We start from the raw sequence: 47,645 nt of genomic DNA, 5'->3' as shown, positions 1-47,645 counted from the left end.
CACCGGCTACATCGACACCTGGACACTCACCACCTGACCCAGGGGGAGCGAAACGGCGGCCCCGCGGGCGAAAGCCCTCGGGGCCGCTGTCCTCGCCGGTCACCGCAGTGTCAGTCCGAACAGGTGCATCCTGCCGTGGCTGGGAAGGCGGATCGAGGTCAGCGCAACGGTGCCGGTGACCGGGATCGTCTGGTGCAGCAGCCGGACTCGCAGTGGGTGGTCGCCCGAGGGGCTGTGCCGGTGGGTCGTCTGCACGGCGACGAGTTCGCCGTTCGTGGTGGCGCGGCCCCAGTCGGAGAGGTTCAGGGGCGCGGTCGAGGTGGAGCCGTCGCCGTAGGTGAAGGTGACCGAGCCGGTGGCGTTGCCCTGGGTCGCGACACCCAGAACGTGAAGCTCCTTGTACACGCCCGCAGGCACCGAGATCGTCTGTCCATTCGGGACCAGGTTGTTCTTCTGCCCGTCGGGGTAGCCCGGCATCGTCCAGTTGACACCGCCGGAGACGAACAGACCCGGCGTGGGCATCTCCTCGGCGGGAAAGGTGTATCCCACCGAGTCGAGATCGCCGTCCGCGGTGGCCGACTGCCAGGAGATGCCGTCGTTGTTCAGCAGAGACGCGATCGCCAGCGGTGTGCCGCCCGCGGTGGGCGGCAGCCCCCAGGACGCCTTGGTCGGGGTGGCCACCGGCGCGACCACCAGGGCGGGCGCCGTTCCGGCCTTCGTGATCAGCGCCTCCTGCCCCGCCGCGAGGGTGATCTCAAGGACACCGTCGGCCCGCTGGGTCCAGGCGATCGGGCCCGGCGTGGCCCCGGCGGGCTGCACGCTGTACGGACCCGCCATCCCACCCGGCCGCACTCGGCACGGCTCACCCGCGAGGCTGCGGACCCTGATGAACTCGGTGACACCGGCCCGCCGCCGGGCGCTGATCTGGAACGCGCCCTCGGCCCTGAGGTTGTGGAGGGTCACGTCCGCCCACGCGGTCGGCACGGCCGGGAAGACCCGGATGACCTCGCCCCAGCTCTGCACGAGCATGTCGTGCATGGTCTGCGCACCCGCCAGCGGTGTCTCGATCACCGGGCCGGTCTCGGCGTACATGGTGTTCTGCTTGATGTAGGACGTGACCAGCTTGTTCAGCTGCGTCAGCGCGGAGTTTCCGTTGCCCAGCAACGCGTACATCGAGCCAGAGCCGGTGAAGCTGTAGCCCTGCAGCGCGCCGGTCAGGCTCTGCCAGTGCGCCAGCGACTTGACCAGCAGGTCCCGGTTGGCGGGCACGGTCACGTCCAGCTCGTAGAGCGGGTAGAACCAGAGCAGGTGCGAGAAGTGCCGGTGCGACGAGGTGAGTTGCTTGTCCTTGCCGATCCACAGTCCCTGGGTGGCGTCCTGCGGAGGCGGGGTCAGGCGCGCGAGCACGTCGCGCCATTTCGGCGCCAGCGGGTCGGCGATGCCGAGCCGGTCGGCGGCGGCCAGCAGGGTCCGGCAGCCCCAGTGGATCAGTGCCAGGTCGTAGTTGCAGTCACTGGTGTTGGCGTACTCCGGCGAGTAGGTGGTGGGCAGGTGGTAGACGCCCGCGCTGTCCTTGGTGAGGAAGTGCAGGTAGAAGTTGATCGCCTTGCGCAGCCTGGGAAACAGCGTGTTCCGGAGCAGGTTGTCGTCCATGGTGTGCCGGTAGGCCAGCCACACGTTGTGCAGCGCCCAGGTCAGGTTGCCCGCCTCGCACAGGGGCGAGGTCGTGCCGGGCACGCTCGACACCTCGGACTTCAGGTCTTCCTGCGAGGACCGGGCAAGCACGAGCGAGTCCCCGCGGTAGGACTGCGGGGTGTTCGCGATCAGGCCCGCCTCGTTGTCGGCCATCGACTTGCTCAGCGAGTCCAGTTCGGTGTGCCCGGTGGCGTAGAGCAGCCAGTACTCCAGCTGCGCGTTGAGGTTCCACCAGACCGCGGGCCACGGTGTCGGCTCCAGCCACGGGCCGGTCGTGGCCATCACGGGTCGGTCGGCGCGGGTGGCGCTGGCGGCCTTGTAGAGCTGCGTCCAGTAGAAGCTCATCAGCTTCGTGTCGGGCACGGACACGAAACTGCGCGGGTAGAAGGCGTTCCACCATGAGCGGTGGTCGGCGGCGAGTTGGTCGAGGGTGCCCAGGGCGCTCATGGTGGCCGCCGCGGTCGTGCCGGCGGAGCGGTCGGTCGCGCTGTGCGCCACGGTGCACAGCAGGGTCGCGGTCACCCCGTCGGGTTCGGTGCGTCGGGTCCAGCGGGTCTCGGTGCGACCGCCACATGCGAGGTCTTGCACGCAGGTGCCGCCGGTGGCGGTCGTGGTGGTCACCGCCGCGGGGTTGTTCAGCAGGTCGGTGGGCCGCTGCGTCGGGTAGAACTGCTGCCGGGGGCTGACCGCGGCCTGCGAGGTGAAGGTCCACGCGGCGGTCTCGGTGCCGCTCACCGCAACCGCGGCGACCACCAGGACATCCTTGCGGGCGTGGACGAACGCCCGGACCGAGAGCACACCACTGGTGGTGGTCACGAAGCCGCTCAGCTCGGCGTTCCATAAGGACAGTCGCAAGTCGACGCCCGTCACCGCCCCCGTGGTCTGCAGCGTCAGGTGACCGACCGGCAGCCGGGCCCCGCCCCACAACGGACCACCGACTGCCTGGTGGTCGCGCACCCGGCTGTCGCCGAGGACGAACGCGAGCCGGTTCGCCCCCGACCGCTGGTAGACGCTCACACCCAGGCCGCCGTTGCCCAGGAACGGACCTTGATAGAAGGACGTGGGCACCGACTGCCACACGAGGTCCAACGCCCCGAGGAAGTCTCGCCACCCGGTGCCCGCGGCGAGCCGATCATCGAGCACGGCCCCGGCGGCGAGCGCGGGCGACGCCCCCGTCATCACCACCGGCAGCGCGGCCGCGGCGACCGACCAGGACAGGAACGAGCGGCGAGGAAAGCTGTTCGGCATGGACACTCCATCGGAAGCGGGCCGATTCATCCAATGTTCACAGCCGTGAACGCTGAAGGTGCGTGATTTTCGCCGCATGAGTGTCGAATAGATCTGACCTTTATGCAATACCCGACTTGGTGCCGACGACGACGGTCGCGCCCAGTTCCTCGCATTCGACCACGAGCGGGAACAGTCCATCCCGCTCGAACGCCTCGGCCGTGCGCGGCGCCTGGCGTTCACTGGTCTCGATGAGGAGGTGCCCACCCGAGGCCAGCCACCCCGCGGCGGCGGCGCTCACCCGGCGCTGGATCTCGAGACCGTCGGCCCCGCCGTCAAGGGCGTGGAGCGGCTCGTGGATGCGCGCTTCCGGGGGCATGAGCACGATCGCGTCGGTCGGGACGTAGGGGGCGTTCGCGACCAGAATGTCGACACGGCCGCACAGCGAGTCGGGCAGCGGATCGTAGAGGTCACCCACGAAGACGGCGCCGCGGACATTGCGTCGGGCACACGCCACGGCCACCGGGTCTATGTCCACGGAATACAGCTCGACACCGCGGACGGTGGCGGACACGGCAGCCCCGACGGCGCCGGACCCGCAGCAGAGATCGACGACGACGGCGCCCGGCGAGGCGAGGGCGGCGGCTTGGCGGGCGAGGAACTCGGTGCGTCGCCGGGGCACGAAGACACCCGGGTCGACGGCGATGCGCAGGCCGTGGAACTCCGCCCAGCCGAGCACGTGTTCCAGCGGCTCCCCCGCGACCCGGCGGGCGAGCATCGCGGCGAGCGCGGACGGGGTCGCGGCGGTGGTGAGAAGGAGGCGGGCTTCGTCCTCGGCGAAGACGCAGCCGGCGGAACGAAGGGTGGTGACGATCGGGGACGACATGGAACGCCTTTCGGGGATGCCGACGGGCGCTCTCGTGGTCACCGAACCCGGTGGACCCGGTGGCCGTGAGAGGAGAGCACCCGACCTGACCTGACGGTCATGGGTTCCCACCTCCTTCGATTCCTTTGACACCGGCGTCGCCACCCTACTCGATGTTGCGCTCCCGCCGGGTCACGGTCCATGATGAACATGCGTTCATGAACAATCGTTCACAGGGGGATTTCGATGGAGACGATCAACACCGGCCAGGCCGAAGCGTGGAACGGCTACGAGGGGAAGCACTGGGCCGACCACCACGACCGCTACAACGCGATCAACTTCGAGTTCAACCCGACCCTGCTCGACTTGGTCCGCCCGGACGACCGGGTCCTCGACATCGGCTGCGGCGCGGGCCAGCTCACCCGCCTCGCCGCGGGTCGGGCCACTGGGGCCATGGGGCTCGACCTGTCCGAGCCGATGCTCGCCCGGGCGAGGCAGGTCGCGGCCGAGGAGGGAATCGACAATGTCACGTTCGTCCAGGGCGACGCGCAGGTGTTCGCGTTCACTCGTGAGTTCGACGTGGCGGTCAGCCGGTTCGGAATCATGTTCTTCGCCGACCCCGTCGCCGCGTTCGCCAACCTCGGCAACGCGCTGCGACCGGGCGGGCGGCTGGCGATGCTGAGCATGCGTTCGATGGCCGAACACGACCTCGCCGAGGTCATCGGCGCGGCCGAGCAGCTGCCCTGGATGAACGCCGAGGCCGATGACGCCGGCCCGCTGTCGATGAGCGATCCCGGTGTCGTGCGCGGAATCCTTGAGCAGGCGGGCTACACCGACATCACGACCGACCCGGTCGACGCCGACCAGGTGTGGGGCCGCGACGCCGCCGACGCGGGCGCCTTCCTCGCCGACTGGGGACCGGTCCGGTTCACCCTGGCCAACGCGGGGCCGGAGGTCGCCGACCTGGTCCGCACCGAGTTCACCGAGTCGATGCGCCGCTTCGAGACCCCGGACGGCGTGCGACTGCGCGGCGCCGCCTGGCGAATCCAGGCGGTGCGCGCCTGATGGCCCCGCGCAAGGTGGCGGCAGCAGGCGACCAAACCCTGCGCGAACACCTGATCACCACCGCCGAACGACTCCTCGCCCGCCGCGGCGCCACCCCGACCGTGCGCGACATCGCACAGGAGGCCGGGGTGGCGGCGGGAGTGCTGTACAACCACTTCGCCGACAAGGAGGACCTGCTGGCCTTCGCTTTGCATGCTCACGTGAGGTCGGTCGAGGCGACCCTGGGCGCGCCGCCAGAACCGGGAGTGGACCCCGTCGAGACAGCGCTCACCAAGTTCGTCGAACGCGGTCTTAAGCTGCACGAGGCGATACTGCCCGCCTTCACCGCCTTGCTCGCCCAGCCTGAGGTGCTTGTCCGCTTCAGGGCGCTGACCAACCCGACCGCGGATGGCCGGGGACTGCGCCAAGAACTGGTGGATTTCCTTGCGGTAGAGAGGAAACAAGGTCGAATCGCCACTGACGCCGACCTCGAAGCAGCTGCCACGATGATCATCGGCGCATGCCACGAGGTAGTCCTCCCCCACCTCTACGGCGGCACGGAAGTAGTGGTGCCAAACGACTTCGCCGCCACCATCAGCCGAACAGTCCTACACGGCATCGCATCCCCTGCTTCAAACCGCTAGGAAAACGAACGGCAGACCCAAACCGGCAGGCCGAACCCAAACAGGCACCCCAGCAAGCCCCGCAGGCGAACCACCGCTCAACGAACTCGCAGAGCAGATCGAAGAGTCGGCTCCAACCTGAGCGTCTCCACCCGCGAAGACAACGCAGGTCCACCACCGAACGTCACCAACACCTGCTCCCCCACCCGAACCGGCAACGCCGGAAAGGTGTTCTCGCTGTAGTCCCCCCGAAACACCGCAAGAAACGGCTCAGCAGCGGCCTTCTCCACCACATCATCAGTAACCGGCGCATCAAAGTAATGGATCATCGCGGTCACCGGCGACCCAACAGAAGCATCTGAGAAGTCCCGTACAACGCCTAACAGCAACACATTGTCCGAGTCGATCATCGTCGCGTTGGCCGCGTCCCGATGCGCCTTCCACACCGGTCCGCCATAGAACGCCTCAAGCGCCGCCTTGCGCGCCGCCATGTCCGCGAACCCTCGCAGCCACACGAACCGATCCGGGTCGTCCGCGTCGCGAAACAGCCCGGGCAGGGTGATTCCCAAAGCCACCTGGGACTCGACGAACTCGCGCTCGAACAGCGAGATCAGTTCGTCGCGACGGCCTGGGTGCAGGGTGTACTGGCGGAGCTCGAGGATCATGCCCCGAACCTAGCCGCGACCACCGACAATTCCCCGCGAGCCGGACTCGGCCCGCGAACTGGACTCGGCCCGTGCGGCGGACTCGGCCCGCGCGGCGGCCTCCGCCCTGGCAGCGGCGGAGTCCATGGTGTCGAGGTCCTGCATCAGCGTGGGCCTGCGCATCCACACCCCGTGCGGCCGGGCCAGCAGCGTCTCAAGTGGTTCCGGCTTGCCGAGGTGGAACCCCTGCGCGACACGCACTCCGAGCCGGGACAGCGCCTCCACCTGCGTCGCGCGCTCCACCCACTCGGCCACAACCGACAGGCCCAGGCCGCGGGCGATGTCCACGATCCCCTGGACCAGCACGGTGTCGCGGCTGCCGTAGTCGATGCCGTGGATGAACTCGCCGTCGATCTTGAGGCCGGTGATCGGCAGTTCCTTGAGGTGCACGAACGACCCGAACCCGGAACCGAAGTCGTCCAGGGTGATGCGGCAGCCGCTGGCGCGCAGCTGCTGCGACAGGCTGCGGGCGGCATCGAGGTTGGTGACCGCGGCGGTCTCGGTGATCTCGAAGCCGAGACGGCCGGGGGCCACGCCCGCGGCGGTGAGCCGGTCGAGGACGAAGTCGCCGAAGTCCTCGTCCTCCAGGGTCCGGCCGGAGACGTTGACGTTGAATCTCAGCCCGGGGTACGGGTGCTCGACAAGGGTCTGGATCGCCTTGTCCGCGACCCAGCGGTCGATCTCGAAGACGAGGTCGCTGCGTTCGGCGGCGAGGAGGAACTCGCCGGGGCCCAGGTGCGGGTCCTTGCCGTCCTCCAGCCGCAGCAGCAGTTCGTGGCCGATCACCCGCCCGCTGCCGAGCTTGACCATCGGCATCGCGTGCAGCACGAAACCGCCGTGCTTGAGCGCCGCGCGGACGCGTTCGATCACCGTCACCCGCAGCGCGGTGTCCTGGTAGTGGCCCGGTTCGTAGACCGTGACCCGATTGCGGCCCGCCGCCTTGGACGCGTAGAGCGCCATGTCGGCGTTGGCCAGCACCTCCTGCCACGACACGCCCGAGTCGAAGGTCGCCACGCCGATGGACACGGTGATGCGGCTGGCACCGGCGACCCCGGTCATCGGGATCGCGGCGATGGCGTTGCGCAGCCGGTCGGCCACCGCCACGGCGTCGCGCTCGTCGGAGTCGGCCAGCACGGCGGCGAACTCATCGCCCGAGAGCCTGCCGAGTACCTGGCCGCTGCCGATGCGGTCGCGCAGCAGCGACGCCAGCGTGCACATGACCCGGTCGCCCGTGGGGTGGCCGTGCAGGTCGTTGACGTCCTTGAAGTGGTCGAGGTCGAGCAGCAGGAACGCGCCGCGCACCCCGAGGGCGAGCTGGCGCTCCAACTCCCGGGTCAGCGCGCGCCGGTTCGGCAGCCCCGTGAGCGGATCCTCGTCGACGAGGCGCAGCAGCTCGTCCTGGTGGTTCGCCAAGCCCACGGCGTCCAGTTCGCGATTGCGCCACCGGGTGACGTCGGTCGCCCGGTAGAGCAGGCCGTCGTCGGTGGCGGTGCACCGGATCTCGAGCCAGCGATAACTGGCGCCGTCGATCGCGGGCTGCGGCAGCATGACGTCGTCGTCGCGCGGCCCGTCGGGCGCGCCCGCCAGCAGCGCGGTCAGCGATCGGCCGATGCTCTGCTCGACGCTCAGACCGAGCAGCACGGCCATCGCGGGATTCACCCAGCGCACGGTCGAGGCTCGATCGGTGAGCGCGAAGGCCGTATCGGTAGCGGACAGGATCTCCGCGGGGGCGGTCTCGTGGTCCGTCACCCGGTCTCCCTCACCCATTCTCGTGGGGACATGCGCACGAAGCGTAGTGGACCGAACGTGTTCAGCGCAGGCGCTCAAGCCCCTTGGCACTGATCTCTATGGCTTCGGCGAGGCCGATCAGCTCCGCCGCGCTCGCGCCGTCGCGGGCCGCGGTCACCACATCCTCGGCCGCGCAGCGCAGCTGGAACAGGCGATCCTGCAGGTCAGCGAGTTCCGCGGCGGACAGCACGACAGCGTCTTCGGGAAGCCCGCCACGCTGCACCGCGGTCCGCCGCTCATACGCACGCTGCCTGCAAGATTGGGCGCAATAGCGGCGTGGCCTGCCCGCGCGCGGGTCTCCCGGGAGCTGTCGGCCGCACCAGCCGCAGTGCCGGGGTTCGTCACGGCGGCGTACGACGTCCACCGGTTGGGTCACCACTACCATGGCGCTGGACGCTATCTGGACACCCTGAGTACACCGCGACCGCCACGCCGTTGAGGCACACTCAGCAGGTGCGATCCGATCACGGCTTCTTCGCCGGCCCCTACCCGCGGGCCTTCGTCCACCGCGGCTGGCACTACGACGACCTCGACGGCCTCGAGAACTCCCTGGTCGCGTTCAAGCGCGCGGTCGACGAGGGATACCGGTATCTGGAGACCGATGTGCACGCCACGAGCGACGGCGTGGTCGTGGTGCACCACGACGCGCTCCTCGACCGCACGACCGACGGGTCCGGCGCGGTGGCGCTGCTGCCATGGGCGACGGTGCGCCAGGCCAAGATCGGCGGGCGGGAACCGGTCAGCAGGCTCGAAGACCTGCTCGAAGAGCTGCCCGACGCGCTGATCAACATCGATCTCAAGAGCGACGCCGCGGTGGCGCCGACGCTGGAGCTGCTGCGGCGGATGGACGCGTTCGACCGGGTGTGCCTGGCGTCGTTCTCCGAGGCGCGCATGGCGCGGGTGCGCAAGCTGGCGGGCCCGCCTGCGCTGACGTCGATGGGAATGCGGGCCATGGCGCGGTTCTGGGCGACGGGCAAGCTGCCACAGTTCTTCGCGCGGCGCTCGGACCGCCCACTGGTGTGTCAGGTGCCGGTGCGTCAGGGCCGGATCACCGTGGTCAACCCGCGCCTGGTGGCGGTCGCCCGCCGCCGCGACGCCGAGGTGCACGTGTGGACGATCGACGAGCCGGAGCAGATGCGCGAACTGCTCGACCTCGGCGTCGACGGGCTGATGACGGACAAGCCGAAGGTGCTCAAGGACGTGCTGATCGAGCGGGGGCTGTGGGCGCACGCGTGAGTCCTCGTCGTTCTTGACCTCCAGTGCGCTGGAGGTGATCCCATGAACGCATGACGAAGCTCTCCCCCGCCCCGGACTGGGCCACCGAGGACCTCGACCTCGACAGCTACCTCGCGCGCATCGATCACCCTCGGGTCGCGCCCTCGCTGGACGCACTGCGCTCACTGCACATCGCGCACGTGCGGGCGATCCCGTTCGAGAACATCGGCGTGCTCGTCGACGGTCCACCGGACCTGAGCGTCAAGGCGGTGGCGGCCAAGATGGTCGACCGGGCGCGCGGCGGGTACTGCTTCGAGCATGCCCCGCTGTTCGCGGCGGCGGCGGAACAACTCGGCTTCACCGTGCGGCGCAGGCTCGGCCGGGTCGGGCCGCAACGGTCCGGTCCGCGCACGCACGCCCTGCTTGTCGTCACCGTGGACGGCGCGGACCACTTGGTCGACGTCGGGTTCGGGGCGTCGATCTGGCAGCCGATGCCGCTGATCGACGGCTCGGAGGTCGACCAGGCCGGATGGCCGCACCAAGTGCGGAAGACCGACCTCGGCTGGTCGCTGTGGCGGCTGACGAAGGACGGATGGGAGCCCGAGCACGAGTTCGAGGACGTCCCACAGCTCGCGGTGGACTTCGAGGTGGGCAACCACTACGCGGCGACTGGCCCGGGTTCGCCGTTCCCCGGCAAGCTGATCGTGAAGCGGCTCAGCGAGGGCGTCAGCCGCAGGCTGGTCGGCAACGAACTCAGCGTGGAATACCCCGACGGGCGGACCGAGACGACCACGATCGGGTACGACCAGCTCGGCGAGGTGCTGCCCGGCCTGGACATCGACCTCACCCCCGACGAACTCGACGCGGTGCGCGTGAAGCTGGGGGCCTGACACCGAGGACACCGCAAACCGAGGACACCGCCGCCCGGGGAAGCGGGGCGGCGGTGTCCTCGGCGTGGCGGTCAACCGGCGAGGATCTTGCCGGTCTCCAGGAGCGACTTGAGGTCGCTGAGGATCCACGGGTGCCCGCCGCCACCCTGTCCGGGGTCGCCGTTGTCGCCGTTGACCATCGCGGCGACGGTGGGCGCGTTCGTGACGTCGTGGGACACGGTCAGCGCGCAGTAGCCGCCCTCGACCTCGCTGATCTCGTGGGTCAGGGTGGTGAATCCCTCGGCGGCGCACGTCGGGTCCATCAGCATCCGCCAGGTCATGACCAGCTTGTGCGGCGCGTCGGCTTCGAGGATCTCGCCATCGATGAGGAGGTCGGGCATGTCATAACCCTGCTCCTTGGCCGCTTCGCGCATCGCGTCGCTCGGGTAGGTCCGCGCCGCGCCGCCGGGCTTGAGGTCGAAGTCGACCACGCCGGTGTACCCGTACTTGGCGGTCCACTCCGGCTTGGTGATCGCGTCCCAGATCGCCTCGGGGGTGGCCTTGATGTAGATCTTGTAGACCTGCACGGTCTGCTGCGTCGTGGTCATGTCTCGTCCTCCAGTTGCGCCTTGAGCTCGATCAGCGCGCTCACGTGACGCTCGTCGGTGTACTTGTCGATCCAGCGGTCATGAATCAGTCGGATGGGCACCGGGTTGAGGAAGTGCAACTTCTCCCGCCCGGAGCGGCGCGTGACGACCAGCCCGGCCTCTTCGAGGACCTTCAGGTGCTTCATGACGCCGAAGCGCGTCATCTCCTGGTCGGTCTCCAACTCCCCGAGCGTCTGTCCGTCGCGAGCGAACAGCCGGTCGAGCAGCAGGCGCCGGGTGGGGTCGGCCAATGCCTTGAACACCCGGTCGTCGTTCACGTGACCAGAATAGGTGACCAAATGGTCACATGTCCAGCCCTTGTTCTCACGGCTTCGGCGCGACGCCCTGCCAGGCCGCCCGCCAGGTCTTCGGGCCGAGCTTCCCCGAGTCGACGATCCCGTTGGCCCGCTGCAGGGCGAGCACCGCGCGCTGGGTCTCGGCGTAGTAGCAGCCGCTCCCCTGGAACCGGTAGCCGTGCACGTTCATCCGCAACTGCCACTGCCGCAGGGCGGGCGCGCAGTCGCCGAAGACGTAGACCACGCCGGGCCAGGGCGGCATGATGGGCGGCGGCGCGGTGGACCCGCCGCCGATATATGCCGACTCGGCATAGGTCGGCACCCGCTTGCTGCGGGCGTCGGAATCAGGCCGCAGACCACGCATGCCCGCGCACTCCCACGGCTGCCAGCCGCGCATCCGGTAGAGATACAGCGCGCGGTAGTCCTGTTCGGCGGGCGCGGCCTCGTGCGGGTACCCCTTGCCGCCGACGCTGTTCCACGTGGGCAGGTCGAACTGGTAGGCGCCGTAGTACCCCGAGCCCGTGTTCACCGTGTAACGGCCGCTGGACTCACACATCCGCAGCTCGGCCCAGTCCGCGGCGGGCGGGTCGGCCGCGGCTGCGGGCCCGGCGACGACGGCGGTCGAGACGACGACCGCGACCAGCAGGACCATCCGTGAGACAACCCGTCTACCAGCCATAACCGAGGACGGTAAGCCGGAGTCCCATCAGCCACAACCGCAACACCCGCCTCACGTATCACCCGCGCGGGTAGCGCGCGGCCACGCGCCGCGATGATGAAGGTGACCGTTTGGACTCGGCCGGGCAATGCCCACCGCAACCGGTGGCGGGGCCAGTACTCTCCGCCGTGCCGGGCGTGCGCACGCCCGGTGCCGGTCATTTCGCGGAGGCAGCGTGAGCATGGTGGAAGACAACACCCCAGTCGCCGATGAGGCGGCGCGCAAGCGCGAGCAGCGCGGCTGGGTCTGGTACGACTGGGCGAACTCCGTGTTCCCCACGTCGGTCACCACGGTCTTCGGGTCCCTCTACCTCACCGCCGTCGCCGCGACCGCCGCACAGGCCGACACCGAGCGCAACGGGCCCAACCCCTGCCCGGCCGATGCCGCGGGGAACACCGACAAGCTCAAGGACTGCGATATCAGCCTGTTCGGGCTGGACTTCGCCGCGGGCTCGCTGTGGGGCTACCTGCTGTCGTTCGCCACCGTGATCCAGGTGCTGATCGTGCCGCTGATGGGCGCGATCGCCGACCGCACGTCGAACAAGAAGCCGATGCTGGCCTTCTTCGCCTTCGGCGGCTCGATCGCGACCGTGGCGATGGCCCTGGTCAGCGGGTCGAACTGGGAGCTCGGGGTGGTGTTCTTCATCCTGGGCAACATCGGCTACGGCACGTCGGTGGTCATCTACTACTCGTTCATCCCCGACATCGCCACGGCCGACGAACGCGACGGCCTCTCCACCCGCGGCTGGGCGTTCGGCTACCTCGGCGGCGGCTTGGCCCTGGCCCTGCAACTGGTCATCTACCTGTTCCGCGACAGCTTCGGCATCTCCGAGGGCAACGCCGCGCAGATCGCGTTCCTGCTCTCGGGCATCTGGTGGGCGGTGTTCACCACCATCCCGCTGCGCAGGCTGCGCGGCCACGACCCGGCCAAGACCACGCCCGCCGAGGGCTCGGTGGTCACCGCGGGCTTCCGTGAGCTGCGCGGCACGCTGCGCCACGCCCGCGCCTACCCGCTGACCCTGGCGTTCCTGGGCACTTACCTCATCTACACCGACGGCATCGCCACCGTCGCGAACGTCTCGGCCCAGTACGGCCGCGAGGAGCTCAAGTTCTCCGCCGACGTACTGATCACCACGATCCTGATCGTGCAGTTCGTCGCGTTCCTCGGCGGCATGCTGCACGGCCTGGTCGCCCGACACATCGGCGCCAAGAAGACGATCATGATCAGCCTGTGCGTGTGGGTGCTGGTCATCGGCGCGGCGTACTTCGTGCAGGCCGGGCAGGCAATGCAGTTCTACCTGGTCGCGGGCGGCATCGGCCTGGTCCTCGGCGGCACGAACGCGCTGTCGCGGTCGCTGTTCAGCCAGATGATCCCGCTGGGCAAGGAAGCCCAGTACTTCTCCATCTACGAGATCGGCGAGCGCGCCACCTCCTGGCTCGGCCCGCTGCTGTTCGCCTTCATGGCGGGCGCCACCGGCTCCTACCGGTACGCGATCATCTCGCTGGTCATCTTCTTCTTCATCGGCCTGGTCCTGATGTACTTCGTGCCCATCCGCCGGGCCATCCAGGCCGTCGGCAACCCGGAACCGGCGATTCTCTGAGACCGATAGGGTTCGCGCCCGTGACCATGGAGACCACAGCCGATCCCGACCCGACCGACGCCCTCTCCGCCGTGCCCGCCGCGGGCTCGCGCCGGGCCGTGCCCGTCACCGGGCATCTGCGCTTCTACTACGGGCCGATGGACTGCGGGAAGTCGACGCTCGCGCTGCAGGTCGACCACAACCACGCCCGGCAGGGCCGCAAGGGCCTGCTCCTGGTGCTGCGGGACCGCTCGGGCAAGCCCCAGATCTCGAGCCGCATCGGGATCTCCCGGGCGGCGATCGAGATCAACGCCGACGTCGACCTGTGCGAGTTGGTCCGGTCGACCTGGGCGGCCGGGTCGCGGGTGGACTACCTGATCGTCGACGAGGCCCAGTTCCTCGCCCCGGCCCAGGTCGACCAGCTCGCCGAACTCGCCGACGACTCGCAGGTCGACGTGTACTGCTTCGGCATCGCGACGGACTTCCGCAGCACCCTGTTCCCAGGGTCGCGACGGCTGTTCGAACTGGCCGACGACCTGCAGCCGGTCCAGGTCGACGTCCTGTGCTGGTGCGGGCTGCCTGCCCGGTTCAACGCCCGGGTCCAGGACGGCCAGGTGACACGCGCTGGGGACACCGTTCTCGTCGCGGACACGGGGCATGCTCGTGTCGGTACGGACAGTGAACCCCTACCGGAGCAATGGTCTACTACCGTCCGTTACCAGGTTCTGTGCCGCAGGCACTTCCGTCTGGGTGATCTGGGGCTCAGCCAGGGGGTCCAAGGTCAACTCACGTTCGCCTGACTAGGCCTCTTGCGGCTACCATCACCCGGAGGGGTGATATGTCCATGCCGAATGTGCGATAGCGCGTCACAAAACCGGCGCGTGGGCATCCCTTAGGAGGATGCTGTTGTTGACGGGTGAAGCTTGTCACCGTAAGCGACGGCAGCGGGCGAACGGGAATGAAATACTCGTTTTGCTCGTTGCTCTGGGTAAGCAACACCCCTAGGCCCGCACGGGCCGAGCGAAAGGACACCGCCATGGCCGACCGTGTGCTTCGTGGTAGCAGGCTGGGAGCGGTCAGCTACGAGACTGACCGCAATCACGACTTGGCCCCGCGCCGGACGGTTCGCTACGCGTGCCCGAAGGACCACGACTTCGAGGTGCCGTTCTCGGACGACGCCGAGATCCCCTCGGTCTGGGAGTGCCGCCTGCACGGCACGGAGTCGAAGATGATCGACGGCTCCGCTCCCGAACCGAAGAAGACCAAGCCGCCGCGCACCCACTGGGACATGCTGCTCGAACGCCGCACGATCCCGGAGCTGGAGGACTTGCTGACCGAGCGTCTGCAGGAACTCCGCGGCCGCCGAGGCGCACGCAGCGCCTGACCTGCGGCCACAGACCAGACAGCCGCCCGGAACCCCCAGCCGGGCGGCTGTCGCCTGCCCGGACTGACTTGCCACCCAGAGCAACACGAGTCGCCCTCCTGCCAACCGAAGGGCGACTCGTTTCACACCTGCTCATGGGACGTGTGGGACGGCACGACCCCGCGAAACGCTGACGGCCGGGTGACTCGGCTCGCAACGCCGCCCACCCCGCTCGGGGGAAGTCGCCCGCTCGGCGGTGACGCGATCCGGCCAGGCTCGCAGCGCACCTCACGCACCCACCCGACAAGGGCTGGCTCGGACAGAACGATCCGACCCGCCTCGCCGCCCACCCAGGGCAGCGACGCGTCCGGCCCGGTGGAGTGATCGACCCGGCTCGCCGCCCACCCAGCCGAAGGATCCAGCGAAAGCACTTGTCGGCGGGTTCGACCGTGCTCGCCACCAACCTCAGGCACCACCCAACGGAAGTGCCAGGCGAAGGCGGAGTGATTCGACCCTGCCCGCCCCCAACTGACTCAACGGGCCCGGCAAAGCGCCGGTCGGGTGGTTCGGCTTTGGGGCAGTTCCCTCACCCTGCCCCGCTTTACCCGCGCAGGTCCTTCTCCGGGTCCCCAGATCAAGCCGAGTCACCGACCGGCACCCAAAGATCAAGACAGCCGAGCACCCAAAGATCAAGCCTTCTTGCCCCGAACCAGCCCCTTGATCTGGTTCCCACGCCGCCTCAGGCCCCACTTGGTCACCCGCAGCAGCGCCTCGCGAACGATGTTCCCGCTCATCTTCGACTCCCCGCGAACGCGGTCGACGAACGTGATCGGGACCTCGACCACTGTGAACCCGGCCTCCACCGTCCGCCAGGCCAGGTCGATCTGGAAGCAGTACCCGGCCGACGCCACGTTGTGCAGCTTCAGCTTCTCCAGCACGGCACGCCGGTAGGCGCGGTATCCGCCCGTGATGTCGTGGATCTTCGCCCCCAGCGCCAGGCGGGAGTACAGGTTCGCGCCGCGGGAGAGGATTTCGCGGCGGATGGGCCAGTTGACGACCTTTCCGCCCGTGACCCAGCGGGAGCCGAGTACCAGGTCGGCGTCGCCGAGGGCGTCGAGCAGGCGTGGGAGGTCCTCGGGGGCGTGGGACCCGTCGGCGTCCATCTCGACGATGACGGCGTAGTCGCGCTCCAGCGCCCACTGGAAGCCCGCGACGTAGGCGGCGCCGAGGCCGGCCTTCTCCGTGCGGTGCAGCACGTTGACCCGCTCGTCCGCCGCCGCCATGGCGTCGGCGAGGTCGCCGGTGCCGTCGGGGCTGCCGTCGTCGACGACCAGGACGTGCGTCGTGGGCAAAACGGCGTGCAGCCGCTCGACGATCGGCCCGAGGTTGTCCCGCTCGTTGTACGTCGGGATCACCACCAGGACCGGCTCGAGCTGCGTTGAGCCGTTCGGCTGGTCCGTCATCCGTGTTCCTCCTCGCCGGCGCGTGCGCGCCGGGCAAATATGACTATCCGTGGGTGTCCGCCGCGGCCGGCATGTCCCCGGCGGACCGTGAGCGCCTGCCGCGCACCAGTGCGATCACCAGCGCGGCGAGGCCCGCGGACACCATGGTCCACTCGGGCCACACACCCAGTCGGTCCGCCATCGTAGTCGCTGATCGTAACGGCACGCGCTCGACCAGCGCCGCAGGCGTGAACAGGCCCGTGCTCTGCGTCACCGTCCCATCGGGAAGGATGATCGCGCTGACCCCGCTGGTGGCCGCGACGACGACCGTGCGACCGTGCTCCACCGCGCGGATCCGGTCCATCGCCAGCTGCTGGTAGGTCATCTCGGTGCGGCCGAACGTGGCGTTGTTGGTCGGCACGGCCAACAGGTTGGACCCGTTGAGGACCGACTCGCGGACCACTGCGTCGAAGGCGACCTCGTAGCAGGTGACCAGCGCGACCCGGGCCTTGCCCATCTCGAACACCGTGGCCTCGTCGCCGGGGACGAAGGTGCCCGCGCGGTCGACGGTGGGGGTGAACAGCCGGAAGAAGTCGCGCATCGGCATCGTCTCGCCGAATGGCTGCAGCCGGCGTTTGACGTACTCGTCGACCGGGCCCACGCCCGGCTCCCAGAGGATCACCGAGTTTCGCGGCCCGTCCGGGCGCACGATGACCGCGCCGAACGCGACGGGCGCGTCGATGGCGTTGACGGCGCGCGCGATGGCCTCGGCCGCGTCGCGGTTGCGGAAGGGGTCGATGTCGGAGGCGTTCTCCGGCCAGATGACCAGGTCGAGCTTGGTGGCGCCAAGCTCGGCGGCGAGTTGCTCGGTGCGCTCGACGTGGTTGTCGAGCACGGCGCGGCGCTGGGCGTTGAAGTCGAGCCCGGCGCGCGGCACGTTGCCCTGGATGGCGGCCACGGTGACCTCGCCCGCGTCGGCGTCGGTGCCCACCGCGGGGATGGCGGCCACGCCCGCGGCCAGCGGCAGCACCGCGGCGAGCGCGGGGATCACGAGCGCCCGCGGTGCGCGCGTGATGAGCGCGCGGCGGACGAGTTCGCCGAGTCCGAACCCGGTGAGGGTGACGGCGAAGGCGATGAGCGGGGTGCCGCCCAGCGCGGCCAGCGGCAGGTAGAGGCCCTCGGGCTGACCGAAGGCGAGCTTGCCCCACGGGAAGCCGCCGAACGGGACGTAGGCGCGCAGCGTCTCCCCCGCGACCCACAGCAGCGCGGCCCACAGGTACCAGCCGCGCAGCCTGGTCACCACGGCGATGGCGGCGCATGGCACGCCGACGAGGACGGCCTCGAGTCCGCTCAGCGGCAGCCAGGCGATGGGCCCGACGAACACCCCGGTCCACGCGAGCAGCGGAACCATGAAGCCGAGGCCGAACAGCGTCCCGTAGCCGAACCCGGCGCGGGCGCGGCGGTCGTGCAGCAGCAGGGCGAGCACGGCGAACCCGACCGGCGCGAGCCACCAGGTGGGCCGCGGCGGCACGCTGAGGAACACCAGCCCGCCCGCGGCGAGCGCGGCCAGCGAGCGCAGGGCGACCTTCAGGCGACCCCGGCGGGCTGGGGCTTCGGTGCGGGAGGCCACATCTGGCTCCTGGGGCACGGCGGGGGCGACCACGGGTTCAGCGTACGGGGGCGGGCCGCCCACTCTCCGGGACTCCCCCGCGGGCGAGGTCTCACCCTCTGGTTGACGGTGTGGATCACGAACCCTAACCCTCGAGTCGATAGTGAGACTTTGCCCGGTTCGCGCAGGTCAGCGTATTTGCGTTGGGGTTGCCTGTCCGGCGAATTAGGGTTCGCCCGTGACCGATGAAACTGAGCAGTGGCGCGTCGAGTTCGACGCCGAGGTGGCGTTCCGCAACGGCGGATCGCTGAGCGTCGAGGGTTTCCGCCTCGACTCCCCCACGCCGGACCTGGACGACGCGACGACCGGCGAGTTGCTCGTGCGGCACCTGGGTCTGCTGATGGTCGGCGAGGTCCGGGTGTCGAACCGCCGGATGATCGCCGAGGCGCACAAGGGCTCGCGCGGCGTGGAGACCGCCCGTGCCCGGACGTCGCGGCTGGTCGAGCTGAGCCACCCGGTGGAGCACGGCATGGCGACCCTGCCCGGTGTCCCGGGACCGGAACTCGGCGACTACCTGACCCGCGAGCAGTCGCGCTCGGTCTACGGCCCCGACACCGAGTTCCACATCGGCACCATCTCGATGGTCGCCAACACCGGGACCTACGTCGACTCCCCCGCCCACCGCTTCGACGGCGCACCTGACCTCGCCGGGCTGCCCCTGGAGCGGGTCGCCGACCTCGACGGGCTCGTCGTGCGGGTCGCCGGGGACGGCAGGCGCGCGGTGGACAAGGCCGCTCTGCTCCCGTTCGACGTGGCGGGGCGGGCGGTGCTCATCCACACCGGCTGGGACCGAAACTGGCGCACCCCGGCGTACTTCGAGGGCCACCCGTACCTGACCGCCGACGCCGCGGACTGGCTGGTCGAGCAGGGCGTCGCCCTGGTCGGCATCGACAGCCTCAACATCGACAGCACCGACGACCCGCGGCGCCCGGCGCACACCCGCCTGCTCCGCGCGGGCATCCCCATCGCCGAACACCTGCGCGGCCTGGAGCAGCTGCCGCCCGACGGCTTCCGCTTCCACGCGGCCCCGGTACCCGTGATCGGCCTGGGCACCTTCCCAGTACGCGCGTACGCGGTGATCTAGCCCAACGAATCCTGATCGACGAGCAGCCGCTTGACGACCTTGCCGGTGGCGTTGCGGGGGACGCGGCGGACGAAGAACACATCTCTGGGCACCGAGAACCGCTCCAGGTGGTCGCGGACGTAGTGGCGCAGGTCAACGGCTTCCAGGTGCGAGCCCGGCCGGAGGACGACGTAGGCGGCGAAGCGCTGCCCGTAGTCCTGGTCGGGGACCACGACGACGGCGGCGTCCTCGACCTCGGGCAGGCTCGTCAGCAGTTCCTCCACCGGCTGCGGGAAGACGTTCTCGCCGCCGGAGACGATCATGTCGTCGTCGCGTCCGCAGACGAACAGCCTGCCGTCGGCGTCGAGGTAGCCGCGGTCGCCGGTGACCATGAGGTCGTCGTGCATCCGGTTGCGGGTGCCGTTGGTGTAGCCCTCGAACAGCAACTCGTTGCCGACGCAGATGCTGCCGATGACGCCGGGGGGCAGCGGTTCGCCGTCGGCGTCGAGGATGCCGACGCGGGTCCCGGCGGGGCAGCGGCCCGCGGTGGTGGGGGCGGCCCGCAGGTCGGTCGGGTCGGCGATGCTGGCCCAGGAGACCTCGGTGGAGCCGTACAGGTTGTAGAGGATGTCGCCGAAGGCGTCCATGAACGCGCCGGGGAACCGCTCGGGCAGCGGTGAGCCGCTGCTCGCCACCACCCGCAGCGACGAGGTGTCGTAGCGGTCGCGGACGTGGGCGGGCAGGTCCATGATCCGCTGCAGCATGATCGGCACGGCGAACATCGACGTGCACCGGTGCCTGGCGATGGCGGCGAGCGCGGCCTCCGGGTCGAAGCGGCGGTGCAGCACCAGACTGGCTTGGATGGCGGTCCCGACCTGAACCGCCGCCAGCCCCCACGTGTGGAACGCCGGCGCCGCGACCAGCATCCGCTCGCGGCGCCGCAGCGGGATCCGGGACAGGATCGACGCGGCCGACGACAGCCCAGGCGGGTTGGGTCTGCGCGCTCCTCGGGGCGCCCCGGTGGTGCCCGAGGTGAGCACGATCAGCTTGCCCGCCTGCGACGGCGGGTGGAGCCGGGTGGCGGGCGAGCGCTGGATGAGGCCGTCGATGTCGACCTCGCCTGCGGTGTCCTCGGTGGCGCCCCAGGTGGAGATCCACGGCAACGCGACCGGCAGATTGTGGAACAGCGGGGCGAACTCCTCGTCGGCGAGCAGGGCGACGGGTCGGTGCGCGGCGACGGAGTAGGCGAGCTGGTCGGCGGACAAGCCGGTGTTGAGCAGCAGCGCGTCGGCGCCGAGCTTGCCGCAGGCGATGGCGGACTCGACGATGCCCGCGTGGTTGCGGCACATCACCGCGACCCGGCGACCGGGCCGCACGCCGTACTCGGCGAGACCGTGGGCCAGCCTCGTTGTGCGTCGGTCGATCTCGTCGAAGGTCAGCTCGCCGCGTTCGTCGATGATCGCGGTCACGCCGGGGGCGCCGCCCGCCGCGGCGAGGTAGCCGCCGACGATGGTAGGGCCCCAGCGCAGCAGCGCGCTCAGCTGGCGGAAGGCCCGGTCCGGGCGGCTCGGGGAGAAGACCCCGGCGCGCAAGAGAATCCGCGCGACCGTGGGCAGGGACTGGCCCCGGGCGGCCTGATCGATGCGCGACGGCGAACTGGTGACGGCGCGTCCGGCCAGGTGGTGGTCCACCATCGACAGCGCACGGCGCACCCGCCTGCGCACCCACATGCCGGTCACGACCGTGCCGGTGGTGAGCCCGTCGGGCAGCGACAAGGTCACCCGCACGAGGGTGCGGCCCTGGTCGACGGCCTCAAGGCGGATCGCCAGGTGCCCGCCTGCCCAGTGCGGGCTGACCAGCACGAGGTGTTCGGGGGGCCGGCGGACGAGGATCTCCACCTCGTCGGGGACCGGCCTGGCGCCGTCGACGCTGAACGTGACCCGGTAGCGGGCGCGGCGGCCGCCGTTGGCGGTGCCGACGCGGTCGGAGGCGGCGACCACATCCGCGAAGCGCGGATAGAGCGCGGGCTCGCTGATGACGCCCCAGACCTCGTCCGGGGAATGGTCCAGCGTGTGCTCGACTTCGATGAGCTCGGTCGACAATGACCCTCCGTCATGCGCCTGCGCGATTCCTCGCTGTCACCACCTGCGTGTTTCCGGTAGTTATCAGCGCAGCGTCACCCGACACAAGCAGCGACTCGGCCATTCGGCCCAGTACCGATCACCGCCACCCTATTGGCGTAACCAGCGGTCCGAATGGCCGCTTGGGAGTTGTCACAAGTGATACAAATCGGCGGCGCCCGGTTGTCGAATTCGGCGCCTACGGTCGGTGATCATCGCAGGCCGAAGCCGACCTTCATGCGGTCAAGTCAGGTTCGGCGAGGAGGCGCTTGACGACCTTGCCGGTGGCGTTTCGGGGCACCCGCCGGACGAAGAACACGTCCCTCGGCACCGAGAACCGCTCCAGATGGTCGTGCACGTAGTGCCGCACATCGGTCGCCTCGAGCCGGGCCCCCGGCCGCAGCGCCACATAAGCGACGAACCGCTGGCCGAACTCGCGGTCGGGCACGCCGACCACGGCCGCGTCGTCGACCTCGGCGAGTCCCATCAGCAGCTCTTCCACCGGCCGCGGGAACACGTTCTCGCCACCGGAGATGATCATGTCGTCGTCGCGCCCGCAGACGAACAGTCGGTCGTCCGCGTCGAGGTAACCGCGGTCGCCGGTGACCATCAGGTCGGAGTGCATCTCGTTGCGGCTGCCGTTGGTGTAACCCTCGAACAGCATCTCGTTGCCCACGCAGATGCTTCCGACCGCGCCGGGTGGCAGCGGCTTGCCGGACGGGTCGAGGATGCCCACCCGGGTGCCGACCGGGCACCGGCCCGCGGTCGTCGGCGCGGCCCGCAGGTCGGCCGGGTCGGCGATGCTCGCCCAGGAGACCTCGGTGGAGCCGTAGAGGTTGTAGAGGATGTCGCCGAAGGTGTCCATGAACCGGGTGACGAACGACCCCGACATGGCCGAGCCGCTGCTGGCGACCACGCGCAGCGAGGACGTGTCGTAGCGGGCCCGGACGCGGGCGGGCAGGTCGAGGATGCGCTGCAGCATGATCGGCACGGCGAACATCGACGTGCAGCCCAGCTCGGCGATGGCGCGCAGCGCGGACTCGGGGTCGAACCGGCGCTGCAGCACGAGCGTGGCCTGCAGCGGCATGCCCAGTTGCACCGCGGCCAGTCCCCACGTGTGAAACAGCGGCGCCGGGATCAGCATCTTCTCGTGGAAGCGCAGCGGGATGCGGGAGTACACCGACGCGGCGGCGCTCAGCCCGGGCGGGTTGCGGCGGCGGGCGCCTTTGGGAATTCCCGTGGTGCCCGAGGTCATGACGATGATCTTGCTCGGCGTCGCGGGCGGGCGCAGCGGCGTCGAGGCCGCGTCCTGGGTGATCGTGTCGGTGCTGACCTGTCCGGGCGCCGCGCTCCAGGTGGAGATCCACGGCAGCGACGCGGGCAGGTTGTGGAACAGCGGGCCGAACTCGTCGTCGGCGAGCAGCGCGATCGGCCGGTGCTGGTCGACGAGGTCGGCGATCTGGTCGGCCGAGAGCCCGGTGTTGACCATGAGCACGTCGGCTCCGAGCTTGCCGCAGGCGATGACCGCCTCGACGATGCCCGCGTGGTTGCGGCACATCAGCGCGACCCGACGCCCCGGCCGCACCCCGTACTCGGCCAGGCCGTTGGCCAGCCGGGTGGTTCGGCGGTCGATCTCGTCGAAGCTCAGCTCGCCGCGCTCGTCGATGATCGCCGGGTGGTCGGGATTGGCCGCGGCGGCGGCCCGGTAGCCGCCGGCGAAGGTGGGGCCCCAGCGGGCCAGCGCGTTGAGCTGGCGGACCAGCCGGTCCGGTCTGCCGGGGGTGAAGACCCCGGCGCGCGCCAGGGTGACGGCGACGTTGAGCGCGGACTGGCTGCGGGAGGACTGGTCGATCCGCGTGGGCGAGGAGGTGACGGCCCGTCCCGCGAGGTGGTGGTCGATGACGGACAGGGCCTTGCGGACCCGTCTGCGTACCCAGGAGTTGGTCAGCACGGTCCCGGCGGTGATGCCCTCGGGCAGCGAGAGCATCACCTGCACGAGCGTGCGGCCGCGCGAGGCCGGTTCGAGGCGCACAGTGAGGTGCCCGCCTTCCCAGCGCGGGCTGACGAGCACCAGGTGCTCGTGCGGGCGGTGGACGAGGATCTCGACCTCGTCGAGGACCGGCTTGGCCGAGCCGACGCTGAACCGCACCCGGAACTTCGCCCCGCGGCCCGGCGCGGTGGCGCCGAAGCGCTCGACCGCGGCGACCTCGCGGGCGAAGCGCGGGTACAGCTCCAGATCACTCAGGACATCCCAAACCTGTTCGGGTGAGTGATCGAGGGTGAGGTCCACCTCGACGAGCTCGGTCGGCATGGTCCTCCGTCATCGCCCGACCTGAGTTCCCCAGGCCACAACTGACAAGTGTGGGACCGGTTGTTATCAGCGAACGACTATTCGGCGCAAGCATCCGTTCATCCATTCGGCCCAAACGGAGCGGTTTCTGTCACTGACCGGGCACGACCACGGTGCCTTTTGCGCGCGTCGCCACAATCGGCGGATCGAGGACGTCGGCGGCCGAGTCGCCGCGCTCGGGCGCCGCGCGACACACCACGCGGACCTCGAAGTCGAGGTCACGGGACCGGGTGCCCACCCGGGTGAGCGTGGCGGTCGCCTCGACGACGTCACCCGCGCGGATCGGCGCGAGGAACTCGACCGCCTGGTAGCCCGCGAAGAGACCTTCGTCACCATCGGTGCGGACGCACATCTCGGTGGCCACGTCGCCGAAGAGCCCGAGGCCGTACGCGCCGTCCACGAGGCTGCCGCCGTAGTGGGCGTGCGAGTGCGGCACGTAGTTGCGGTGGGTGACGGTGAATCCGACCTCGCGGGTCATGCGTGGTGTTCCTTTCGCTGGGAGATGGCGTGCACCAGGTAGCTGGCGACCTCGCCGGGGGTGGTGCCGCGGCCGAAGACGCGGTCGACGCCGAGGTCGGCGGCCATGAGGGGGTCGAAGCGGGGCCCGCCCGCGATGAGCAGCGGGCAGCGCTCCCCCATCGCCTCGCGGAACGCCGCCGACATCTCCTGGGTGTTGAGGATGTGCGCGTCACGCTGGGTGACGACCTGGGAGATCAGGACGGCGTCGGCCTTGTCGGCGCGGGCGGCTTTGACCAGTTCCGGGATGGACACCTGGGCGCCGAGGTTCACGACCCGCAGCTCCCGGTAGTACTCCAGGCCCTTCTCTCCGGCGAAGCCCTTGATGTTGAGGATCGCGTCGATGCCGACGGTGTGGGCGTCGGTGCCGATGCAGGCGCCGACGACCACGAGCTTGCGCCGGAGGGTCTTCTTGATCGCCGAGTTCACGTCGGACGGCGGCAGCAGCGGGTACTCGCGTTCGACGACCTTGACGGCGTCGAGGTCGACGATGTGCTGCACGGAGCCGTAGACGACGAAGAAGGTGAAGTCCTCGCCGATGGGGTGGCTGTGCACCACCATCGCCGGGTCCATGCCCATCTTGTTCGCCAGCTGCTGCGCGGCCCCGTCGGCGCGGGGGCCGAACGGGATCGGCAGGGTGAACGACATCTGCGCCATGCCGTCGCCGGTGGTGTCGCCGTAGGGGCGCACGTAGCGCTTCGTCTTGGGAGTCTCTGTGGTCGTCACTTCGTCGCTCCCTCGTCGAGCAGGGTGGTGGCGGGGTTGAGGTAGCCGTCGGCCTTCTCGATGACGCCGTCGGCACCCTTGCCCTTGTCGGCCGGACGCTTCATCAGGCCGAACGTTCCGTCGGCGATCGCGTTGAGCAGCCCGTCATCGACGATCCGGTCGAGCAGGTCGACGGCTTCGCCGAGGACCTGGTGGGCCCGCTTGACGATCAGGCCGTCGGGGGCGGGCCGGAAGTCCTCGCGGAGGCTGCCCGCCGCGTCGAGGACGTAGCGGACGTTGGCCAGCGCCAGGTCGCGGTCGGACAGGAACGGGGTCACGACCGCCTCGGTCATCATCCCGACGAGCAGGATCGACTGGCCGGTGAGCACCCCCGCGAGGTTGAAGAACCCATCCAGGAGGTAGCCGTTGAACACGTCGCCGGTCATGTGCTTCGTCGGCGGCATCCACTTGAGCGGCGCGTCGGGGAAAAGCTCCCGGGCGAGCAGCGCGTGAGCGAGTTCGAGGCGGAACGAGTCGGGGACCTTCGGGTTGATCTCGAAGGCGTGCCCGAGGCCGAGCAACTCGTCGGGCAGCCCGGCCTCGTGCGCGAAGTGCTCGTTGAGCAGCTGCGAGACGGTGACGGTGTGCGCGGCGTCGACGGCGTCGGCGGTGGTGAGGTAGTTGTCCTCGCCGGTATTGATGATGATCCCGGCGCGCGCGTGGACCTGGCGGGAGAACCGCTGGTCGACGAAGGTGCGGATCGGGTTGATGTCGCGAAAGAGGATCCCGTACATCGAGTCGTTGAGCATCATGTCGAGCCGTTCCAGGCCCGCGAGCACCGCGATCTCCGGCATGCACAGGCCGGAGGCGTAGTTGGTGAGCCGCACGTAGCGGCCGACCTCCTTGGACACCTCGTCCAGCGCGGCCCGCATGATGCGGAAGTTCTCCTGGGTCGCGTAGGTGCCCGCGAACCCGTGGTGGGTGGCGCCCTCGGGGACGTAGTCGAGCAGCGACTGCCCGGTGGAGCGAATGACGGCGATGATGTCGGCGCCGGCGCGGGCGGCGTTGGCGGCCTGCACGACGTCCTCGTCGATGTCGCCGGTCGCCACGATCAGATAGATCCACGGCCGCCGCGGCGGGTCGCCGAGCTTGGTGACGAGCTTGTCGCGGTTGGCGCGGTTGCGGTCGACCGTGCGCAGGCCCTTGGCGACGGCGACCCGGGCGGCCTTCGCCGCGGAGGTGGCGGCGCGGCCGGTGGGGATCGTGAACTGGATCTGCCCGGCGGCGGTGGCCTCGGCCAGTTCGGTGAGGCTGCCGAGGTCGTGTTCGCGCAGCGCGTGGAACACCGGCAGCGTCACGCCGTGTTCCAGCCCGCAGTGTTCGCGGACGGTGTCGACGACCCGGTTCACCCAGGGCACGTCACCGGCGCGGTGCGTGGTGTCGGCCCCGGTGATCCCGGCCAGGCGCAGGGTGGCGCGTTCGACGGCGACCGTGGTGTGGGCGCGCGCGAGGTCGATGACCGGTGCGGCGGCCTTGGCGGCCAGGCCGCGCGCGGTGGCGACGACCTTGGGGTCCAGGTCCAGCAGGGCCCGAGTCTGGCTCACTGGTGGTGCTCCTCGCGGTGGTGGATTGTGCGACCGCGTAGGACGGTGCGCAGACAGACGGGAAGTTCGGCGCCGGGGTGTAGCGGCGGCAGGGCGGGCACGCGCGAGCGCGGGTCCGTCGACCAGCGCTGCACACGGGAGTCGGGGGTGGCGGTGACGAGTTCGGGGGCGTCCCAGATGGCGTAGGTGGCGGGGGCGCCGGGCTGCAGGGTCCCGGTGATGCCGTCGTCGACGCCCGCCGCGCGCCAGCCGCCCTTGGTGTGGGCGGTGAACGCGGCCCGGGCGGAGAGCCCGTAGCCATCGGTGCGGTGGTGCACGGCGGCTTGGACGGTGGCCCACGGGTCGACGCGGGTGACGGGGGCGTCGGAGCCCAAGGCGAGGATCACGCCTGCGGCGGCGAGGCGGGAGAACGGGTTGAGCATGGTGCCGCGCTCACCGAGTCGCTCGGTGTACATGCCGTCCGGTCCGCCCCAGGCGGCGTCGAAGAGGGGCTGCACGGAGGCGACCACACCCCACTGTCCGAGCCGCTCTGCCTGCTCGGTGGTGACCATCTCCAGGTGTTCGAGGCGGTGCCGGGCGCCTGCGAGGGCTTCGCGGCCGACGGTCTTCTCGGCGATCGCGAAGCCGTCGATCACCTCGGCGACGGCGCTGTCGCCGATGACGTGGAACCCGGCCTGGATGCCCGCCTCGGTGCAGATCCGCAGGTGCTCGGCGATGGCGGGCGCGTCGAGGTAGAGGGTGCCGCTGGTGTCTGGGGCATCGGCGTACGGGTGACAGAGGGCGGCGGTGCGGGAGCCGATCGCGCCGTCGACGAACAGATCACCGGCCAGGCCGCGTGCGCCGAGCCGGGCGGCGAGGTCGGCGCTCCCGCGCTCGCCCCAGTAGCCGACCACCTCGGGGCCGTCGGTGCGGGCGAGCAGGTCGGCGAAGTCGTCCGTGCCCGAGATGTCGGGACCGGCGCACTCGTGTACCGACGCGATGCCCATCTCCGCCGCGTGGAGCAGGAACGCTGTCTGCGCTTCGGCCCGCTGAGCCGGGGTGATCGCGGCGAGGGCGGCCCGGCGGACCCGGTGGTGGGCGTCCTTGTTGAGCGGGCCGTCCTCGCTGAACCCGTCGGCGCCGCGAGCGTGCTGCAGCAGCGCCGAGGACACCAGCGCGGAGTGCACGTCGATGCGCGAGAGATAGACGGGCGCGCCCTGGGCAGCGGCGTCGAGTTCGGCCCGGGTGGGCGTGCGCCGCTCCGGCCAGGTCGTCTCGTCCCACCCGTGGCCCCACACCAGCGCGTTCCCGCTCGTGCGCACATGGGCCCGAAGCGCGTCGAGGCACTCCGTGAGCGACGCGCACCCGGTCAGGTCGAGACCGGTCCGCAGCAGCCCCGCCGAGGTGGCGTGCACGTGGGCGTCGACGAACGCGGGCGCGACGAAACCGCCGTCGAGTTCGACGGTCTCGTCGGCGCCGGAGTACATCGTGCGGCCGACGGAGTCCTGGCCGAGCCACACCACGATGCCGTCCTCGACGGCCATGGCGGTGGCGTGCGGGTCGGCCGGGGAGTGGATCTTTCCGCCGGTCAGCAGTGTGGTCCGGGGGTGCGCGTTCGTCATGGTCAAGCAGTCTGCCGTTCGCGCGACTCGAACAGGGCGCGCACCCCGGGCTCGGCGCGCAACAGGTTCAGGGCGAACGCGGCGTGACCAGGCACGTAGCCGTTGCCGATGAGCATCCGCACGTCGGCGGCGAGCCCTTCGGCGCCGAGCGCGGCGGCGGCGAACGAGGTGGCCATGGAGAAGAAGATCACCGTGCCGCCCTGGGCCGTGGCCAGGACCGCGCCGTGCTCGCAGCCGGGGACGTCGACGCACACCACGGTCACGTCGACCGGGGTGCCGACCGCCTCGGCGACGGCGAGCGGGTCGCGGGCGTCGGCGATGACGACCTCGTCGGCCAGCCCTGCTTCACGCACGGCTTCGGCTTCGCGTTCGGTCGGGACGAGCGCCACGATCCGGCCCGCACCGGCGCGGCGCGCGGCGACCAGTGAGAGCGAGCCGGATTTGCCGCCGCCGCCGAACACGCAGACGGAGGCGCCTTCACCGGCGTCGCGGACGACCCGGTCGGTCAGGGCGGGCGCGCCGCAGACGTCGAGGACGGACAGCGCGAGGCCGTCGGGCAGGTCGTCGGGCAGGACCGCGGCGATCGAGCGGCCGAAGAGGACCGCGGTGCCGGCGCACGGCACCTGCTCGCCTTCGCCGTCCCAGGCGGCCAGGCCGTCGGTGATGCGCAGCGGGGTCAGCGTGAGCGAGACGAGGGTGGCGATCCGGTCACCGACCTTGAGGCCCAATGGCGACTCGGGGCCGACGGCGACGACGGTGCCCAGGAGCATGCCGCCGGACCCGGTGACCGGGTTCTGCATCTTGCCGCGCGCCTCGACGATGTCCAGGACGGCGGCCCGGACCGCTTCACCGGTGCCATGTTCTTCCCGGAGTTGCCGGTAGGAGGCGGCGTCGAGGTTGAGCTTCTCCACGTTCACGACGACCTCGTCGGCGCGCGGCGTGGGGTCGGGGTCGAGCCGTTGTGCCTGCTGGGGCAGGACCCCGGCGGGTTCGAGCACGCGGTGCAGCCCGTAAGGCGACACAGGGCGGGCTTCCGTCAAGGCGACCTCCGTAAGATTTACGTCGTTCGAGTCGTATGGCAGCATATCTTTACGCCACCCGAACGGCGAGGAGCACATATGACTGCCCTGCGTGTTGCAGAGCTGAAGCCGGAGACCCCGGCGACGACGGTGTCCGACGCGGTCCACCACGCCGGTGAACAGCCTTATGAGTACGTCCGGCGTGAGCTGGTCGAACCGGATTGGCGGCGGTTCCCGGGCTGGAAGACGGTCACCGAGGCCCAGTGGCGAGACGCCCAGTGGCAGCGGGTGAACTGTGTGAAGAACGCGTTGCAGCTACGCAAGGTGGTCGGCGACCTGTTGTCGGAGTCGTTCTACGAGGAACTGGCCGCCGACCAGCAGCAACTGGCGACGATGTCGATGCTGCTGCCGCCGCAGATGCTCAACACGATGGCGCCGACGGCGGAGACCACGACGCCGGAGTTCACCGAGGCGTTCTTCGCCGACCCGGTGCGCCGCTACATGCTGCCGGTGCGGTCCGACCGCGACCCGGACTGGCCGTCGCACCCGCACTCGGAGCGTGACTCGCTGCACGAGGCCGAGATGTGGGTGGTGGAGGGGCTGACCCACCGCTACCCGACGAAGGTCCTCGCGGAGATGCTCTCGACGTGCCCGCAGTACTGCGGCCACTGCACCCGGATGGACCTGGTCGGCAACTCCACCCCGCAGGTGGAGAAGCACAAGCTGACGTTGAAGCCGGTCGACCGCTACGACCAGATGATCGACTACCTCAAGCGCACCCCGGGTGTGCGGGACGTGGTCGTCTCCGGCGGCGACGTGGCGAACGTGCCGTGGAAGCAGCTCGAGCTGTTCCTGATGCGGCTGCTCGACATCGAGACCGTCCGTGACATCCGGCTGGCCACCAAGGCGTTGGCGGGTCTGCCGCAGCACTGGCTGCAGCCGAGCGTCGTCGAGGGCCTGGAGCGGGTGGCCCGCACGGCCGCGCGTCGCGGGGTGAACCTGGCGATCCACACGCACGTCAACCACGTGCAGTCGGTGACCCCGTTGGTCGCCGAGGCCGCGCGCACGGCGCTGGAGGTCGGCGTCCGCGACGTCCGCAACCAGGGCGTGCTGATGCGCGGGGTCAACGCGACCCCGGAAGCGTTGCTGGACCTGTGCTTCGCGCTGCAGGGCGAGGCGAACATCCTGCCGTACTACTTCTACATGTGCGACATGATCCCCAACGCCGAACACTGGCGGGTCGCGGTGTGGGAAGCGCAGGAACTGCAGCACGCGATCATGGGCTACCTCCCCGGCTACGCGACGCCACGAATCATCTGCGACGTGCCGTACGTCGGTAAGCGCTGGGTCCACCAACTCGCCGAATACGACCGCGAGTTGGGTATCTCGTACTGGACCAAGAACTACCGCGCGGGCACGGAGCGCATGGAGGCCGAGGAGGCCGCCGCGATCCTCAGCCGCCGCTACCCGTACTACGACCCCATCTCCACCCTCGGCGCGACGGGCCAGCAGTTCTGGCGGGACAACCCGGAGCACCAGGCGTGACCGCGCGCGCCCCGACCAGGTGAGGTCTGGTCGGGGCGCGCCCCGCGTTTACAGTGTGCGACGCGCGGCCGTGCCGATCAGGGCGGTCGCCGTCCACATGAAACTGGGGATTCTGTGCGTTCAAAGCTCCTTGTCGTCGCCGCTGCCGCCTGCGCCACGCTGGCCACGACCGCCTGTACGACATCGGCGGCGCCCGCCGCGCCAAGCTCGAGACCGGTCACGTCGTCGCCGACTGAGGTGGCCACCACGACGCCATTGGTCGCACCGCCAATCCCCGCCGAGGCGTGGAAGCTGATCCGCGACGAGGCCAGCGGCTTCGCGGTGTCGCTGCCGGAATTCGTCTCCCCCGACAAATCGGTCAACGACCCGCCGCAACGGGTGTACACGGTGAAGCTGAGCCACGAAGCGGTCGCGGAACTCACCGTGGCGTTCATCGACACCGTGGTCGCCCCGAAGAGACTCGAGACGGTGGTGAAGGCCAAGGAGGGCACCCTCACCTCTCAGGGCGCGACCGGGGTCGTGATCTCCGACGCCACCCCCGCCCTGCACGCGGGCAAGTTCGCCGCTTACGACTTCACGACCTCGTACACGCTCAAGGGCGTGAAGGCGGTGATGTGGACCCGGTACATCGCGGGCCCCAAGAGCTTCGTGGTCGTGGCCACGGAGGTCACTGGCGATGCCATCGCCGCCGAACCTGTCTCCAGGATGCGCGAGTACCACCAGCGGACGGTCGACAGCGTCGTCGCCATCTGAGCCGCAACTCGGGCCGGGTCATTCGTCGGATGATCCTGCCGCGCTCTTTCGCTGAGCAGCACAGTGCGCAAGACTCGCGCAAACCTGCCCCCGCCGAATAATGCGGCGAGATGACAAGAAGGAGATCAGGGCGTGCTCATCCGTAGAAGTCGGACGCTCGCGGCCACTTTGGTGGCCGCCGCGGCCATGGGTCTGATCGCGACCGGGGTCTCCCCCGTGACCGCGGCGCCTGTGGCGCGGAGCGCGGACATCGCCGATCAGCTTCGGGCGATCCCCGGGCTGACCGTGGTGTCCGAATCCGCTACCCCGCCCGCCGGGTACCGGTTCTTCAAGCTCACCTACAACCAGCCGGTCGACCACCGCGAGCCCGCAGGCCAGCGGTTCGAGCAGCGGTTCCAGTTGCTGCACAAGGCCACCGACCGGCCGATGATCCTGCACACCACCGGCTACAACATGCCGGCGAACGCGTTCCGCTCCGAGCCCACGCGGCTCGTCGACGGCAACCAGATCTCGGTGGAGCAGCGGTACTTCAGCCCGAGCCGCCCGGACCCCGCGGACTGGGACGACCTGAACATCTGGCAGGCCGCCACCGACCACCACCGCATCGTCGAGGCCCTGAGCCCCGTCTACGCGCAGAAGTGGATCTCCACCGGCGCCAGCAAGGGCGGCATGACCTCGGTCTACCACCGCCGCTTCTACCCCGGTGACGTCGACGGCGTCGTCGCCTACGTCGCGCCGAACGACAAGATGAACCGGCTCGACGGCGCGTACGACAAGTTCTTCGACACCGTCGGCACCGACGCGGACTGCCGCGCCCGGCTCGACGGCGTGCAGCGGGAGGCGCTGACCAGGCGCTCCGAGATGCTGGAGAAGTACAAGGCGCACGCGGCGGCCGACGGCATGACGTTCGACCAGGTCTTCGGCGACATCGACAAGGCCTTCGAGATGGTCGTCCTCGACACCGCGTGGGCGTTCTGGCAGTACTCGAAGCAGGCGGACTGCGCGACGGTGCCCGCGGCGACGGCGTCGACCGATGAGCTCTACACCTTCATCGACAACGTCAGCGGCTTCTCGTTCTACTCCGACCAGGGGATCCTCCCCTACGCGGCGTACTTCCGGCAGGCCGCGACCCAGCTCGGCTGGCCGTCGCTGACCTTCGACCACCTCAACGGCCTGACCAAGTACCCGGGGCTCTACCAGGCGAACTCCAGCCTGCCGCCTGCCCTGCGGGAGCGGCACGACCCGCGGCCGATGCTCGACATCGACGCGTGGGTGCGAACCCGGTCGAGCGAGATGCTGTTCGTCTACGGCCAGAACGACCCGTGGGGCGCGGAGCCGTTCGTGCCCAGCGGCCGGGACTCGTTCACCTACACCGCGCCGGGCGCCAACCACGGGGCGAACATCGCCGCGCTGGTCCCGGCGGAGCGTGACGCCGCGACCGCGGCGCTGCGCCGGTGGGCCGGGGTGGCGTCGCCGACCGTGCAGTCGCAGTCGGCCGACCTCACGGTTCCCGAGGTCACCGACCTCGACCGCGCGGAGCCGCGCAACATTCGTCGCCCGTTCTAGCTGACGAGAACGACGCGCCCCGGCGGGCTTCCGCCGGGGCGCGTTTTCGTTCGCGGGCCTTGTCGAAACGCGCCCGGCCCGTTCGACGCCGGGTCGATGCTCGACGCGGGCGGCCCGTTCGCCATCAAGGACGGCACCGGGGTCCGGCTGACGGGCGGCGGGGTGACGATGACCAACGGCGCGTACGCCGAGGCCAGGCAGGGCGCTCTGATCGTCCACTGTCGGTACACGGGAGACTGACCCGACCGTCACGGCGTTGGCCCGCAGGTTGTCCTCGGGCGGTGCGCACACGCTGCCTCGTGCCGCAGGAGAACGGACAGCCGCCACTCGACGGGACCTACGCGTGCGTGCGGGTGCCGACCTTGGTGATCGATGGGTCGTAAGAGCCCGGAATGTTCGCGCCACGTACAGCGCCGGATCGCCGCCGCCGTGCCCGGCGCACAGCACCGTTCGCTGCCCGGACAGACCCACATGATCAAGACAAAAGTGCTGGCCCCAGTCCTCGCGGACTATTTCGTCGAAGCCATCGCCTGCAAGTCCCGGAGCTGAACACCCGCGGCACGGGCGTACTGGATAGGGTTTGCGGGCATGGGGTGGTTGCTGCGTGTCGGCAGGGTCGGCGGGTCCGAGCCGAAGGTCGTGCGTGCCCCGAGATGGCCCGACGCGGCGTTGGCCGCCGCGGTTGCCGAGGCGGACGAAGGCAGAGTCCGGGCCGCCGGAACGGTTCTGGCCGAGTGCCGCACGGACGCCGAGCTGCGCGCGCACCGGGTCGATGTTCTCGCCGAGCGGCTCATCGGGTTCGGGGAGCGGGTCCTCGACATCGGGGTGCAGTCCCGGGACCCGGACATGTTCCTGCTGGCGGGCGCGATCTTCACCAAGGAGGCGTGGGCCATCCGTGGCACCGGTCTGTCCACGAGCGTGGGCGACAAGCGGTTCCGGGTGTTCCACGCCCACCTCACACAGGCGGTCGTCCCGCTGCGGCGCGCGGCCGATCTCCTCACCGACGACCCGGTGCCGTGGTCGGAGATGTTCCCGGTGAGCCGCGGGCTGGAGTTCGACCGCGCCCACAAGGACCAACTCTGGTCCGAAGTGGACAGACGATCGCCGCTGCTGGTGTCGGCAAACGACAGCCGCGTGCAGACGCTGGCGCCGAAGTGGGCCAAGGGCGACGAGTCCGAGATGCTCGCCTTCGCCCGCGAGCGCGTCGCCATGGCCCCCAACGGCCACCCCGTCGCCGCGGTGCTGGTCTCGGCGGTGTTCGAGACCGCCGCGCACCACGACCGGCGGGTCGGCAACGTCGGCCGGTTCTGCGCCAAGTGGCGCGACGAACTCGTGGCGGCGTCGGAGAAACTGCTCGCCGGGACACTCGCGCTGCCCCGCACCACGTGGGCGCACAACATGTTCGCGGCGGTGTTCGTCGCGATGGGCGACCACGAGCACGCGGCGCCGCACCTGCGCGCGATGGACGGCCATGTGTCCGTCGCCGCCTGGGACTGGATCGGCGGCGAGCAGCGGTACCGCACGGCCGCCGCCCGCCTGCGAGACTCCTGACCGCCCGACGAAAGGACGCCCCTCCCCCATGCCCTCAGCGCAGCCGCCCGTGACCTGGGATCGGGCGTGGCACGACGCCGCGCTCTCGGCCGCGATCGCGGAGCTGGCCGAGTCACGGCTGCGGCCGGTGGCGACCATCCTCGCGGAGTGCCGTGACCGCCCCGAGGTCCGGTCGCTGCGGGTGGCGGTGCTGGCCGATCGGCTCGTCGGGCGGGGCAGAGGCATCCTGGAGTTGGCCGAGGACAACGACAACCCCGACCTGCTTGTGTTGGCAGGCACAATTTTCGTCCGCGAGGCACTGGTGATCGCAGGCGACGTGCCGACCGCCGAACTGCCCCGCGGTCGGGCCGCGGTGGCACTGTCATACCTGCGCAAGGCGGCGGCCCCGCTCAACAAGGCGGCCGCGGCCCTGCCGAAGGACGCGGTGCCCGTGGACCACCTGCAACTCGTCGGGTCGCTGCTGGAGGTCGACCGCGGCCGGGTCGACTCGGTCTGGGCGGAATCCCAGCGACGCTGCCCCACCCTGTTCTCCGCGCACCGCAACCGGCTCGCGGTGCTGGCGGCGCGTGAGGACCAGTCCGAGATGCTCGCCTTCGCCCGCGGCTGCGTGGACCGGGCCCGTTCGGGCGACCCGAGGCTGTCGCTGATCGCGTCGGCGCACCTGGAGGTGGCGCGGCGGCTGGGCCGGGTGGCCAAGGACGCGACCTGGAAGGAGCGGCAGGCCGCGTTCTCCGCGCGGTACGACCACCTCGCGCGCACCAGCCCGGCTGTCGCCGAGGTCGGGCGGGCCGCCGAGCGGTGGCTGCGCGGACCGGGCGGGCACCCGTTCGCCCTGGAGATCCACAACGTGTTCGCGGCGGTGTTCGCGCAGGCCGGGCAGACCGAGCTGGCCCGGCCGCACCTGCGCGCGATCGGCACCCGTCTGACCCCGGTGTGGGCGATGGTGGAAGGGGAACCCCTCTACCGCAAGGCACTCAAGCGGCACCTGCGCGCGGAGCGGGTCCCGCCGGGGGTGTGACCGGCGTCAGTTCCGGCGGGAGTCGAAGTCCGAGCGGGCGCCGAGGATCAGGTGGACGTGGGTGTCGGACCACTGCTTGAGCTGTCGGACGATCTCCAGCAGTGAGCTCCCGAGCCCGGTCAGGGCGTAGTCGACGGTCACGGGCACGGTCGGGGTCACGGTGCGGGTGATCAGTCCGTCGCGTTCGAGGGTGCGCAGGGTCTGGGTGAGCATCTTCTGGCTGACCCCGGCGATCCGCCGGGCGATCTCGGAGTAGCGCATCGGCGAACCGTTGTCCCCCAACGCGCACAGCACCAGCGTGACCCACTTGTCGGCGAGCCGGTCGAGGACCTGCCTGCTGGCGCACGTGGCCAGGTACGAGTCGAACTCGGCCTTGGCCAGGGCCCGCCGCTGCGCCGCGGTCATGGTCGGCATCGCACACCTCTTCGTGAGTTACGCACCTACAGGTGCCTACTTCCCAATGGAGAGCTACCTCCCGCAGGGTAGTCCTCGTACGGAAACATCGAAACAGGGAGATTTGCCATGCGAGCCGCCGTGATCACCGAAGCCGGGTCCCCCGACGCCATCGAGATCATCGACATCGCCACCCCCGAGCCCGGTCCCGGCGAGATCCGCGTCCGAGTGGCCGCCGCCGGGGTCAACCCGGTCGACCTGCAGACCCGCGCGGGCGCCTTCCACGAGCTGGGCTGGATCGACCAGCCCGACCACGTGGGCCTGGGCTGGGATGTCGCGGGCACCGTCACCGCGGTGGGCGCCGGCGCCGGGTTCGCGGTCGGCGACCGGGTCGCCGCGCTGTCGGAGGGAGTCGACCGCGCTCTGGGCGCGTACGCCGAGGAGGTCGTCGTGCCCGCGGACGCGGCTGCCGTGGTTCCCGACGGGCTGGCGCTGACCGACGCCGCCACGGTCCCGCTCAACGCGCTGACCGCGGCACAGGCGGTGCACCTGCTTGGCGCACCGGATGGCCGGACACTGCTGGTCACGGGCGCGGCAGGCGGTGTCGGCGGCTACGCGGTCGCGTTCGCCGCCGAACAGGGTTGGCGGGTGACCGGCCTGGCCCGCTCGACCGACGCCGAGTTCGTCGCCGCCGCCGGGGCAGACCTGATCACCGAACCGACCGGCTCGTACGACGCGGTCCTGGACGCGGCGGTGCTGGCCGACGCGGCGGTCGCCCTCACCCGCGACGGCGGACACTACGTCGGCGTCATCCCGCCCGCGGTGCCCGACGGCGCGGGCCGGGTCCGCACGGAGGCCGTCATGGTCACCGCCGACAGCCCGACGCTGGCCAAGGCGCTCGCCGCGACCGTCGCGGGCACCCTGCCCGCCCGCGTCCACACGACGCTGCCGCTCGAGCAGGCCGCCCTCGCGCACAAGACCCTGGCGGCAGGCGGCATCCGCGGCCGTCTCCTGCTCATCGCGAACTGAGTCAGGCGCCGCGGACCACACCCGCGACGGCGGGTGTGGTCAGCCGGCTCACACCTGGTTGGACTCGTCCTCCGCCAGCGCCGATCCCAGCCTGCGCATCACTTCCGCTGTCGTTCGCAGTTCGGCCTCGGTGAACTGGGCGGCGACACGGTTGGTGAAGGCGTGCTGCGCGGTTGCCATGCCGCGGATCGCCTTCCAGCCCGCTTCGCTGGGGCGGACCAGTTTCGCCCGGGCGTGGGCCGGGTTCGGCAGGTACTCGGCGAGCCCCTTGTCCACCAACAGGTCCGCTGTCCGCTGGACGCTCTGCCGGGCCATGCCCATCTCGCGGGCGATGTCGGCGACCGACCGGGGCTGGTCGAGGACGCCGCCGAGCACCTGCCACCACGACGGGGTCAGGCCCTGCGGGCGGGAGATGTGCTCCGCCGCCCGCAGGAACGCGCCGTTGAGGTGGAAGGTGCGCACGATGATGTCGGTCAGCGCGTCACCGCCCGCGGTGCGGGGTTCGACGCTCACCCGACGGCTTCCATCAGCGCGAAGAACCACTTGGGGTCGCCGGTCGCGTTGAACTGGTACCACGCCTCCAGCACGTCGGGCTCGTAGACGTCGAGCACCCGGAAGATCTCCCTGGCGAACTCCAGCGGGCTCGCCGCTCCCGCGGTGATCAGCCCTTGGTCGACGACAGCGCGCTCGGGCAGGAACCGCGACTCCCCCCGGTACGCCTCCGCCATCGCCAGTTGCTGGGGCGCGTTCCCGGTGTGCGCGCGGGTGTCGAGCAGGCCCGCCGCCGCGAGTCCGACGGTGGCGCCGCAGATGGCGGCGACCGGGCTGCCCGCGTCGAGCCTGCGGGCCGCGGCCTGGGCGAACGCCGTGTGCTCGCCTTCGAGCCAGGAATCCGCGCCTGGCAACAAGAGCAGCGCCGCACCGTCGAGGTCGGCGTCGGCAAGGGTGAGGTCGGGCGTCACGGTGAGCCCGCCCATGGTGGTGATCTGCGCGGCCGTCTCCGCGATCGTGCGCACCCGGAACCGCCCGGGCTCACGCTGGAATGCCGGCGAGTTGAGACCGACGGTGACATAACCGATCTCCCAGTCCGCCAGGCCCGAATACACAGCTACAAGGATGTCCGAGGTCATGACAGTATCCTGTCATTTTGACAGGATACTGTCAAGGATGATCGGCGGCTAAGCTTGACTGTGATGCGACGGTTCCGATGGCCCGCGGCCGCCCTGCTCCTGGTGGCGGTGCTGATCGGCGGATTCGTCATGGTCGGCGGCGGCGCGCCCCCCGCCCCGGCTCCGCCGACCGGTCCCCGGGTGCTCGTCGCCATGGGCGACTCCACGATCTCCGGGGAGGCCGCGGGCGACTACGAACGCGGCACGGACGGCGACGACGGCAACTGGTGCCACCGCTCCGCCAACGCCTCCATCCACCACACCGGCCTGCGCGCGATCGCCGAGACGATCAACCTCGCCTGCTCCGGCGCCCCCTCGGCCCAGGTCGGCCTGGGCGACACGCAGCAGTACACCGAGGGCTCCCAAGCCCGCAGGCTGGGCATCCTCGCCCGGGGCAAGCGGGTCGTGGCGATCCTGCTCTCGGTGGGGGCCAACGACGACCCCGGTTTCGCCCGGGTGCTCGACGCCTGCGTCCAGGCCTGGTTCGACGTGGGCAAACCCGGCTGCGCCGAGGCCAACCGCGACGAATGGCCGCGCCGGGTCGACGCCATGGTGCCCAAGGTCCTGGCCGCCATCGACGACATCCGCGAAGTCATGCGCGACGCCGGCTACCAGCCCACCGACTACCACCTCGTCCTGCAGTCCTACGCCGCCCCGATCGGCCCGGACGCGCTCGCCTCGCTGCGCAATCTCAACGGCTGCCCGTTCCGCGAGGACGACCTGCGCTGGGTGCGCGAGACCGCGGTGCCGCTGATGACCGAGGGCGTGCGCCGCGTCGCCCGCGAGTCCGGGGTGCGCTTCCTCGACCTGTCGCGCGCCGCCGTCGGCCGCGAGGCCTGCTCCAGCGACGACCCCGCGCGGGAGTGGTTCAGCCGCCTCTCGGTCCGCTGGGCCGACCTGCGCGACGAGGCCCGCTCCACCCACGCCCTGCAGGAGTCCTTCCACCCCAACGCCGCGGGCCACACCGCGTTCGGCCGGTGCCTCGGGGAGTTCCTGGCCACCACCGACCGCGCCGCCGCCTGCCTGCCCGGCGCGACCGGGGACCTCCACGCCGCCACGAGCCTGGGCCCCTGACCGGAACCATCCACGGCCCGCCGCGTCCAACGGTCATGCGCGCGCTGCTGATCGCCCTGGTCCTTGTCCTGACGGCAGGCTGTTCAAGCGGACCGCCGTCGGACCTGCCGGAGGACTTCGCGGGCACGTTCACCTACACAAAGGGCTCAGTGCCACCGAAATACCACTACGAGTGGACGCTGACCTTCACCGCGACCGACGCCACCGTGGCCTGGCGGCCCGGCTATGACGACAAGACACCCCCGTGGACCACGACAACCCCGATCACCGCCGAGGCCCGCGCCACGTTCTACCGGACCCTGCGCGACGCGGGCGCCCTCCAGGCCACCTCGACGAACCGCGACGGCGGCGTCGGCGGATCAACCGGGTCCCTCAGCGTCATTGCCGACGGCGAGACCTACGGGTCCCCGCACCTGGGCACGAACCGCGACAACCACGACCTCCTCGAAGCCATCCACGACGCCTCCGTGAACCTGCTGCCCGCCACGGTGTGGGACGAGTTCGAGCAGCGGCAAAAGCACTGGGGTGCGGGCTCGTGATCGCGCGCGCCATCGCCTACGACAGCGGCATGCCTCCGGCACCGCGGAACGAGTGGACGCTGACGTTCACCGCCGCAGACGCGACCATGTCCTGGCGTCCCCGCAACGACCCGGCCACCCCACTGTGGACCCGCACGGTCCCCCTGACCGCCGACGCCCGCGCGGCCCTCTACCGCGACCTGCGCGACGCGGGTGCCTTCGACACCGGAGACCGCGGCGTCGCGGGCATCGGCGGTCCGACCAGCCGGGTCACGGTCACCGCAGACGGCGAAACCTACGACACGGCCCGCCTGGCAGCCGCCCGGCAATCCCTGCCGCGCGCCGCGCACGACGCCGCCCTCCGCCTGCTGCCGCCCGAGGTGTGGGCGGAGTTCGAGCACAGGCAGAAAGAGTTCGGCGGCTGAGCGGGCACCGGTGTACAACTCACCGGTGATCCCCGAAGAACTCGACCTCGCCGACGACGCCACCGCGACCGCCGTGCACGCCGTCGGCCTGCGCTCCTACCGGGTCGAAGCCGACCTGATCGGGTTCGACGGCATCCCGCCGCTGCACGAGTCCCTTGCGGACATGCGCGCGCAACCACTGCGCTGGCTGGGCTGCCGGGCCGATGGCGTTCCGGTCGCCTTCGTCGCATGGCGGCAGGACGGCACCGACACCATCGACATCGACCGGCTGTGTGTGGACCCGTCCTGGTTCCGCCGCGGCCTGGCGACGACCCTGTTGCGCGCGCTGCTCGACCGCACCGAAGGCGACGTCACCGTCTCCACCGGAGCCGAGAACACACCAGCGGTATCGCTCTACCAGCGCGCCGGGTTCCTCCGCACCGGCACCGCCGAACCCGCGCCGGGCCTTGAGATCGCCACTTTCCGGCTACAGCGCGGGTGAGCGGCCCTCGTACGGGGTGGACAGCACCACCGTCGTGCGGGTCGACACCTTCGCCGCCTCACGGATCTTGCGCAGCAGCTCCTCGAGCCCCGCGGGCGAGGCGACCCGCACGAGGAGCACGTAGGAGTGGTCGCCCGCGACCGAGTAGCACGACTCGATCTCGCTGATGTGCACGAGTCGCTGCGGGTAGTCGTCGGGGGCGGCCGGGTCGATCGGTGTCAGCGAGATCAACGCGGTCAGTGGCAGCCCGATCGCCTCGGCGTCCAGCCGCGCCGAGTAGCCGCGGATCACCGCGCGCTGCTCCAGCCTGCGGACCCGCTGGTGCACCGCGGACACACTGAGCCCGACCCGCTCGGCGAGGTCGGTGAAGCTGCACCGCCCGTCGGCGGACAACTCGCGGACGATGGCCTTGTCGATCGGTTCCAACACGTTCTCAGCACTCATGCGGGAAGCACCACCAGGTCGTGCGGGCGGGTGTTGACCGGCTCGACGCCGTCGGCGGTGACGACCACGATGTCCTCGATCCGCGCGCCCCAGCGGCCCGGCTGGTAGATGCCCGGCTCGACGCTGAACGCCATGCCTTCCTCCAGCACCAGCGGATTCCCCGCGACGATGTACGGGTGCTCGTGCACGTCGAGGCCGATGCCATGGCCGGTGCGGTGGATGAAGAACTCCCCGAACCCGGCCCCGGCGATGATCTCGCGGCACACGGCGTCGACCTGCTCGGCGGTCACGCCCGGCCGGATGAACTCCACTGCGGCCCGCTGCGCCCGCTGCAGGACCGCGTACGTCTCGCGCACATCGGCATCCCGCGGCTCGCCGACCGCGTAGGTGCGGGTGCTGTCGGAGTTGTAGCCCTCGGCGATCGGACCGCCGATGTCGACCACGACGACGTCACCGGCCTCGATCACCCGGTCGGACAGGTCGTGGTGCGGGCTGGCGCCGTTGGGGCCGGACCCGACGATGACGAACTCGGCCGCCACATGCCCCTCTTCGATGATGGCGGCGGCGATGTCCGCGCCCACCTCGCGCTCGGTGCGGCCCGCGCGCAGCCACTCGCCCATCCGGGCGTGCACCCGGTCGATCGCCGCGCCCGCTTTGCGCAGCGCGTCGACCTCTGCGGCGTCCTTGCGCATCCGCAACTCGCCGACGACCGGCCCGGCCAGCACCTGCCGCGCGCCCGGGAGGGCGTCGCGCAGCGCCAGCACGTGCAGCGCGGGCAGCACGTCACCGACGGCGACCTGCCCGGCGTCGCCGAGGAGCCCGGCGACCAGCGCGTACGGGTCTTCCCCGTCGACCCAGGTCGCGACCCGCACGCCGAGGGCGTCGGCAGGCGCGTCGGCGTAGCCGGGGGCCTCCAGTTTCGGCACCACCAGCACGGCCTCGCCCGGGGTCACGACAAGGCAGCTCAGCCGCTCGAACGACGACCCGGTGGCGCCGAGCAGGTAGGCCAGGTCCGTGCCCGGCGCGATCACCAAGGCGTCGACGCCGACTGCGGCCGCGGCCGCGCGGGCCTTGTCGAGACGGGCCCGCAAGAGCGCGGGGTCAAGGGAGAGGGCGGTGGTCGACATGATCTGCAGCCTAGTCCTGTGTGGCCTACGGGGTCGCCGCGGAGACCGGCACCGGGCCGGGCGCGGGTACCGGCCGCGCGTCCATTTCCCGCCACACCGGGAACACCGCCGGGCACACCGTCACCGCCAGGTAGGCCACACCCACCGCGACCAGGGTCGGCCCCAGCCCGGCCGCCTCGACCGCCACCCCCGCGACGACCGCGCCCACGGGGCCGCCGAACAACACGGCGGCCGTGGTCACGCCGGTGACCATCGGGCGCACGTCGTCGGGGACGCGCGCGAACTGGACCACGCCGAGGATCGGGTTGATCGCGCCGCACAGCACGCCGGCGGCACCCATCACCAGCAGGATCACCGTCAGGCCGGGGTCGGCCGCCATCACCAGGAACCGCGGGCCGCCCACGACGAGGAACGCCACGGTGTAGGTGATCCGCCGCGGCAGCCGCGCCCCGACCCACGCGTACAGCGCGGTCCCCACCATCGCCGCGCCGCCGAACACCCCGGAGATCAGTCCCAAAGCGACACTGCTGTGCAGGACATCGTTGGCGTAGACGGGAATCAGCACCGCCGACGCGGCCATGTCCAACATGTTCGTCACCATGACCATCAGCAGGATCGCCACCATCAGCCGGTCTCCGCGCAGGTATGCGAACCCACGCCGCAGCCGCCCGAAGTAGCTGCCCTCAACCGCCTCGCCGGCGCCCACGTCGGGCACGGCGAGCCGGATCAGCACCGCGGAGACGAGGAACGTGACCGCGTCGACGTAGAGCACCCGCTGCGGTCCGAGGACGGCGATCAGCACGCCCGCCAGCGGCGCGCCGACCATCTTCGCGCCCCGGCTGACCCCGTCGTAGGCGCTCAGCACGCGGGTGGCGCCCGCGCCCGACAGCGTGATCAACGACGCCATCATCGACCAGCGGGCTGTCTCCCCCGGCGTCCTGGTGAGACCGAGCAGGCCCGCCAAGGCCAGCAGGAGCGCGAATGGCAGTCCCGCGGTGGCGAACAGCAGCGGGATCAGGGCCACGACGACCGCCGCCGCCAGGTCGGAGACGACGCTGCTGCGCCGCCTGCCGAGCCGGTCGATCACCGGCCCGCCCGCCAGCGCGGCGACGACCGCGCCCGCCACCTCGACGCCGACGACCAGGCCGGTGCGGGCCGGGCTGCCGGTGGTCTGCAGGACGAACCACGGCACGGCCAGGAACGTCATCGTCGTGCCGCACACCGACAGCGCGTTGGCCGCGAGCAGCGCGACGACCGGGGACCGGCTCACTGCTCGGCCTCGATCGGGAAGGCCTGGAACTGCACGGCGAACGCCTGGTCGCCCTCGGCCGCCGGACGGCGGTAGCGCTCCACCACCGTCTCGATCTCGGCCAAGAACCGCTGTGCCTCCTCGGCGCCCATCGGCAGCAGCCAGTCCGACATCGACGAGGTGTGCCGCCACGGCTCGTCCCAGGTGTGCCGGGACCGGACGAACCCGACGGCGCGGTCGCGGTACCCGTCCAGGATGTTGCTCATGTACGCCACGAGGGCGTCCCGCACCTCCGGGTCGTCCTCGGGCAGGGAACGCTCCCGCAACTCGGTGTGGTCCTGCGCGGCCCGCCACCAGCGTTCGCGGCGGTTTCCGCGCTCGGTGTCCTCCTCGATGAACCCGGCGTCGGCGAGTTGCCGCAGGTGCCAGCTGGTCGTCCCGGAGCTCTCCCCCAGCCGCTGCGCCAGTCCGGAGGCCGTCGCCGGGCCGTGGGTGCGCAGCAGCCCCAGGAGGCGGACGCGCATCGGGTGGGCGAGGACCTTCAGGCCCTCGACGTTCATGTGGTGATAAGTCGGCTGCCCCATGTCCCCGATCATAGATTGCAGAGGATTCTTTGCAAAGAAGTCTCTGCGATCGTTTTGTGGCAGGCTTGGCCCTCGTGAGCGGACCCCTCGTGCTGTTGGACTCGGCAGGGCTGTACTTCCGGTCCTTCTACGCCCTCCCCGAGTCGATGACCTCCCCCGACGGCGTTCCCGTCAACGCGGTGCGCGGCTTCGCCGGGATGGTCGCCCAGATCATCACCGAACGCCGCCCGGCGCGGCTGGTGGCGTGTCTCGACGCAGATTGGCGTCCGGCCTTCCGGGTCGCGGCCATCCCCAGCTACAAGGCGCAGCGGGTGGCCGACCCGGTCAACAACATCGAGGAGGTCCCGGACACCCTCACCCCGCAGGTTCCGATCATCATCGAGCTGCTCGACGCGATGGGCCTGTGCATGGCCCAGGCGATCGGCTATGAGGCCGACGACGTCATCGGCACCCTCGCCGACCGCGAGACCGACGCACCGGTGGAGATCATCACGGGCGACCGCGACCTGTTCCAGTGCGTCCGCGACGAGCCCACTCCCACCCGGGTGATCTACGTGGGCCGCGGCTGGTCGAAGGCCGAGGTCCTCGGTCCGCTCGAACTCGCCCAGCGCTACGGCCTGCCCCCACGCGGCGACGCCTACGCCGACATGGCCGTCCTGCGCGGCGACCCGTCCGACGGCCTGCCCGGCATCGCGGGTATCGGCGAGAAGACGGCGGCGAAGCTGATCACCAAGTTCGGCTCGCTCGCCGCCCTGGTGGCCGCGGCCGCCGACCCCTCCAGCGACGTCCCCCCGCGGGTGCGAACGGCCTTCGTCGCCGACGCCAAGTATCTCGCCGCCGCCCCAAAGGTCGTCGCCGTCGCCACCGACGCCCCACTCGACATCCGCGGCGAACAGAAGATGCCGACGGAAATCGCCGATCTGGAACGAGTTCGGGAACTACAGGAGCGCTGGGATCTCGGCGCCCCCGTCGACCGACTGATCGCCGCGATCACCGGATCCCGCTGACCGCGACGACCGGCGACCACGACGGCAGCCGGTCGAGCGTGCGGACCCGCTCTCCCAGTGCCTGGCCGACTGGTCAGGCGTGGCGTCAAGGATGGCGGCGGGCGAAAAGGATCGCTTGCCGAACTCGCTCATCCGGGTCGAGCAGCCAGTGGGCCTCGACCTCAAACCCGGCGTCGCGCAGCCAGGATGCCACCTTGTCCGGTTGACGGCGGTGGACATGGACCTTCATCGGGTGGCCACCATAACCCTCGGTCTTCAACCGCGACACGTCCCCGACGTGAAACCCGAGCTGCAGCGGTCCGCCTGGACGCAACACTCGGTGGAAGTGCGCGAAGACTGTCGGCACCTCGTCGTCGGGGAGGTGGATCAACGACCACCAGGCGAGCACGCCTGCCACCGAGGCGTCACCGAGGTGCAGGTCCGTCATCGAGCCCACCTCGAACCGCAAGCCGGGGTACTCGCGTCGGGCCACGTCGATCATCCCTGGGGAGAGATCGATGCCGAAGGCGTCGACACCAAGTCCGCGCAGGTGGGCGGTGACGTGTCCGGGGCCGCAGCCGACGTCCGCCACCGGCCCGTCGCCTGCGGCCCGCACCCGATCGGCGAACAACGCCAGAGCGGCGCGCAGGTATAGGTCACCGGCGATGGCGTCGCGCATTTGGTCGGTATAGCTGACCGCGACCGTGTCGTAAGAGGTTCGGGTGTCGGCCAACCAGTCGTCCGTGGTCACGATCGACACGATATTCATGATCGTGATCTCGTGGGCCGCCGCCGCCGCGCGACCGGAGCAGAGATCAGTGACGCCCGCCAGGCAACCCGGAAACAGCTCGGGCGCGTGACCGGCTTGCGGTCACGCGCCCGAGAGCGAAAATCCGGGGACTACTTGTCGCTCGGTGGAGCGACCTCGTACTCGCCGTTCTCGTTGCGGACGGTGATGTTCACCGTGCGCTTCTCACCGGCGATGGTGGCCTCACAGGTGAACTGGCTGTCCTTCTTGACCGCCTTGCCCTCCGGGCAGCTCACCGACTCGACCTTGTCGATGTTGTACTTGTCGGTCAGGATCGACTTCACGCCCTCCTGCATGGCGGCCTGGTCGAAGACCTTGGTGACGAGGAAGCCGGGCTTGAAGAAGCCCGTCACCGCGAACGCGCCCGCCGCGAGCACGACAAGGACCACGACGATCCACAGCCCCGTGCTGCTCTTCTTCTTAGGCGCACCGGGGTAGCCACCGGGCGGCGGGTAACCACCCGGCTGCTGCTGCCCGTAGGGCTGCTGCTGCTGTTGCTGGGGATACCCACCCATCGGGTACTGCTGCGTCGGCTGCGGCTGCTGGCCATAGGCCTGCTGCTGCTCGCCACCTGGCGCGCCGTACGGCTGCTGTTCACCGCCGGGCTGGCCGTATGGCTGCTGCCCGTAAGGCTGCTGCTGCGGGTACCCACCGCCCTGTGCGGGGAACCCGCCAGAGGGAGTCCCGGGTGGTGTCGGACCACCACTGTAGGGCTGCTGCGGCTGCCCCCACTGCTGCGGATCATTCCCACCGGACGGCCCGTAAGGGCTGCTCATGTCTCGCCTCCGCCTGAATCGAGGTCACGCGCCCAATGCCCGAACATCGAACACCTCTGGCGCGATCCAACCACAGCCCGCCAGTCAACCCCAGCCTGGCCGACGGCGTGTTCACCACACCGCAATCACCGAAGCCATGATCACACCATGACCTGACCGACGGATGGTGGACGGGTTCTCGTTGCCGGGTGCCGAAGAGGGTGGCTCTGTCGGCCCTCTCACGTTCGAGGCCCGGCCCCTGCGTCAGAAGCTCCGGCCACCTTCGAGCACGTCGGCGCCCCTGTCACCTCGCCCAACACGGCCACTCGCGTCAAACAGTCGCCAGAGCCACGACGCCTCGGCGGATTGCCTTCACTGCTTCGCGGGCCGTCGCGCCCACCGGGTCGCCTTCGCCCATCACGTCGCGGACTTGGTCCAGTAGGTCGATCACCTGGCGGCACCAGCGGACGAAGTCGCCCGCGGAGAGTTCCTGGCCCGCCGAGTCCGCGGCCGTGATGACCTTCTCCAGCGATTCGCCCCGGACCCAGCGATACACCGTCCAGGCGAAGCCCGGGTCGGGTTGGCGGGTCTTCTCCAGCCGGTGGTGGCGTTCGTCGCCCTCCAGCTCCGCCCACAGTTGGGCCGTCGCCTTCAAAGCGTCCTCGACGGCGCCGCCGGGCACTCGGGCCTCGATCGGGCCGTCGCGGCGGGCCTCGAAGACCAGCGACGACACCACGGCCGCCAGTTCGGCCGGGTTCAGCCTGTCCCACACGCCGTGGCGCAGGCATTCCGCGGCCAGCAGGTCCGACTCGCTGTAGAGGCGGGCCAGGCGCTTGCCGTGTTCGGTCACCACCTGTTCGCCCTGCTTCTCACCGGTTCCAGGCGCCAGGTAGCCGCGGTCCACCAGGAGGCCGCGGATCCGGTCGAAGGCCCGGGCCAGGGAGTGGGTGGTCGCCGCGACCTTGCGTTCCACCTGCTCGGTCTCGGAAAGCAACCTCTGGTACCGCTCGGCCCAGCGGGCGTGGTTCTCCCGGTCGTCGCAGCCGTGGCAGGGGTGGGCGCGCAGCGCGCGGCGTGCCGCCGCCAGGTCGGCGTCGTCGTCGACTCCGGTGCGACGTCGGGCCCTCGGGGGCAACTCGATCCCGGCGGCGCGCAGGGTCGAGGCCAGGTCGCGGCGCGATCGCGGGGAGCGCACATCGACCTGCTTGGGCAGCCGGACCCGGCCGAGCACCGTCACGGGGTTCGGGAAGTCCGACACCGACAGCCTGCCCGCCCACCTGTCCTCGGTCACGACCAGCGGCCGGGGCTCACCCATCGAGTCGAGACCTGGATCGATCACGATCGCCAGCCCCGACCGGCGACCCGCGGGCACCGCGATCACATCGCCCTTGCGCAGCTGCTCCAGCGAGTGCGCCGCCTCGTTCCGGCGGGCCGCGCTGTTCTGCCGC

48 protein-coding genes (1 of these 48 only partly in view) are annotated in these 47,645 nt (G+C 70.5%); 21 read left to right on the top strand and 27 right to left on the bottom strand.

The window, feature by feature from the left end; genetic code table 11:
* Positions 1–99: 99 nt before the first annotated feature.
* Positions 100–2,943: a glycosyl hydrolase family 95 catalytic domain-containing protein gene (locus GPZ80_RS26300; protein WP_187223768.1), complete on the bottom strand. Its 2,844-nt coding sequence runs from the start codon at positions 2,941–2,943 to the stop codon at positions 100–102.
* Positions 2,944–3,043: 100 nt separating this feature from the next.
* A complete protein-coding gene (locus GPZ80_RS26295) occupies positions 3,044–3,808 on the bottom strand; it encodes a putative protein N(5)-glutamine methyltransferase (protein WP_187223767.1) in 765 nt (254 codons plus the stop codon).
* 225 nt (positions 3,809–4,033) lie between these two features.
* On the opposite strand from GPZ80_RS26295, the gene GPZ80_RS26290 reads away from it, so the two are divergent.
* Together GPZ80_RS26290 and GPZ80_RS26285 are read left to right on the top strand one after the other, a co-directional pair.
* Positions 4,034–4,852, top strand: a complete 819-nt coding sequence (locus GPZ80_RS26290; protein WP_187223766.1) for a class I SAM-dependent methyltransferase — start codon at positions 4,034–4,036, stop codon at positions 4,850–4,852.
* On the top strand, positions 4,852–5,475 hold the full coding sequence (locus GPZ80_RS26285; protein ID WP_187223765.1) for a TetR/AcrR family transcriptional regulator: 624 nt from the start codon (positions 4,852–4,854) through the stop codon (positions 5,473–5,475). Before GPZ80_RS26290 ends, GPZ80_RS26285 begins: the two co-directional genes overlap by 1 nt.
* Positions 5,476–5,552: 77 nt before the next feature.
* Here GPZ80_RS26285 and GPZ80_RS26280 read toward each other — a convergent pair whose 3' ends face one another.
* The 3 genes from GPZ80_RS26280 to GPZ80_RS26270 form a co-directional block, all read right to left on the bottom strand.
* Positions 5,553–6,119, bottom strand: a complete 567-nt coding sequence (locus tag GPZ80_RS26280) for an NIPSNAP family protein (RefSeq protein WP_187223764.1) — start codon at positions 6,117–6,119, stop codon at positions 5,553–5,555.
* A gap of 9 nt (positions 6,120–6,128) precedes the next feature.
* Complete coding sequence (locus tag GPZ80_RS26275; protein ID WP_312880586.1) at positions 6,129–7,907, bottom strand: putative bifunctional diguanylate cyclase/phosphodiesterase; 1,779 nt, start codon at positions 7,905–7,907, stop codon at positions 6,129–6,131.
* Positions 7,908–7,968: 61 nt separating this feature from the next.
* Positions 7,969–8,331 (bottom strand): hypothetical protein, encoded by a 363-nt coding sequence (locus tag GPZ80_RS26270; protein WP_091369874.1) that lies wholly within the window; start codon positions 8,329–8,331, stop codon positions 7,969–7,971.
* Between the two features lie 68 nt (positions 8,332–8,399).
* Here GPZ80_RS26270 and GPZ80_RS26265 point away from each other — a divergent pair, with 68 nt between their 5' ends.
* Together GPZ80_RS26265 and GPZ80_RS26260 are read left to right on the top strand one after the other, a co-directional pair.
* Positions 8,400–9,182 carry a glycerophosphodiester phosphodiesterase family protein gene (locus tag GPZ80_RS26265; protein WP_187223762.1) on the top strand — a complete coding sequence of 261 codons (783 nt, stop codon included), beginning with the start codon at positions 8,400–8,402 and terminating at the stop codon, positions 9,180–9,182.
* Between the two features lie 50 nt (positions 9,183–9,232).
* Entirely contained in the window at positions 9,233–10,051 is an 819-nt protein-coding gene (locus GPZ80_RS26260) for an arylamine N-acetyltransferase family protein (protein WP_187223761.1), read from the top strand.
* A gap of 71 nt (positions 10,052–10,122) precedes the next feature.
* Here GPZ80_RS26260 and GPZ80_RS26255 read toward each other — a convergent pair whose 3' ends face one another.
* Genes GPZ80_RS26255 through GPZ80_RS26245 form a run of 3 tightly spaced genes read right to left on the bottom strand, consistent with a single transcriptional unit; the run spans position 10,123 to position 11,652 of the window.
* Complete coding sequence (locus tag GPZ80_RS26255) at positions 10,123–10,638, bottom strand: SRPBCC domain-containing protein (protein WP_187223760.1); 516 nt, start codon at positions 10,636–10,638, stop codon at positions 10,123–10,125.
* Positions 10,635–10,955 carry an ArsR/SmtB family transcription factor gene (locus tag GPZ80_RS26250; RefSeq protein ID WP_312880585.1) on the bottom strand — a complete coding sequence of 107 codons (321 nt, stop codon included), beginning with the start codon at positions 10,953–10,955 and terminating at the stop codon, positions 10,635–10,637. The genes GPZ80_RS26255 and GPZ80_RS26250 overlap by 4 nt, the downstream gene beginning before the upstream one ends.
* Before the next feature lie 46 nt (positions 10,956–11,001).
* Positions 11,002–11,652, bottom strand: coding sequence for a transglycosylase family protein (locus tag GPZ80_RS26245; RefSeq protein ID WP_376771719.1), 651 nt, complete (start codon positions 11,650–11,652; stop codon positions 11,002–11,004).
* Between the two features lie 220 nt (positions 11,653–11,872).
* On the opposite strand from GPZ80_RS26245, the gene GPZ80_RS26240 reads away from it, so the two are divergent.
* From GPZ80_RS26240 to GPZ80_RS26230, 3 genes are all read left to right on the top strand, one after another.
* Entirely contained in the window at positions 11,873–13,291 is a 1,419-nt protein-coding gene (locus GPZ80_RS26240) for an MFS transporter (protein WP_187223779.1), read from the top strand.
* A gap of 26 nt (positions 13,292–13,317) precedes the next feature.
* The gene (locus GPZ80_RS26235; RefSeq protein WP_187223778.1) at positions 13,318–14,070 is read left to right on the top strand and encodes a thymidine kinase; all 753 of its coding nucleotides are present in this window, start codon (positions 13,318–13,320) and stop codon (positions 14,068–14,070) included.
* Between the two features lie 236 nt (positions 14,071–14,306).
* Positions 14,307–14,654, top strand: coding sequence for an RNA polymerase-binding protein RbpA (locus GPZ80_RS26230; RefSeq protein ID WP_091369889.1), 348 nt, complete (start codon positions 14,307–14,309; stop codon positions 14,652–14,654).
* Positions 14,655–15,322: 668 nt separating this feature from the next.
* Here GPZ80_RS26230 and GPZ80_RS26225 read toward each other — a convergent pair.
* Positions 15,323–16,096 carry a polyprenol monophosphomannose synthase gene (locus GPZ80_RS26225; protein ID WP_187223758.1) on the bottom strand — a complete coding sequence of 258 codons (774 nt, stop codon included), beginning with the start codon at positions 16,094–16,096 and terminating at the stop codon, positions 15,323–15,325.
* Positions 16,097–16,139: 43 nt separating this feature from the next.
* The gene (gene lnt, locus GPZ80_RS26220; protein WP_187223757.1) at positions 16,140–17,738 is read right to left on the bottom strand and encodes an apolipoprotein N-acyltransferase; all 1,599 of its coding nucleotides are present in this window, start codon (positions 17,736–17,738) and stop codon (positions 16,140–16,142) included.
* 184 nt (positions 17,739–17,922) lie between these two features.
* On the opposite strand from lnt, the gene GPZ80_RS26215 reads away from it, so the two are divergent.
* A complete protein-coding gene (locus tag GPZ80_RS26215) occupies positions 17,923–18,828 on the top strand; it encodes a cyclase family protein (RefSeq protein WP_187223756.1) in 906 nt (301 codons plus the stop codon).
* On the opposite strand, the gene GPZ80_RS26210 is transcribed toward GPZ80_RS26215, so the two are convergent.
* From GPZ80_RS26210 to kdd, 7 genes are all read right to left on the bottom strand, one after another.
* Positions 18,825–20,909, bottom strand: a complete 2,085-nt coding sequence (locus tag GPZ80_RS26210; RefSeq protein WP_187223755.1) for an AMP-binding protein — start codon at positions 20,907–20,909, stop codon at positions 18,825–18,827. The genes GPZ80_RS26215 and GPZ80_RS26210 overlap by 4 nt on opposite strands.
* A 253-nt stretch (positions 20,910–21,162) precedes the next feature.
* Positions 21,163–23,238 carry an AMP-binding protein gene (locus GPZ80_RS26205; RefSeq protein WP_187223754.1) on the bottom strand — a complete coding sequence of 692 codons (2,076 nt, stop codon included), beginning with the start codon at positions 23,236–23,238 and terminating at the stop codon, positions 21,163–21,165.
* Between the two features lie 130 nt (positions 23,239–23,368).
* The gene (gene kal / locus GPZ80_RS26200; protein WP_187223753.1) at positions 23,369–23,755 is read right to left on the bottom strand and encodes a 3-aminobutyryl-CoA ammonia lyase; all 387 of its coding nucleotides are present in this window, start codon (positions 23,753–23,755) and stop codon (positions 23,369–23,371) included.
* Entirely contained in the window at positions 23,752–24,519 is a 768-nt protein-coding gene (kamE, locus tag GPZ80_RS33850; RefSeq protein WP_312880584.1) for a lysine 5,6-aminomutase subunit beta, read from the bottom strand. The genes kal and kamE overlap by 4 nt, the downstream gene beginning before the upstream one ends.
* Positions 24,516–26,102 (bottom strand): lysine 5,6-aminomutase subunit alpha, encoded by a 1,587-nt coding sequence (kamD, locus tag GPZ80_RS26190; protein ID WP_187223752.1) that lies wholly within the window; start codon positions 26,100–26,102, stop codon positions 24,516–24,518. The genes kamE and kamD overlap by 4 nt, the downstream gene beginning before the upstream one ends.
* Entirely contained in the window at positions 26,099–27,703 is a 1,605-nt protein-coding gene (locus GPZ80_RS26185) for an amidohydrolase (RefSeq protein WP_187223751.1), read from the bottom strand. The genes kamD and GPZ80_RS26185 overlap by 4 nt, the downstream gene beginning before the upstream one ends.
* 2 nt (positions 27,704–27,705) lie before the next feature.
* Complete coding sequence (kdd, locus tag GPZ80_RS26180; RefSeq protein WP_246477490.1) at positions 27,706–28,743, bottom strand: L-erythro-3,5-diaminohexanoate dehydrogenase; 1,038 nt, start codon at positions 28,741–28,743, stop codon at positions 27,706–27,708.
* A gap of 78 nt (positions 28,744–28,821) precedes the next feature.
* Between kdd and GPZ80_RS26175 the strand changes: the two genes are divergently transcribed.
* The 7 genes from GPZ80_RS26175 (at position 28,822) to GPZ80_RS26145 (ending at position 35,155) form a co-directional block, all read left to right on the top strand.
* Positions 28,822–30,267 (top strand): KamA family radical SAM protein, encoded by a 1,446-nt coding sequence (locus GPZ80_RS26175; RefSeq protein WP_246477489.1) that lies wholly within the window; start codon positions 28,822–28,824, stop codon positions 30,265–30,267.
* A 255-nt stretch (positions 30,268–30,522) separates the two neighbouring features.
* Complete coding sequence (locus GPZ80_RS26170; protein WP_187223750.1) at positions 30,523–31,020, top strand: hypothetical protein; 498 nt, start codon at positions 30,523–30,525, stop codon at positions 31,018–31,020.
* A gap of 132 nt (positions 31,021–31,152) precedes the next feature.
* A complete protein-coding gene (locus GPZ80_RS26165) occupies positions 31,153–32,586 on the top strand; it encodes a S28 family serine protease (protein WP_312880583.1) in 1,434 nt (477 codons plus the stop codon).
* A gap of 96 nt (positions 32,587–32,682) precedes the next feature.
* Positions 32,683–32,826 carry a hypothetical protein gene (locus GPZ80_RS26160; RefSeq protein WP_187223749.1) on the top strand — a complete coding sequence of 48 codons (144 nt, stop codon included), beginning with the start codon at positions 32,683–32,685 and terminating at the stop codon, positions 32,824–32,826.
* 132 nt (positions 32,827–32,958) lie between these two features.
* Positions 32,959–33,135: a hypothetical protein gene (locus GPZ80_RS26155; RefSeq protein WP_187223748.1), complete on the top strand. Its 177-nt coding sequence runs from the start codon at positions 32,959–32,961 to the stop codon at positions 33,133–33,135.
* Positions 33,136–33,174: 39 nt separating this feature from the next.
* The gene (locus tag GPZ80_RS26150; protein WP_187223747.1) at positions 33,175–34,137 is read left to right on the top strand and encodes a hypothetical protein; all 963 of its coding nucleotides are present in this window, start codon (positions 33,175–33,177) and stop codon (positions 34,135–34,137) included.
* A gap of 28 nt (positions 34,138–34,165) precedes the next feature.
* Entirely contained in the window at positions 34,166–35,155 is a 990-nt protein-coding gene (locus GPZ80_RS26145) for a Get4 family protein (RefSeq protein ID WP_187223746.1), read from the top strand.
* 6 nt (positions 35,156–35,161) lie between these two features.
* Here the strand turns inward: GPZ80_RS26145 and GPZ80_RS26140 are convergent, their stop codons facing one another.
* Complete coding sequence (locus tag GPZ80_RS26140) at positions 35,162–35,569, bottom strand: winged helix-turn-helix transcriptional regulator (RefSeq protein WP_187223745.1); 408 nt, start codon at positions 35,567–35,569, stop codon at positions 35,162–35,164.
* 108 nt (positions 35,570–35,677) lie between these two features.
* Between GPZ80_RS26140 and GPZ80_RS26135 the strand changes: the two genes are divergently transcribed.
* On the top strand, positions 35,678–36,577 hold the full coding sequence (locus GPZ80_RS26135) for an alcohol dehydrogenase catalytic domain-containing protein (protein WP_187223744.1): 900 nt from the start codon (positions 35,678–35,680) through the stop codon (positions 36,575–36,577).
* Between the two features lie 48 nt (positions 36,578–36,625).
* Here the strand turns inward: GPZ80_RS26135 and GPZ80_RS26130 are convergent, their stop codons facing one another.
* On the bottom strand, positions 36,626–37,090 hold the full coding sequence (locus GPZ80_RS26130; protein WP_312880581.1) for a MarR family winged helix-turn-helix transcriptional regulator: 465 nt from the start codon (positions 37,088–37,090) through the stop codon (positions 36,626–36,628).
* Positions 37,087–37,707, bottom strand: a complete 621-nt coding sequence (locus GPZ80_RS26125; protein WP_187223743.1) for a DJ-1/PfpI family protein — start codon at positions 37,705–37,707, stop codon at positions 37,087–37,089. The genes GPZ80_RS26130 and GPZ80_RS26125 overlap by 4 nt, the downstream gene beginning before the upstream one ends.
* Positions 37,708–37,770: 63 nt before the next feature.
* Here GPZ80_RS26125 and GPZ80_RS26120 point away from each other — a divergent pair, with 63 nt between their 5' ends.
* From GPZ80_RS26120 to GPZ80_RS26105, 4 genes are read left to right on the top strand one after another with little or no spacing between them, the layout of a single operon-like run.
* The gene (locus GPZ80_RS26120) at positions 37,771–38,820 is read left to right on the top strand and encodes a GDSL-type esterase/lipase family protein (RefSeq protein WP_187223742.1); all 1,050 of its coding nucleotides are present in this window, start codon (positions 37,771–37,773) and stop codon (positions 38,818–38,820) included.
* A gap of 35 nt (positions 38,821–38,855) precedes the next feature.
* The gene (locus GPZ80_RS26115) at positions 38,856–39,359 is read left to right on the top strand and encodes a hypothetical protein (protein WP_187223741.1); all 504 of its coding nucleotides are present in this window, start codon (positions 38,856–38,858) and stop codon (positions 39,357–39,359) included.
* Positions 39,356–39,763, top strand: a complete 408-nt coding sequence (locus GPZ80_RS26110; RefSeq protein WP_187223740.1) for a hypothetical protein — start codon at positions 39,356–39,358, stop codon at positions 39,761–39,763. Before GPZ80_RS26115 ends, GPZ80_RS26110 begins: the two co-directional genes overlap by 4 nt.
* Positions 39,764–39,788: 25 nt before the next feature.
* On the top strand, positions 39,789–40,244 hold the full coding sequence (locus GPZ80_RS26105) for a GNAT family N-acetyltransferase (protein ID WP_222719876.1): 456 nt from the start codon (positions 39,789–39,791) through the stop codon (positions 40,242–40,244).
* Here GPZ80_RS26105 and GPZ80_RS26100 read toward each other — a convergent pair.
* Genes GPZ80_RS26100 through GPZ80_RS26085 form a run of 4 tightly spaced genes read right to left on the bottom strand, consistent with a single transcriptional unit; the run spans position 40,230 to position 43,648 of the window.
* On the bottom strand, positions 40,230–40,688 hold the full coding sequence (locus GPZ80_RS26100; RefSeq protein ID WP_091369930.1) for an Lrp/AsnC family transcriptional regulator: 459 nt from the start codon (positions 40,686–40,688) through the stop codon (positions 40,230–40,232). The two genes, GPZ80_RS26105 and GPZ80_RS26100, sit on opposite strands and share 15 nt — an antisense overlap.
* Entirely contained in the window at positions 40,685–41,815 is a 1,131-nt protein-coding gene (locus tag GPZ80_RS26095; RefSeq protein ID WP_187223738.1) for a M24 family metallopeptidase, read from the bottom strand. Before GPZ80_RS26095 ends, GPZ80_RS26100 begins: the two co-directional genes overlap by 4 nt.
* 25 nt (positions 41,816–41,840) lie before the next feature.
* Positions 41,841–43,085: an MFS transporter gene (locus GPZ80_RS26090; protein ID WP_187223737.1), complete on the bottom strand. Its 1,245-nt coding sequence runs from the start codon at positions 43,083–43,085 to the stop codon at positions 41,841–41,843.
* Positions 43,082–43,648 (bottom strand): ArsR/SmtB family transcription factor, encoded by a 567-nt coding sequence (locus GPZ80_RS26085; RefSeq protein WP_187223736.1) that lies wholly within the window; start codon positions 43,646–43,648, stop codon positions 43,082–43,084. Before GPZ80_RS26085 ends, GPZ80_RS26090 begins: the two co-directional genes overlap by 4 nt.
* Positions 43,649–43,722: 74 nt before the next feature.
* On the opposite strand from GPZ80_RS26085, the gene GPZ80_RS26080 reads away from it, so the two are divergent.
* The gene (locus GPZ80_RS26080; RefSeq protein ID WP_187223735.1) at positions 43,723–44,655 is read left to right on the top strand and encodes a 5'-3' exonuclease; all 933 of its coding nucleotides are present in this window, start codon (positions 43,723–43,725) and stop codon (positions 44,653–44,655) included.
* 85 nt (positions 44,656–44,740) lie between these two features.
* Here the strand turns inward: GPZ80_RS26080 and GPZ80_RS26075 are convergent, their stop codons facing one another.
* The 3 genes from GPZ80_RS26075 to GPZ80_RS26065 form a co-directional block, all read right to left on the bottom strand.
* The gene (locus GPZ80_RS26075) at positions 44,741–45,403 is read right to left on the bottom strand and encodes a class I SAM-dependent DNA methyltransferase (protein WP_222719875.1); all 663 of its coding nucleotides are present in this window, start codon (positions 45,401–45,403) and stop codon (positions 44,741–44,743) included.
* A gap of 131 nt (positions 45,404–45,534) precedes the next feature.
* Entirely contained in the window at positions 45,535–46,218 is a 684-nt protein-coding gene (locus GPZ80_RS26070; protein ID WP_187223733.1) for a DUF4333 domain-containing protein, read from the bottom strand.
* Between the two features lie 310 nt (positions 46,219–46,528).
* A protein-coding gene (locus tag GPZ80_RS26065) for a DEAD/DEAH box helicase (RefSeq protein WP_187223732.1) crosses the window boundary here: on the bottom strand, positions 46,529–47,645 show its 3' end. The gene runs 1,661 nt beyond the window's last position; the window shows 1,117 of its 2,778 coding nt (coding positions 1,662–2,778); its start codon lies beyond the right edge, outside the window; its stop codon occupies positions 46,529–46,531.

Source organism: Actinokineospora xionganensis, from assembly GCF_014323725.1.
GTDB lineage: Bacteria > Actinomycetota > Actinomycetes > Mycobacteriales > Pseudonocardiaceae > Actinokineospora > Actinokineospora xionganensis.
Note: the sequence above shows the minus strand (reverse complement) of the source record. Positions and strands in the feature narration are given on the sequence as shown.

Bases quoted from the DNA above. Each gene is read 5' to 3' on its own strand.
- GPZ80_RS26070 (WP_187223733.1), bottom strand. From the start codon at position 46,218: ATGAGCAGCCCTTACGGGCCGTCCGGTGGGAATGATCCGCAGCAGTGG.
- kal (WP_187223753.1), bottom strand. From the start codon at position 23,755: ATGACCCGCGAGGTCGGATTCACCGTCACCCACCGCAACTACGTGCCG.
- GPZ80_RS26230 (WP_091369889.1), top strand. From the start codon at position 14,307: ATGGCCGACCGTGTGCTTCGTGGTAGCAGGCTGGGAGCGGTCAGCTAC.
- GPZ80_RS26245 (WP_376771719.1), bottom strand. From the start codon at position 11,652: ATGGCTGGTAGACGGGTTGTCTCACGGATGGTCCTGCTGGTCGCGGTC.
- GPZ80_RS26085 (WP_187223736.1), bottom strand. From the start codon at position 43,648: ATGGGGCAGCCGACTTATCACCACATGAACGTCGAGGGCCTGAAGGTC.
- GPZ80_RS26145 (WP_187223746.1), top strand. From the start codon at position 34,166: ATGCCCTCAGCGCAGCCGCCCGTGACCTGGGATCGGGCGTGGCACGAC.
- GPZ80_RS26075 (WP_222719875.1), bottom strand. From the start codon at position 45,403: ATGAATATCGTGTCGATCGTGACCACGGACGACTGGTTGGCCGACACC.
- GPZ80_RS26155 (WP_187223748.1), top strand. From the start codon at position 32,959: ATGGGTCGTAAGAGCCCGGAATGTTCGCGCCACGTACAGCGCCGGATC.
- GPZ80_RS26120 (WP_187223742.1), top strand. From the start codon at position 37,771: ATGCGACGGTTCCGATGGCCCGCGGCCGCCCTGCTCCTGGTGGCGGTG.
- GPZ80_RS26150 (WP_187223747.1), top strand. From the start codon at position 33,175: ATGGGGTGGTTGCTGCGTGTCGGCAGGGTCGGCGGGTCCGAGCCGAAG.
- GPZ80_RS26295 (WP_187223767.1), bottom strand. From the start codon at position 3,808: ATGTCGTCCCCGATCGTCACCACCCTTCGTTCCGCCGGCTGCGTCTTC.
- GPZ80_RS26290 (WP_187223766.1), top strand. From the start codon at position 4,034: ATGGAGACGATCAACACCGGCCAGGCCGAAGCGTGGAACGGCTACGAG.
- GPZ80_RS26240 (WP_187223779.1), top strand. From the start codon at position 11,873: ATGGTGGAAGACAACACCCCAGTCGCCGATGAGGCGGCGCGCAAGCGC.
- GPZ80_RS26095 (WP_187223738.1), bottom strand. From the start codon at position 41,815: ATGTCGACCACCGCCCTCTCCCTTGACCCCGCGCTCTTGCGGGCCCGT.
- GPZ80_RS26135 (WP_187223744.1), top strand. From the start codon at position 35,678: ATGCGAGCCGCCGTGATCACCGAAGCCGGGTCCCCCGACGCCATCGAG.
- GPZ80_RS26160 (WP_187223749.1), top strand. From the start codon at position 32,683: ATGCTCGACGCGGGCGGCCCGTTCGCCATCAAGGACGGCACCGGGGTC.
- GPZ80_RS26300 (WP_187223768.1), bottom strand. From the start codon at position 2,943: ATGCCGAACAGCTTTCCTCGCCGCTCGTTCCTGTCCTGGTCGGTCGCC.
- GPZ80_RS26280 (WP_187223764.1), bottom strand. From the start codon at position 6,119: ATGATCCTCGAGCTCCGCCAGTACACCCTGCACCCAGGCCGTCGCGAC.
- GPZ80_RS26205 (WP_187223754.1), bottom strand. From the start codon at position 23,238: ATGCCGACCGAGCTCGTCGAGGTGGACCTCACCCTCGATCACTCACCC.
- GPZ80_RS26270 (WP_091369874.1), bottom strand. From the start codon at position 8,331: ATGGTAGTGGTGACCCAACCGGTGGACGTCGTACGCCGCCGTGACGAA.
- GPZ80_RS26115 (WP_187223741.1), top strand. From the start codon at position 38,856: ATGCGCGCGCTGCTGATCGCCCTGGTCCTTGTCCTGACGGCAGGCTGT.
- GPZ80_RS26285 (WP_187223765.1), top strand. From the start codon at position 4,852: ATGGCCCCGCGCAAGGTGGCGGCAGCAGGCGACCAAACCCTGCGCGAA.
- GPZ80_RS26255 (WP_187223760.1), bottom strand. From the start codon at position 10,638: ATGACCACGACGCAGCAGACCGTGCAGGTCTACAAGATCTACATCAAG.
- GPZ80_RS26140 (WP_187223745.1), bottom strand. From the start codon at position 35,569: ATGCCGACCATGACCGCGGCGCAGCGGCGGGCCCTGGCCAAGGCCGAG.
- GPZ80_RS26175 (WP_246477489.1), top strand. From the start codon at position 28,822: ATGACTGCCCTGCGTGTTGCAGAGCTGAAGCCGGAGACCCCGGCGACG.
- GPZ80_RS26185 (WP_187223751.1), bottom strand. From the start codon at position 27,703: ATGACGAACGCGCACCCCCGGACCACACTGCTGACCGGCGGAAAGATC.
- GPZ80_RS26225 (WP_187223758.1), bottom strand. From the start codon at position 16,096: ATGACGGACCAGCCGAACGGCTCAACGCAGCTCGAGCCGGTCCTGGTG.
- GPZ80_RS26125 (WP_187223743.1), bottom strand. From the start codon at position 37,707: ATGACCTCGGACATCCTTGTAGCTGTGTATTCGGGCCTGGCGGACTGG.
- GPZ80_RS26235 (WP_187223778.1), top strand. From the start codon at position 13,318: ATGGAGACCACAGCCGATCCCGACCCGACCGACGCCCTCTCCGCCGTG.
- GPZ80_RS26100 (WP_091369930.1), bottom strand. From the start codon at position 40,688: ATGAGTGCTGAGAACGTGTTGGAACCGATCGACAAGGCCATCGTCCGC.
- GPZ80_RS26260 (WP_187223761.1), top strand. From the start codon at position 9,233: ATGACGAAGCTCTCCCCCGCCCCGGACTGGGCCACCGAGGACCTCGAC.